Raw genomic sequence first — 55417 nt, forward strand, 5'->3', positions numbered from 1 at the left:
AGTCGGTGCGGCCGGGGTCAGCGCGGGCAGCGTCACGGTCGGCGCGAGCATGGTGGCCGCCTGCGGATCGGCCGGGAGCAACTGGTCGCGCAGTCCGGTGGCCACCTGGCGGGCGGTGGGCCGCGCGGCCGGGTCCCGGGTCAGGCAGCTCAGGCAGATCCGGGCCACCTCGGGCGGCAGCCCGGGCACCCCGGCCAGCGAGGGCGGCCGGCCCGCGGCCAGCGCGGCGCTGAGCTGGTCCCAGGTGTCGGCCGGGTACGGCACCCGACCGGTCAACGCCTGATAGAGCAGCACGCCGAGGGAGTAGACGTCGGTGGCCGGCTGCGCGGGCGCCCCGTCGAGGCGTTCCGGCGCCACGTACGCCGGGGTGCCGAAGGTGTCGCCATCCTCGTCCTCGTCGGGAGCGCCGACCCGGGTGGCGATGCCGAAGTCGAGCACCTTGGCCCCGGTCCGGGTCAGCATCACGTTGGCCGGGGTGATGTCCCGGTGCACGATGCCCAGCCGGTGCGCGGTGGCCAGCGCGTCGGCGACCTGGGCGCCCAGCTCCACCGCCTCCGGCCACGGCAGCGGGCCCTCGGTCAGCCGTAGTTCCAGCTCCTCGCCGGTCAGCAGCTCCATCACCACGAACGAGGTGATCGAGCCGTCCGGGGCGACCGTCTCGCCGTAGTCGTGCACCGAGGTGACGTGCGGGTGCACCAGCTGGGCGGCGGAGCGCGCCTCGGTGCGGACCATGTCCCGGAACCGGGCGTCGGCGGCGAGCGACGGGGCGAGCACCTTCAACGCGACGATCCGGTCCAGCACCTCGTCGTGGGCGCGCCAGATCACCGACATCCCGCCGGCGCCGATCTGGTCGAGCAGCCGGTACCGGCGGGCCAGCAACCGGCCGGGGTGCAGCGCTGGCTTCACGGTTCGCACCTGCCTCGGGGTGGGAGCGGTATCAGGTTGCGTGAATGTTTCCGGCCTGTCAACGGCAACGGCCGGGGCCCGGCGGAGCCGCCGCGACGGGGCACCGGCGCGGCCGTGCCAGGATGAACGACATGGCGCGGGGACCGGTGGCGTTCGTGCTCGGGGGCGGGGGCGTCCTCGGCGCGGTCGAGGTGGGCATGCTGCGGGCGCTGTTCCGGGCCGGGATCCGGCCGGACCTGGTGCTCGGCACCTCGATCGGCGCGGTGAACGGCGCGCTGGTCGCCGCCGAACCGTCCGAGGCGGTCACCGACCGGCTGGTCCGGCTCTGGGCGTCCCCCGAGGCCAGCGAGGTGTACGGCGACTCGGTCGCCCGGCAGCTGCGCCGGTTCGCCGCCCGGACCCACCTGCACTCGCCCCGCCCGCTGCGCAAGCTGCTCGAGAACGAGCTGGGCGCCGAGACCACCTTCGCCGACCTGCGGGTGCCGTTCCGGTGCTGCGCGGCGAACATCGAACGGGCCGCCGAGCACTGGTTCGACAGTGGGCCGCTGGTGCCGGCGGTGCTCGCCTCCGCCTCGGTGCCGGGGCTGCTGCCGCCGGCGCGGATCGGCGACGAGCACTTCGTCGACGGCGGGATCGTCAACTCGATCCCGATCGGCGAGGCGGTCGCCGCCGGCGCCGGGCAGATCTTCGTCCTCCAGGTGGGCCGGATCGAGCGGGAGCTGAGCCCGCCCCGCCGGCCCTGGGAGATCGCGCAGGTCGCGTTCGAGATCGCCCGCCGGCACCGGTTCGCCCGGGAGATGGCCGCGCTGCCGGACGGGGTGGAGGTGCACGTCCTGCCCACCGGTGGGCTGAACCCGCGCGACGACACGCCCTGGGCGTACCGGGACATGGCGGCGGTGGGCCGGCGGATCAGCCGCGCGTACACCGCCTCCCGGCGCTACCTGGCCACCCAGCTGGAACGCTGATGCCGCTGCCGCCGCGGTGGGTCCGCCGGGTGCTGCTGGCGCCCGGGGTGGTGCTGCTCGCCTTCCTGGTGGTGACCACGCTGCCGGTCTGGGCGCTGCTCGCGGCGGCCGCCTCACCGCTGGTCCCGGGGCGACTGCGGCCGCTGCGGCTGCTCTGGCTCGGCTGCGTCTACCTGGTCTGGGACGCCGCCGCGCTGCTCGCCCTCTTCGTGCTCTGGCTCGCCTCGGGTTGCGGCTGGCGGGTCCGCACCCCGGGTTTCCAGCGAGCGCACTACCTGCTCGCCGGATGGTTCCTGCGGCTGCTGTTCTGGCAGGCCCGGTGGACGCTGCGGTTGCGCATCGAGGTGGTCGGCACCGACCCGGACACCGCCCTGCCGGGCCGGCCCGAGCTGGTGCTCTGCCGGCACGCCGGGCCGGGCGACTCGTTCATCCTGATCCACGCCCTGGTGAACTGGTTCCGCCGCGAGCCGCGGATCGTGCTCAAGGACAGCCTGCAGTGGGACCCGGCGATCGACGTGCTGCTCAACCGGCTGCCCAACCGGTTCATCGCGCCCGGTCCGGACGGGCGCGGGTCGGTCACCGAGCAGATCGGGCACCTGGCCACCGGCCTGGACGACGACGACGCGTTCGTGATCTTCCCGGAGGGCGGCAACTTCACTCCGAAACGCCGGCTGCGGGCCATCGCCCGGCTGCGCTCGCTGGGGCTGGAGCGGATGGCACTGCGGGCGGAGCGGATGCAGCACGTGCTCGCGCCGCAGCCCGGCGGGCTGCTGGCCGCGCTGGACGCCGCTCCCGAGGCCGGGGTCATCTTCGTGGCGCACACCGGGCTGGACCGGATGCTCACCGTCGCGGACGTGTGGCGGGAGCTGCCGATGGACAAGCGGATCGTGATGCGCTTCTGGTCGGTGCCGCCCGAAGAGGTGCCGACCGATCGGCAGGAGCGCATCGACTGGCTGTTCGACTGGTGGCACCGGATCGACGAGTGGATAGCGGTCAACCGGGACGGTCCCGCGTAGGGTGCGCTCGTGGAACAGATCTGCGTGGTGACGACGGTGGTGGACGCGCGGCCGGTCGCCGACGCGCTCGCGGGCGCGGCGGTCGACGCGCGGCTGGCGGCCTGCGCGCAGGTGGGCGGGCAGGTGGACAGCACCTACTGGTGGCGTGCCGCGGTGGAGACCAACGCCGAGTGGTCGGTGCAGTTCAAGACCACCGAGGACCGGGTGTCCGCGCTGGTCGACCAGATCCGCGCCGGGCACCCGTACGAGGTGCCGGAGATCCTGGTGGCCCGGGTGGAGAGCGACCCGCCGTACGCCGCGTGGGTGCGCGAGCAGACCCGGCCCTGAGTACGCGCACTCTGGGCGGCTGAGGTCCGGCCGCCGATGATGGCCGGGTGGAGAACACCGGCTACCCCTGCCCGGCCTGCGGCGCGCCCGCCGACCTGCGCTCCGGCTGCTCCGGCTGCGGCCGGCCGCCGTACCCGCCCGCGGCTGAGGTGATCCGGCTCGACCGGGAGATCGTCGCGCTCGGCGGCGAGGCGGAGCGGGTTCGGCAGACGTACCAGCAGCTGGTCGACCGGCTGGCGGCGACCCGGCAGCGCCGGGACCGGTTGGCCGCGGCGATCCGCGCGCAGTTCCCGCTCCCGGTCGCCCGCCCGCCGGCCGTGGCCGGCGGGCCGCCACGGCCCGTCCCGGCCCCAACCCCGGCCGGTCAGCCGCCCGCCGTCGCGGGCCCCGCCGTCCTGGCCGGTCCGCCCGCCATGGCCGGTCCGCCCGCCGGAGCGGCCGCACCCGTGGTGGTCGGCGCGCCGGAGGCCTCCACCCGCACCGTGCAGGGTCTGCTCTTCGTCCTCGGTGGACTGCTGCTCGGCACCGCGGCGGTGGTCTTCACGGCGGTGGCCTGGGCCGCCGTCGGGGTGGCCGGCCGGGCGCTGATCCTGGCCGCGGTGACCGCCGTGGCGCTGGCCGGGCCGCTGCTGGCCGTGCGGCGCGGGTTGCGGGGCACCGCGGAGACGTTCGCCGCGGTGGGGTTGCTGCTGGTGGTGCTGGACGGCTACGCCGCCTGGTCGGTGGACCTGTTCGGGGTGGCCGGCTGGCCGGGGACCCGGTACGCCGCGCTGGTCGGGGGGGCCAGCGCGGCGGCCGCCCTCGGGTACGCCCGGCTCAGCCGGCTCACCGTGCCGTGGTTCGCGGCGTTGCTGGCCGCCCAGCCGGTGCTGCCGCTGTTCGCGGTCGAGGCGCGGCCCAGGCCGGCCGGATGGTCGCTGGTCTTCGTCGGGGTGGCCCTGCTGAACCTCGCCGTGCTGGTGGCGTTGCGCGGCCGGGCCACCGGTGCGGCGCTCGCCGGCCGGATCGTGGCCTGGATCGCGCACGCGGCCGCGCTGGTCGCGGCGGCCGGCTGCGCCCTGGTGCCGCTCGCGCTCGGTCGGGCCGCCGGTACGCCGCTGCTGGCCGGGCTGCCGTTGCTGCTGGTGGCCGCCACCCTGCTGGGCACGGCGGTGCTCGCCGGCGGCCCGGTCTTCCGCGCGGTGGCCGCCGGGTTGCTGGTGCCGGTGCTGGCCGGCGCCCTGCTCCGGCCGGTGGCCGAGCTGCGGGAGTCGCTGCTGCTGGTGGCGGCGGCGCTGGTCGCGGCCGGGCTGGCCGCCGCGGTGCGGCTGCTGCCGGCTGGAACGCGCAGCGGCCCGCGGGTCGGCGCGCTGCTGGTGTCCGGCGGCCTGCTCCAGCTGGCCGTGCTGATGGCCGTGGTGTTCGCGGGCGACGCGGTCGCCCGGTCGCTGCCGCCCTGGCGGGGCGCCGCCGCCGGGCCGGACTTCGCCTGGGGCTGGCAGCTTCCGGTGGCGGTGGCGCTCACCGTGGCCGCCGTGGCGTTGCTGCTGCCCGCGGCAGCGCGCCCGGCGGTGGCCGCGGCCGGGGCGGCGGCGGTCGCGCTCGCCCTGCCCGCGGTCGGGCCGACGCCCTGGCCGCTCGCGCTCGCCGTCGACCTGGCGGTCGGGGCGGTGCTGCTGGTCGTCGCGGCGGCCCGCGAGACCCGTTCGTGGACCGTGCTGACCAGGGCGGTGGCCGGAGCCGTGCTGCTCGGGCACGGCCTGCTGGTGGGGCTGGCCGCGCCCGCCGGGGCCGGCGTGGCACTCGCGGTGACCCTGGTCGCCGGGGTGGTGGCGGCCGCCACCGGCCGGGGCGGCTCGCCCGTGCGGCGGGCGGTGGGCGGGTCCGCGATGCTGGCCGCGCTGCTCGCGGTGCCCGGGGGCGGGGCGGTCGCGTTGATCGGCGCGGGAGCGCCGGCCTGGTGGCAGGCGCGGGCCGCGCTCGGCACCGCCGCGCTGCTGCCGGTCGCGCTGCTCGCCGTCCGTCGACACTGGCCGGACCTGTCCGGGTACGCCTCGGCGGGGCTGGCCATGGCGGCCGTGCTGGTCGGGCTCGGGCCGCTGGCCGTACCGGCCGACGAGCCGGTGGCGCTCTACGCGGCCGTGGCGGCGCTGCTGGTCGCCCTGGGCGGCTTCCGGACCCGGCAGCCGCTGCCGGCCGGCGAGACCGCCCGGCGGGTGGCCGGGGCGGTGCTGCTGACCGTGGCCGTGCTGGCCGTCGTCCCGGTGGTGCTGACCGCGCTGGTCGCCCCGTACGGCGGCCCGCCGGCGCCCTGGTCGGGGCGACCCGTCGGGGCGCCCGACCCGGCGACCCTGCCGGCGGGCCTGGCCCTGACCGTGCTGGCGCTCGCCGCTGTGGCGGGCGGGTGGCCGCGCCCTGCCGGAGGGGCCGGCGACGGTTCGACGGTGTCTCGCGGGCCGGCGGGCTGGTGGTCGGCCACGCTCACCGCCCTGCCGTTCGCCGTGGCCGCCGCGCCGGTCCTGCTGCTGGCCGCGGGCGCGCCCTGGCCCGTGGTGCCGGCCGTCGTGCTGGCCCTCGGCGTGGCGGCGCTGCTGCTCGCCGCCCTGGCCGCGCCGCGCCCGCTGCTCGTCCCGGTCACCGCGCCGGTGGGGCTGGTGCTGACCGGATCCGGGGTGCTGGGCCTACTGGCCACCCGGGCCGGCACCCTCGCCGGCCTCGGTGTACTGGTGGTGGCCGCGACCGTGGTCGGTGTCGCCGGGCGCCGGGCCGAGGTACGCCTCGCCGGGACTCTGGTCGCCGTGGCCGCCGCCACCGCGCTCGCGGTCACCGCGCCGCTGGCCGGCGGTCTGCCGCTGCGTGCGGCCGCGTTCACCGTGCTGGCGGTGGCGGCGCTCACCCTGGCCGTCGCCGCCGCCCTGGCTGGTCGGTGGCACCCGACGGCGGCCACGCTGGACGCCGCCGCCCAGGCGGTGGCGCTGGTCGGGCTGCTGCTCACTGCGGGCTCGCTCCGGCACGCCGCGGCGGTGTGCGTGCTCTGGGGGGCCGCCGTCGCGCTGCGACTGCTGCGTCGGGGCGAGTCCGCCGGCCGGCGGTGGGCGTTCGCCGGCATCGCCGGGGGCACCGAACTGCTCGGCGCCTGGCTGCTGCTGGCCGCCGGGGGTGTGGCGGTGCTGGAGGCGTACACGCTGCCGGCCGCGGCGCTGGCCCTCGGCGCCGGCACGCTGGCGCTGCGCACCCGCCCGGGGCTGAACAGCTGGCTCGCGCTCGGCCCCGGGCTGGCCGCCGGGCTGCTGCCCAGCCTGGTGTCGGTGCTGGTGGCACCGGAGCCACAGCCGTGGCGTCGGCTGCTGCTCGGCGCCGCCGCGCTGGCCGTGGTGCTGGCCGGGGCGACCCGGCGGTGGCAGGCCCCGGTGCTGCTCGGCGGGGGCAGCCTCGCCCTGCTCGCGCTGCACGAGCTCGGCCGCGGCTGGGACCTGCTGCCCCGATGGATCTTCCTGGCTGTCGGCGGGCTGGCGCTGATCGGGCTCGCCGCCACGTACGAGCGGCGGCGGCGGGACCTGGCCCGGCTGCGCGCCGCCGTGGGCCGGATGAGCTGAGCCGCCAGGGCGTCCGAGTCGGGTCGGGCCGGTCTGGGATGAGCTTGACCGGCGTCCTATGCGCGCCCGAGGTGCCGGTGTCCGGGTCGGCGGTGTCGGGGTCGGTGTCGGGGTCGGCGGTGCCAGGGGCGGGCCGCAGATGCGGGGGTGGGGGCCGGTGATGACGGGGTCCGGGTCGGGGTCGGGCGGCGCCGGGCTCAGGGGGATCGGGTAGGGCTCACCCTACCCAGGATCCGGGGGTTGTCAGGGTTACTCAGCGCGACCGTTCTCCGGAGACTCGGAGGTGGGGTCGTTCCGCTCGGCGCGGCCTGAAACCGAGGGACGGGAGCGGGAGACGATGCTCGGAGCGGTGGCGGATCCGCCGGTACGGCGGGGCAGTGACTACGCGGAGTTGTCCCGACGGATCAGCCGGGCGGGGCTGCTGGACCGGCGACCGGGGTGGTACGCGGTGCGGATCGCGCTCACGCTGGGCGCGTTCCTGGCCGGCTGGGCCGCGGTGGTGCTGGTGGGGGACAGTTGGGCGCAACTGCTGGTCGCCGCCGGGCTGGCGGTGGCCACCACCCAGGTGGCGTTCCTCGGCCACGACGCCGGCCACCGGCAGATGTTCCGCCGGCGCGGGCCGAGCGAACTGGTCGGCCTGCTCGCCGGCAACCTGGCGGTCGGGCTCAGCTACGGCTGGTGGGTCGACAAGCACAACCGGCACCACGCCAACCCGAACCATGAGGACGAGGACCCGGACGTGGGGGCGGGCGCGCTGGTCTGGACGTACGAGCAGGCCGTCGCGACGCGCGGCTTCGGGCGGTGGCTGGCCCGCCGGCAGGCCTGGCTGTTCTTCCCGATGCTGCTGCTGGAGGGGTTGAACCTGCACGTGGCGAGCGTCCGGGCGGTGGTCGGGCGGGAGCCGGACGGCCGGTACCGGACCCCGATGCGGCACCGGGGGGTCGAGGCGCTGCTGCTCGGCGCGCACACCGCCGGCTACCTCGGCGTGCTGCTGCTGGCCATGTCGCCGGCGAAGGCGCTGCTCTTCGTCGCCGTCCACCAGGGACTCTGGGGCCTCTACATGGGCTGCTCGTTCGCGCCGAACCACAAGGGCATGCCGATGCCGACCGCGGCCGAGCGGCTCGACTTCCTGCGCAAGCAGGTGCTCACCTCGCGCAACGTCCGGGGCGGCCGGTTCGTCGACCTGGCGCTGGGCGGGCTGAACTACCAGATCGAGCACCACCTGTTCCCGAACATGCCCCGGGCGAACCTGCGCCGGGCCGTGCCGATCGTGCGGGCGTACTGCGCCGAGCGGGGCATCCCGTACGCGGAGACCGGGCTGGTCGAGTCGTACCGGCAGGCGCTCGCCCACCTGCACGAGGTGGGCCGGCCGCTGCGCGGCTGAGACGCCGACGGGGGCGGCACCGACCGGTGCCGCCCCCGTCCGCGCTGGTCGGATCAGGCGCCGAACGCCTTGATCAGCTCTTCCGGGGCCTCCTGGGTCTCGCTCGCCGCCGGCTTGCGGACGCTGACCGGGGTACCGAAGTCCGAGTAGGTGGTGGTCATCGTGCCCAGCGACTCGTGCAGCACGCTGACGTCGATGGCGATCTCGGTGAGCCGGCCCTGGTCGTCCACCTTGGCGGTGAACGGCACGGCCTTGGCCTTCTCGCCCAGCGCCGCGATGTCCTTGTCCTTGGCCATGGTGCGGGTGTAGTCGAGGGTGCCGGCGTAACTGCCCTCGCTGGTCTCCTTGACCTCGGCGACCGCGTCGATGAGCTTCTGGGCGCCGCCCGGGTCGCCCTCCGGCAGCAGGTTGAGCTGCCCGCTCTCGCCGAGCTTGGTGGCGTCCATGTGCAGCCACTTCTTCGGCAGCCCGGCCATGCCGGTGACCTTCAGGTACGCGTCGTCGCCGACGATCACGACCCGGAACTTGCCCGAGGTGCCCATGTTCAACGTCATGTCGCCGGTCTTGGTGGCCGGGTCGAGGACGCCGCCACCGGTCATCACGGACGACTTCAGCTCCATCCGGACGCTCTGCTCGTTCAGCTTCTGCGCGGCGGCGGTCAACTCGCCCAGCGCGTCGGCCGGGGCGCTGCTCGCCGGCGCCGCGGTGCCGCCGTTGCCGGCCGGGGTGTCCTCGCCCGTCTTGCTGCCGCAGCCGGTCAGTGCGAGACCGAGCGCGGCGACGAGCGCGACCCCCGTGGTCGCCAGCCGTCGAGTGTTCATGCTGGATGTCTCCTCGTGAAGGTTGGGCCGGGGCGACGACGACGGTCGATCCCCCGGCCGGGCCGTTGGCCAGCCTAACCCGAGCCATCCACAGCCCGACGTCGATACCCCGCCCCGTCCCGCGGGTAGTCCGGATCACCCACCGCAGCGGCCGGGGGTTGCCCCGGTGGCCGGGCCGACCGCGCGGGGGGCGGCCACACCCCGCCCTGCTGGTCGGCGTCGTCCCGATCTGCCCCGGTAGGGTCACCCCATGGCAGACGTGCTCACCGCGGAGGCGGTGCGAGACGAGCTGGGTGCGCTGGCGGACTGGTCGGGAGACCCCGCCGGGATCACCCGCACCGTGGAGCTGGCCAGCTTCCCGGACGCCATCACGGTGGTGGACCGGGTCGCGGCGACGGCCGAGGAACTTGACCACCATCCCGACATCGACATCCGCTGGCGGACCCTCACCTTCCGCTGCGTGACCCATTCCGCTGGCGGGGTGACCCGGCGTGACCTGGAGCTCGCCCGGCGGATCGACGAGATCGTGCGGAGCGCCCGATGAGATTCGAGATCAGCAAGGTGCTGGACGCCATCGAGGGCCGGGTCTGCACCGACCCGTCGCTGGCCCGCGCGGTCGTCGACCTCGCCGAGGTGATCCGCTACCAGGACCTCGACGGCGGCCGGCCGGCCAGTCTGCTGCGCCTCGGCATGGTCATCGACGCGCTGGCCCGGCAACTGGAGGAGGACAGCGTCCCGGTCTACGCGATCGTGCACCGGGCGCTGCTCTCCGACGCGGACCTGACCTCCAACGAGCGGATGGTGGTCCGCCGCTGGGCCGACGACGGGCTGGTCGAGGTGCTGGACAATCCGGGCGACCGGATGTTCGAGGTGGCCGACCTGCTCGGCCTGCCGGTGCTCAGCCGGGCCCGCGCCGACGGCCTGCGCGGGCGGTACCCGTGGCTGGTCGAGCAGCCGGGTCGGGTGCTCGCCCCGGTGCCCGGCCCCGGCGGGCCGGTCTTCGTGGCCCACGTCGGCAAGGGGGACACCCCGGTGGCCGGGGAGCCCTCACCGGTCGGCGGCAAGCTGCTCGCCCGCCAGTGGCGCTGCCCGGAGCCGGGCTGCGCGCTCTTCGGCGGCGGTGGGGGCGGGGGCGCCTTCGCCGACCTGGCCCGGGTGGACCGCAGCCCGGCCGGCCAGCCGCCACCCTCGCTGCGCGGCGGGGCGCCCACCTGCCCCCGGCACGGCACCCGGCTCGGCGACGCCGGCCCACGGCCGCGTACCGAGGTGTTGGCGGTTCGCATCGGCGGGCTGATCCGGCGGCGCTTCGTGCTCAGCGAGGAGCAGCCGGTGGTGGTGGGCCGGGCGCCGGAGCAGACCGGCGGGATCACCCTCGGCCAGTGGCTCAACGACGAGGCCCGGCGCTGGATCAGCCGCAACCACGTGCGGTTCGAGCTGCGGGTCGGCGAGGTGATCGTCACCGACGTGAGCACCAACGGCTCCGGCATCCGGCCGGGCGGCTCGATGGCCGAGCCGGACCGGATCGCGCTCAAGCCCCAGCAGTCCCGGGTCCTCGACGCCGGTGACATGGTCGAGCTCTACCCGGGGGTGCAGGTCGGCCGGCCCGGCGAGCTGCCCGCCGGCGCCCCGTACACGCCCACCTCGGTGATGGCCGAGGCGCCGACCATGGCGATGCGCCTGCCGCGCCCCTGACCGCCGGGCCCCGCCGGGTGGCGGCGGGGTCGCCGTGACGGCGGCGGGCGCCGGGACCGTGGTCCCGACGCCCGCCGCTGTCGTACGCGAACTCAGCCGGCCAGGACGGCCGCGAGCTGGGCGACCGCGTGGTCGATCTCCGCCTCGGTGACCACCAGCGGCGGGGCGAGCCGGATGGTGGAGCCGTGGGTGTCCTTGGCGAGCACGCCGCGCTCGGCCAGCCGCTCGCACGCCTGGCGGCCGGTCATCAGCGCCGGGTCGATGTCCAGCCCGGCCCACAGCCCGCGGCCCCGGACCGCGACCAGGCCCTTGCCGATCAGCCCGCGCAGGCCGGCGTGCAGCCGCTCGCCGAGCTCGGCCGAGCGGAGCTGGAACTCGCCGGTGGCCAGCAGCCGGACCACCTCGGTGGCCACCGCGCAGGCCAGCGGGTTGCCGCCGAAGGTGGAGCCGTGCTGACCCGGCTTGAGCACGCCGAGCACGTCGGCGTCCGCGGCCACCGCGGAGACCGGCACGATCCCGCCGCCGAGCGCCTTGCCGAGCAGGTACATGTCCGGCGTGACGCCCTCGTGGTCGCAGGCGAACGTGGCACCGGTCCGGCCCAGGCCGGACTGGATCTCGTCGGCGATGAAGAGCACGTTGCGCTCGGTGCAGACCCGGCGGACGCCCGGCAGGTAGCCCTCCGGCGGCACCACGACGCCCTGCTCGCCCTGGATCGGCTCGAGCAGCACGGCCACGGTGTTCTCGTCGATCGCGGCGGTCAGCGCGGCCAGGTCGCCGTACGGCACCACGGTGAAGCCCGGGGTGTACGGCCCGAAGTCGGCGCGGGCGTCCTCGTCGGTGGAGAAGCTCACGATGGTGGTCGTCCGGCCGTGGAAGTTGCCCTCGGCGACCACGATGTTGGCCTGCCCGGCCGGTACGCCCTTGACCTGGTAGCCCCACTTGCGGGCGACCTTGATGCCGGTCTCCACCGCCTCGGCGCCGGTGTTCATCGGCAGCACCAGGTCCTTGCCGCAGAGCTCGGCCAGTTCCCGGCAGAAGTCGGCGAACTGGTCGTGGATGAACGCCCGGCTGGTCAGGGTGAGCCGGTCGAGCTGGGTGTGCGCCGCCTCGATCAGCTTGGGGTGCCGGTGGCCGAAGTTCAGCGCCGAGTAGCCGGCCAGGAAGTCGAGGTAGCGGCGGCCGTCCACGTCGGTCAGCCAGGCGCCCTCGGCGGAGGAGATCACCACCGGCAGCGGGTGGTAGTTGTGCGCGGTCCAGCGTTCCGCGTCCCGGACCGCTCCCGGCGTCCGCAGCATGTCGTCGACGATCACTTGCTTGCCTTTCCCTGACGGAGTCGCAGCGTGCAGCACTTCGGTCCACCGCCGGCCTTGCGCAGCTCGGACAGGTCGACACCGATGGTCTCGTAGCCCCGGTCGCGCAGCTTCGCGGCCAGGTCGGTGGCCTGGGCGGGCAGCACCACGTGCCGCCCGTCGCTGACCGCGTTGAGCCCCAGCACCTCGGCGTCGGCCATGGTGGCGTGCACCGCGTCCGGGAAGAGCCGGCGCAGCGCGGCCTGGCTGCCGGGCGAGAACGCCTCCGGCAGGTACGCCACGGTCTGCTCGTCGAGCACGGTCAGCGCGGTGTCCAGGTGGTAGAAGCGCGGGTCGACCAGCTGCATGGTGATCACCGGGTAGCCGAAGACCTCCTGCAACTGGGCGTGCGAGGCGTGCGCGGTGCGGAACCCGGTGCCGGCCAGCAGCACGTCACCGGCCAGCAGGATGTCGCCCTCGCCCTCGTTGACGTGCTTCGGGTCGTACATCTCGAAGCCGGCGGCCTCGAACCAGGCGCGGTAGGCGGGGGCCTCGTCGGCGCGCTGCGGGTCGCGGAACTGCACGGCCATCGCCTTGCCGTCGATCACCGTGCCGCCGTTGGCGGCGAAGACCATGTCGGGCAGGCCGGGCACCGGAGTGATCTCCTCGACGGTGTGGCCCAGCTCCCGGTAGACGTGGCGGAGCTCCTCCCACTGCCGGATCGCCAGGTCGGCGTCGACCGGCGCGGTCGGGTCCATCCACGGGTTGATCGCGTAGTCCACGGCGAAGTACGTCGGCCGGCACATCAGAAAGCGCTGGCTGGTGGCGTCCATCGTCATTGTCCTGCTCCCAGGGGTCGGGCGCGCCCGGCCACCTTCGGCCCACGGGCTGGCGCCGTTGCTCAACGTTATGCGGCGCCACCCGGCAGGATCCACCGGTGATGGTTGCGTAGCCCGACCGATCGTTGCGTCTGAGAGCAGACCCACGCCGATTCGTTGCGCGTCGCTCCGTGCCGACGATCGAGACCGGCTGACCGGGCCGGCCGGGCCGGCCGGGCCCTGAGCGTCCCCTGGCCCGGCCGCCACCTCAGCACGTCGGTTCGATCACCACCACCGGGATGTCCCGGTCGGTCGATTCCCGGTACCGCTCGTAGGCCGGGACGGCGGCGACGAACCGTCGCCACAGCCGGCGCTTCTCGGGGCCGGCGACGGTCCGGGCGATCCCGGCGAAGGTGTCGGTGCCGACCTGCACGGTCACCCGCGGGTCGGCCACCAGGTTCAGGTACCAGGCCGGATTCCGGTCCCGCCCGGCGTTGGACCCGGTGACCACGTAGCGGTCGCCGTCGCGGACGAAGACGAGGGCGGTGCGGCGGAGCAGTCCCGACCGGCGCCCCCGGGTGGTGAGCAGCAGGTCGTCCATGCCGGGCCGGGCATTGCCACCGGTCGCGACGTACCGGCGGATGTGTTCGGCCACCCAGGCGTCCGGGCTGTCGTGGATCTCGTCGCCCATCAGGCCCGCTCCAACCCGAGGTGGACGCCGTGGTGCCGGGGCGCGTCGATCTCGTCGAGCAGGGCCACCGCCAGGTCGGCGTAGGAGATCCGGCTGGCGGCGTCGGCCGGGGCGCTCCGGTAGTTGCCGGTCCGGCCCGCGGCGTGGTCGAAGTCACCGGCCGGGCTGAGCACCAGCCAGTCCAGCACCGCGCCGGCCTGGCGCAGCACCTCCACCCCGGCATCGTGCCCGAGGTAGAACGCGCGGTACTCCTGCGGGTAGCCGGGGGTGTCCATCAGCGGGGTCCCGGACGCGGTGGGCAGCACGGACGCGAGCCCCACCACCAGCAGGCGAGGCGTCCTCGCCCGAGCCAGCCCGGCAAGCAGCGCCCGGGCGGCGTCGGGGAAGAAGGCGCCGGGTGGCGCGGTCAGGTCGGCGGCCGCGTGGATGGCGGCCTCATGCCCGGCGGCGAGCGCGGCGACCTGCTCCGGGTCGGTCACGTCACCGGCGGCGACCCGCAGCCCGTCGGCGAGCAGGTCCGGGTGCCGGCCCGGGTCCCGCACCACGGCGGTCACCTCGTGGCCCCGGTCGACAGCTTCCCGTACCGCGGCCCGACCGGCCCGGCCACCGGCGCCGAAGACGACGATCCTGCTCATCGAACCCACCTCACGTCCGGGCCGGCCCGGCGCCGGCCACCGCGACGCACGCTAACCAGGCGGGCGGTTACCACCGGGATACCGACTACCCTCAACCCATGCGCGCGCCGCTCGATCCGGACATGTTCGACCCGGTGTGCCCGTCGGACCTGTCGCCGATCCGGGTGGGGGACAAGTGGGCGGGGATGATCATCCGCTGTTTGGAGCAGGGTCCCCGCCGGTTCTCGGAACTCCGGGTGCCGCTGCGCGGGATCACCGCGAAGGTGCTCACCCGGTCGCTCCGCGCGCTGGAACGCGACGGCCTGGTGCGGCGCACCGCGCACGCCGGGCGAGCCCCGCGGGTCGACTACGAGCTGACTCCCCTCGGCCGCAGCCTGCTCGGACCGATGGACGTGGCCTGCGAGTGGGCCCGCCGGAACTGGGACGACCTGCTCGACGCCCGGGAGGCCGGTGCGGCGCCGGGCCGGGCACGGGACTGACCCAACGACCGCGACCGGGCCCGGACACACTTCGGGGGCGGCGATCCGCCGCCCCCGAAAGAGGTCGCCCGGCTGGTGAACCACCAGGCTGGTCGGGCTGCCACCGGTGAACCACCGGTGAGTCGGCCGGCGCACCGCCGGCGAGCCGGACAGTGCCCGCTAGAAGCGGTCGACAAACTGTGAGTCAAGCCACTCGCGGAACCGCTGCACCCAGTCCCCGTCGGTGGTTGGCCAGTCGAACTGGCCGGTCATCGCCAGCACGCCGAGGACCACCGCGCCGAGCCCGAAGACGACGCCGAAGAGCGCGTCGGTCTTGCCGGCGATGTGCCGCCGGCGGGTGGCGACCAGGCCGAGCACGGCGAGCACCGCGCCGACCGCGCCGAGCCCGACGCCGTACCCGGCGAGGGTGCCGGTGAGCACGAAGAGCACCCCGGCCACGCCGACGATCAGGCCGAGCGTGGCGAGCAGGCTGGCCCGCGGCTTCGGGCCGGCGACCACCGGCCGCTCCGCCCGGTCGGGCACCCCGTCGCCGTCCCGGTCGACCCCGGTGGGCGGCACCGCCGTGCCGTCCCGATCCCGGTCGACGGTGCGCTCCAGGGTCGGTTCGGCCGACCGGCGGGTGTCCTCGTCCGTCGGCCGGCCGGTGGCGGCCCGGGCGACGGCGGCCCGCTCGGTGGCCCGGCGTTCCGCGTCCGCGTCCCGGTCGTCGACCGTCGCGGCGGCCGCGCCGCTGCGGTAGGTCGTCGCCTCGTCCCGGTCGCTCACCGCGGAGCGGTTCGATCCGCGGCCGTCGAGCCGGCCCGCGCCGGAGTTCGTCGGCCGGTCCCGACCGGCAGCGGCCGTGGTATCCCGCTCGTCCAGGTTCTCGTCCCGCTGCGGCGCCGGTTCCGACCGGCGCGACAGCGAAGGAATCTTGACCACAACACACCTCCTGTTGAATGCGTGGTGGCCGATGCAACGGACGGCACCCACGCGATATCCACCCGGAATACCCCGCTGGCCGTTTTCTGACACCGAGGCGCTGGTCAGGGGGTTCACCACCCGGGCAGGCCGGTCCGGTCGCGGCCGGGGCTAGGGTTGGTGGTCGTGCCAGAGGGACACACCATCCACCGCCTGGCGGCCCGCCACGCCGACCTGTTCGCCGGTGACAAGGTGCACGCCGCCAGCCCGCAGGGCCGGTTCGCCGAGGGCGCCGCCCGGCTCACCGGCACCGTGCTGGAGGCCACCGAGGCGTACGGCAAGCACCTGCTGCACCACCACGCCGGCGGGCTGACCCTGCACGTCCACCTCGGGCTGTACGGGAAGTTCACCGACGGCGCGGGGGAGCCGCCGGAGCCGGTCGGCCAGGTGCGGCTGCGGCTGACCAGTGACCGGCACTGGCTCGACCTGCGCGGCCCCACCGCCTGCGAGGTGCTCACCCCGCCCGAGGTGGCGGCGCTGCGCGACCGGCTCGGCCCGGATCCGCTGCGCGCCGACGCAGACCCGGAGCGGGCGTACGCCCGGATCTCCCGCAGCCCGACGCCGCTGGCGGCGCTGCTGCTCGACCAGTCGGTGGTGGCCGGCACCGGGCTGATCTTCGTCACTGAGGCGCTGTTCCGGGCCGGGCTGTCGCCCACCACGGCCGGCCGGGAGCTGACCCGGGCCGGCTGGGAGCGGCTCTGGGCCGACCTGGTGGCGCTGATGACCCGCGCCGTGGTGAGCGGCCGGATCGACACCGTCCGGGACGCCCACCTGCCCGAGGCGATGGGGCGACCGGCCCGGGTCGACCGGCACGGCGGCGAGGTGTACGTCTACCGCCGCCCGGGCGCGCCCTGCCACGTCTGCGGCACGGCGGTGAGCCGCGGCGCGCTGGCCGGCCGCAACCTCTACTGGTGCGCCACCTGCCAACCAGCCTGACCCGGCGCGGCTTCGGCCGGCCGGCGCCGGTTGCGGTCTGTTCGCGGTGAGCGCCGCCCGTTGTCGACCGGCCCGACCCGCCGCGGTGCTTCCGGGACCGTCTGCGTCGGCCGAGCGCCGCCCGGTGCCGCCAGCGCCTCCCGCGCGTGCCCCCACGCCGGGCGGTCGTGGCCGTCGGCCCGACACCCGGCCGCCGCTGGGCGGCCGTGGCCGGCGTGGTCAGTCGCCGTCGACGAGCCAGCGGACCACCTCGATCTGGCGAGGGAAGACCTGGTCGTCGCCGATGCTCCAGGCGAGCGTCTGCCCGATGGTCCAGCCGCGCACCCGGTCCCGGTCCAGCCCCAGCTCGGCGCTGAGCCGGTCCAGCCGGTGGCGGACGGCGGCGGGGGAGTGGCCCAGCTCCGCGCCCCGGACCAGCGGCGCCACCCCGAACTCCCGCTCGCCGGCCAGCGGCTTCGGGTCGATGACCAGCCACGGTTCCCGGGTCGCCCGGAGCACGTTGCCGGCGTGCAGATCCTGGTTGACCAGCACCTGTTCGCCCTGACTCGGTACCAGGTCGGCCAGCAGCCCGAGCGCCGCGTCGAGCAGTCGCCGCTCGTACGGGCGGCCGGTGCGGGCCCACTTCACCGGCAGCCGTTCCGCCCAGCCGGCCGCCTCCTCGGCCAGCGGGGTGAACGGCGACCCGGCGGGGCGCCAGAGCCGGGGCAGCAGCCCCACCACCACGTCGAGCGCCCGCTCGGGCGGCACGGTGTGCAGCGGTGTGCCCGGCACGCAGCGCTCCACCAGCAGTGCCCGTCGCTGGGGATCGTGCCCGAGCAGCCGGATCGCGCCCTCGCCCGCCCACCGGTCGAGCGCGGTCGCCTCGTGCACGCTGTCCGGGTCCGGGTACTGGAGCTTGAGCACCGCCGGTGTGCCGTCGGGCAGCTCGGCCGGCAGGGCCAGCGAGGCGAACGCGTACCCGAAGGGCGGGCCGACCCGCAGCGACCACCGCTCGACGCAGGCGGCCAGCAGCTCCGGCAGGTCCGCCAGCCACCGCCGTCCGTCCGGGGTGCCGCGTACCCAGTCCAACCCGTCCGGTATCCGCAGCGCGCCGTCCACCCGGCCATCCTGGCCGGGACCGCTCGGTCAGTACAACCGACTCCGGCCGGCGCGGACGCGCGCCGCTCCTCGCTGGCGGGCCTGACAGCGGGATGGCGAGAGGACTGGGTGCGTCTGTTGTCGCTCCGGCGACAACAGACGCACCCAAAGCCGATACCCGAGGGTGGGTCAGCGGCCGGAGCCGGCCAGGGCGTCCACGGCCTTGCGGGCGGCGATCAGCACCGGGTCCCAGACCGGCGCGAACGGGGGCGCGTAACCCAGGTCCAGCGCCGTCATGTCGTCCACCGTCATCTTGTTCCAGAGCGCCACGGCGAGGGTGTCGATCCGCTTGGCCGCCTCAGACCAGCCGACGATCTGCGCGCCGAGCAACCGCCCGCTGGGCTTCTCGGCGATCAGCTTCACCGTCATCGGCCGGGCGCCCGGGTAGTAGCCCGCGCGGTTCGTCGACTTGGCGATCACCGAGACGAACTCGAAGCCGGCCGCGACGGCGTCCCGTTCGCGCAGGCCGGTGCGGCCCACCTCCAGGTCGCAGACCTTGGTCACCGCGGTGCCGATCACCCCGGCGAAGGTGGCGTAGCCGCCGCCGATGTTGATCCCGGCGACCCGGCCCTGCTTGTTGGCGTAGGTGCCCAGCGGCACGTGCACCGGCATTCCGCTGACCCGGTGCAGCGTCTCCACGCAGTCGCCGGCCGCCCAGACCCCGGGCACCCCGGGCACCCGCATCCGGCGGTCCACCCGTACCCCGCCGCTGGGGCCCAGCGGCAGGCCGGCGGCCCGGGCGAGGGCGACGTTGGGGCGTACGCCGAGACCGAGGATCACGACGTCGGCGGGGATCGGACCCTCCTCGGTGACCACCGCGGACACCCGGCCGTCCCGCTGTTCCAGCCCGGTCACCGACAGCCCGGTACGGATCTGCATGCCCAGCGTGCGCATCGCGTCGACGACCAGTTCGGCCATGTCCGGGTCGACCGTGGACATCGGCTGCTCGTCCCGCTCGACCAGGGTGACCGAGAGCCCGCGCTGGATCAGCGCCTCGGCCATCTCCACCCCGATGTAGCCGCCGCCGACCACCACCGCGCGGCGGGGCGCCGGGTCGGCGTCCAGCCACTCCAGCAGCGCCGCGCCGTCGTCGAGGGTCTGCATCCCGAACACCCCGCCGACGTCACCGCGGGCCCAGTCCGGCCGGGTCGGCTCCGCGCCGGTGGCGTACATCAGGATGTCGAACCCGGCGCGGACCTCGCCGCCGCGCTCGAGGTCGCGGGCGACCACCTCGCGGCGGTCGAGGTCGATGGCGGTCACCTCGTGCCGGAGCCGCACCTCGATGTCGAAGGACTCGCGGAACGTCTCCGGGGCGCGGGCGATCAGCTGGTCCCGCTCCGGCACCAGCCCGCTGATCCAGTACGGGATGCCGCACGCCGAGTACGAGGTGAAGTGCCCCCGCTCGAACGCGACGATCTCCAGGTCGTCGCGGTCGCGGCGACGTCGGGCCTGGGACGCCGCCGCCATGCCGGCGGCGTCCGCCCCGATCACCACGAGCCGTTGCGCCACGCGCCTCATCCTGTCACGAACGGCTCAGCCGCGGGTCTGCCGCGCGACGTCCGCCACCACGTCGGCCAGTTGGCCCGTACGGGCGAAGACGGCCCGCTGTCGGGCGGCGCCGCTGCCGTGCCGGCGCAGCCCGCCCAGCAGGTCGGTCACCTCGGCCAGGTCGCCGTGCCGCTCCAGGGCCGGGCGGACCCGCGTCACGAGGTCGTCCAGCAGGTGCCAGGCCGGGCGCAGTTCGCCGTCGGTCAGGTCCACCCCGTCGCCCTCCAGCCCGTCGTGGGCGGCCCGCCAGTGCGCGCCGACCAGCAGGTGGTGGTCGGTGCGGATGGCCGGGCGGCCGGCCGCGATGTCCGCCATCGCGGTGGCCACCAGGGCCCGGACCAGCGCCGCGACCAGCACCGCGTCGTCCACCGACGGGCAGACGTCGCCGATCCGGATCTCCACCGTGGGGTACTTCGCGGACAGTCGGGCGTACCAGTAGAGCATCCCCTCGTCGAGCATCACCCCGCTGGCGATCAGCTGGCGGATCAGCCGTTGGTAGTGCTCGTGCGACTCCAGGTACGGGGTGGGCGCGACCGACGGCCAGCGTTCCCACTCCACCGAGCGCCAGCTGGCGTACCCGGTGTCCTCGCCGCGGGCGAACGGGGAGTTGGCGGTCACCGCGTGCAGGGTGGGCAGCCAGGGCCGGACGTGGTTGAGCACCTGCACGCCGGTCTCGGCGTCGGGCACCCCGACGTGCACGTGCATGCCGTTGTTGCCGGGGCCCGGGACCAGCAGCCGGAACCGTTCGATCATCCGGTCGAACCGGGGCTTGTCGACCACCGGCGGCACCGGTCCGTCGACCGGCCCGGTGCCGATCGCCAGCAGCCGTACGCCGGCCCGCTCCGCCGCGTCGGCGAGTGCTGCCCGCAGCAGGCTCAGCGAGTGCCGGATCGAGCTCAGCTCCAGCCCGGGCGGGCTGCCGATCTCGATCTGGCTGGTCTGGAACTCCCGCTCCACCTGCCCGCGTAGCTCCGCCGGCACCTGGTCGAGGACCAGGTCGACGGCGGGCACCGCGGCCCCGGTGTGCGGGTCGACGAGCAGGAACTCCTCCTCGACGCCCACCGTCAGCAGGTCGGTTCCCTCCGCTGTCGCGTCCGGGGCCGTCGCCACCTGGCCGCTCATCGTGACCACCATCCGTTCCGCACCGTCGACGGCCGTCCGGCCGCCGTGCCGGCAGTGGTTACCCACCGTGGTCACGGCCGGAAACGCCGGCCCGGGCGCGTCGGCGGCGTGTCGGGTCACCGGCGGGCGGCCGCGGCGCGATGGCCCGCGGCGGCGTGACAACGGGTCCTAGGCTGGGCCCGTGCCGGGAGCGCTGGGGTTGGTGCTGGAGACGTGGGCGTACGCGCTCGCCCAGCTGACCCTGTTCGCGGACCGCCCGGCCGAGCTGCTGGCCGGTGCCGCGCTGGTGCTGCTGGCCACGCTGCTCGCGGTGCGCGCCGTCGCCGGTGCCGGTGCGCCGGCGGCCTTCGGTCGGGCCACCGCGCTGCGCGCCCGGGCCCGGCGTCGCCGGGTGCCCCGCCAGGTCGACCCGGACGCCCCCGGCCGGCCCCGGCCGCGCGCGCCCGGGGTGTGCCCCTCGGCCGCGTAGCCGCCCGCCGCGCGGCCGATTCCGCCGTCATCCGCGCCCGCGCCGGACCCGGTCCGGCGGGCGCCCACCCGGAATCGACCGAGGGGTCCCACCATGCTCGCCTTCGCACCGCTGCACGATGCCGTCGGCGCCGCCGGCGCCGCCCTGTCCTGGCTCACCGCCCTGCTCGAACCGCTGGCCGGCGGCGCGGCCACCGCCGCCGCCATCGTCGTGCTCACCGTCGCCGTCCGGCTGCTGATCTCACCGCTCACCGTCGCGCAGGTCCGCGGCGAGCGGCGCCGCACGGCGCTCGCTCCCCAGGTCCGCGACCTCCAGCGCCGGTACGCCGACGACCCGGCCCGGTTGCAGTCCGAACTGTTCGGGCTCTACCGCTCGGCCGGCGCCAACCCGGTCGCCGGCTGCCTGCCGGTGCTGCTCCAGGCGCCGTTTCTGCTGGTGATGTACCGGCTCTTCAGCACCGCGGAGGGCGGCACCGGGTTGCTCGACGAGCGGCTCGCCGGGGTGCCGCTCGGGCACCACCTGACCGACGGGCTGGCCGGCGCCGCCGGGCCGCTGTTCGGCGGCCTGCTGGCGCTGCTGGTGATGCTCGCCTGGTGGATGTCGCGCCGGATCCGGCGCGCCGCCGCCGCGACCGGGACGGTGGCCGGCGCCCCGGCCGAGGGCCCGGGGGCGGCCACCCTGGCCCGGCTGCTGCCGCTGCTGCCGTACGGGACGGTGCTGGTGGCGCTGGTGCTGCCGCTGGCCGCGGTGATCTATCTGGTCACCACCACCGCCTGGTCGGCGTTGGAGCAGGCGGTGCTGCGCCGGCCGCTACCGGTGCCGGCCGGGGCGGACATCGATCGACGTTGACAACTGCGTCCGATGCCCGTACAACTCCTGAGAGAGCGCTCTCTCGACCGTCCCCGCAGAGAGGCACGCCCATGCGACCTGCCCCGGCGGCTCCTGCCGCCCTGCCCGTACGACGCCGGCTCCCGCTGGCGTTGGCCCTGCTCAGCGCCACCACCACCGTCCTGGCCGGGGTCACCATGACCGCTAACGCCGCGGTGCCGCCACCACCGTCCGGGTGGAGTCTGGTGTGGAGCGACGACTTCACCGGCGCGGCCGGCACGCTGCCGTCCGCCAGCAACTGGATCATCGACACCGGCACCAGCTACCCCGGCGGGCCGCCCAACTGGGGCACCGGTGAGATCCAGACGTACACGAACAGCACCGCCAACGTCAGCCACGACGGCGGCGGCAACCTGCGGATCACCCCGCTGCGGGACGGCTCCGGCCGGTGGACGTCCGCGCGCATCGAGACCGTCCGCAGCAACTTCAAGCCGCCGTCCGGGGGCGTGCTGGCCATCGAGGGCCGGATCCAGATGCCCAACGTGACCGGCGCCGCGGCGGCCGGCTACTGGCCAGCGTTCTGGGCGCTCGGCTCGCCCTACCGGGGCAACTACCAGAACTGGCCGGGGATCGGCGAGTTCGACGTGATGGAGAACGTCAACGGCATCAACTCGGTGTGGGGGGTGCTGCACTGCGGCGTCGCGCCGGGCGGGCCGTGCGACGAGTTCAACGGCATCGGCGCGTCCCGGGCCTGCCCCGGCAGCACCTGCCAGTCGGCGTTCCACACCTACCGGTTCGAGTGGGACGCCTCGGTCAGCCCGCAGCAGCTGCGCTGGTATGTCGACGGGCAGCTCTACCACACCGTGAGCCAGTCCCGCGTCGGCGAGCCGTACTGGTCGCAGATGACCAGCCACGCCGGCTACTTCCTGCTGCTCAACGTGGCCATGGGCGGCGCGTTCCCGAACGGGGTGGCCGGTTCCGCCACGCCCACCGCGGCCACCGTCCCGGGCCGGCCGATGCTGGTCGACTACGTCGCCGTCTACAGCCGCGGTGGTGGCGGCACCACACCGCCGACCACCCCGCCGCCGGGCGGTACGCGGGACGCGTACGCGGCCATCCAGGCGGAGTCGTTCAACGCCCAGAACGGCGTCATCGTCGAGGCCTGCGCCGAGGGCGGGCAGAACATCGGCGCGCTGCGCAACGGCGACTGGGTGCGCTTCGACAACGTGGAGTTCGGCGCCACCCCGCCCCGCGACTTCCTGGCCCGGGTCGCCTCCGGCGCCGGCGCCGGCGTGAGCGGCCTGGTGGAGGTCCGGCTGGACAGCCCGACCAGCCCGCCGATCGGCAGCTTCGCGATCGCCAACACCGGCGGCTGGCAGAGCTGGCGCTCCGTCCCTGGCAACGTCGCCGGGCCCACCGGTCGGCGCACCGTCTACCTGACCTTCAGCAGCGGCCAGCCGAACGACTTCGTCAACGTCAACTGGTTCACCTTCCGCCGCTGAGCGGCACCGGGCCGGGCCCATGGCATGGGGCCCGGCCCGGTGCTCCCACTCCCGCCGGCTGGAAACCACTCTGGACAACAACAGTTAACAGTCTTAATAATAAGCGCCAACGTCGATGGCTGTGGATGTCGTCCGGGTGTGGAGGATGCCGTGAAACGTTCCAGATCTCTGGTCTTGTCGCTGGTCACCGCGCTGACGGCAGCGGTGGGCGCGGTGTGGGTGGCGCTGCCGGCGTTCGCCGCCGGGGCCACCGCCAGCTTCGTGAAGACGTCCGACTGGGGCTCGGGCTGGGAGGGGAAGTACACCATCACCAACGCTGGTGGCTCCACCGTCAACGGCTGGAGCGTCAGCTTCGACCTGCCCGCCGGCACCACCGTCGGCAGCTACTGGGACGCGCTGCTGACCTCCTCCGGCCAGCGCCACACGTTCACCAACCGGTCCTGGAACGGCAGCATCGCCCCCGGCGCCTCGGTCTCCTTCGGCTTCCTGGGCAGCGGCCCGGGCGCCCCGACCAACTGCCTGCTCAACGGCGCGCCGTGCGGCGGTGGCACCCCGACCACCCCGCCACCCACCACGACCCCGCCGCCGACCACCCCGCCGCCGACGACGCCGCCCCCGACCACGCCGCCGCCGACCACCGGCCTGCCGAAGCACATCCTCACCGGCTACTGGCACAACTTCGACAATCCGGCGGTCGAGCTACGGCTGCGCGACGTGCCCGCCGAGTACGACCTGGTCGCGGTCGCCTTCGCCGAGGCCACCGCCACGCCCGGCGCGGTCACCTTCGCGGTCGACCCCGGGCTGTCGGCGGCGCTCGGCGGCTACACCGACGCCGACTTCTCCGCCGACGTGCGCACGCTGCAGAGCCGGGGCAAGAAGGTGATCATCTCGGTCGGCGGCGAGACCGGCCGGGTGGCGGTCAACGACGGGGCCTCCGCCGCCGCCTTCAGCGACTCGGTGTACGCGCTGATCCAGCGTTACGGCTTCGACGGAGTCGACATCGACCTGGAGAACGGGCTCAACCCGACCTACATGGCGCAGGCGCTGCGCTCGCTGCGGTCGCGGGTCGGCGCCAACCTGATCATCGCGATGGCCCCACAGACCATCGACATGCAGTCGCCCGGCACCAGCTACTTCAAGCTGGCGCTGGACATCAAGGACATCCTCACCGTGGTGAACACCCAGTTCTACAACTCCGGGGCGATGCTCGGCTGCGACAACAACGCCGCGTACGCCCAGGGCACCGTCAACTTCATCGTGGCGCTGGCCTGCATGCAGTTGGAGGCCGGGCTGCGCCCGGACCAGGTGGGCCTGGGCCTGCCGGCCGGGCCGGGCGCGGCCGGCGGGGGCGTCGTCGCGCCGAGCGTGGTCAACGCCGCGCTGGACTGCCTGTCCCGGGGCACCAACTGCGGCAGCTTCCGCCCGCCGCGCACCTACCCGGGCCTGCGCGGCGCGATGACCTGGTCGGTCAACTGGGACGTGACCAACAACAACGCCTTCGCCCGTACCGTCGCTCCCCACCTCGACACCCTGCCCTGACGCTCGCTCGCGCGATCAGGCAGTTGTGGCGCCCCGCGGCGGCCGGGTCTCCGGTCGCCGCGGGACACCGCGACCGCGTCATCCTGCTGCCGGGCCGGCCGCAGCACAGGGCCGTCCGCGTCGACGGCCACCGCCTGCCGACCCGGTTCAGCGGGTGGCGTCGGCGTGCTGCGGGCGGCGGGAGCGGCGGCGCCGGGTCTTCTTCACCACCCACCAGGCGATCATGACCACGAAGACGGCGATGATCCCGTAGTCGAACCAGTTGCTGTACTTCTCCACCTGCTGCCAGCGGGAACCGAGGGCGAAGCCGAGCCCGACGAAGAGCGAGTTCCAGATGCCGCTGCCCAGCGTGGTGAGCACGGCGAACTCGGTCAGCGGCATCCGGTTGGCCCCGGCGGGGATGGAGACCAGGCTGCGGACCACCGGCACCATCCGGCCGAAGAAGACCGCCCACCGGCCGCGCCGCTCGAACCAGCGGTCCGCCTTCTCCAGGTCGTCCAGGTCGACCAGGGGGAGCCGGTCCAGCCAGCGCTTGAGCCGGTCCTCGCCGACCACCGCGCCCAGCCAGTACAGCACCAGCGCGCCCAGCAGCGAGCCGGCGGTGGCGGCGAGCACCACCAGCACCACGTTGAACCGGCCCTCGCCGGCCAGGTAGCCGGCCATCGCCAGGACGATCTCGCTCGGGATCGGCGGGATGATGCTCTCCAGCGCGACCAGCAGGGCCACCCCGAGCGCGCCGGCCGCATCGATGATTCCCGCCACCCAGCCGGTGAGCCCGCCGAGTCGGGTCGGGTCGACGTTCTCGGCGAGTGCCATGGGGATCCTTTCCGCCGGCCGGGAAGGGGGATCTGACTCCTCTACCCGATGCCCCGGTGGTCACACCTCACCGTGACCGCGCCCACCGCCGCCGGTTCACTCCGGGTGCAGCGCGGCGTCCGCCGGGCCGCGACGCCAGCCGGTGAACCGGACCCGCAGCCCGGCCCGGGTCGGCGCGCAGCAGTACGGTCCCGCCGTCGCCGTCGCCGCCGGATCCAGCGGGGCGAGCCGGACCAGCCGCCACGGCTCCCCGTCCGCCCGGGCCCGGACGGTCAGCGCGTCCCAGGCCCGGCTGGCCCGGACGGTGATCTCCTGCCCGACCCACTCCAGCACCGGCGCCACCGACCAGTCGGAGAACTCCCGGGTGACCACCGCACCGACCTGCGGTTGGCCGTCGCTGACCTCCACGCCGGCCTTGACCCAGGTCCGCTCGTCGACCCGGACCAGCACGCCCGCCTGGTCGAACTGCTCGGTGTAGTCGAGCCGGAAGCTCACCTCGACCGCGCTGCCGGCCGGGAACGGGGCGAGCAGCGCCGGGGCGTCGTCGTGCACGAAGCCGTACGAGGTGTGCCGCCACAGGTCGCTGCCCTCGGCCGGCTCCACCAGCAGCTCGCCCGCCGGCCCGTCCTCGACCCGCAGTGGCTCGTTCCACCACTCACCCTCGGCCCAGTCGACCGTCAGCAGCCCGTCACCCATGCCGGTGACGGTACCGCCGGTGGCCGTCCGGGCGACGTCCCCGGATCGGACGCCGGCGGCGGGCTGGACGCGTGGCGGGAAGCAGTTCGGCAACCGGCGGCGAGCCGGGCACGGCAGCGGCGGCCGGCCGCTGGGGGAGCGGTCGAGGGCGGCCGGCGGTGGGGGCTGTCGTCAGGTGGTGGGCCAGCGCCGCCACGGCGAGGAGCGTCAGGACCCCGCACACGCCCAGCCAGCCGAAGCGGGCGTACGCGGGGGCTCCGAGCCAGGAGCCCAGACTGCCCCCGAGGTAGGCGCAGGTCATGTAGGCGGTGTTGAGCCGGCTACGGGCGTCCGAGCGCAGGGCGTAGATCCGCACCTGGTTGGCGACCATGCCGGACTGCATGCTGACGTCGAGCAGCAACGTGCCCAGCACCAGGGCCGCCAGGCCCCCGACTCCGCCGAGCCCGCCGAACGCGAGGACGACGGCCGAGGCGATGACGCCGAGCATGCAGATCCGGTTGACCGCATCGGATCCCCGACGGTCGACCTGGCGTCCCGCCACCGGGGTGCTGAGCATCGTCGCCGCGTTGACCAGGGCGAGCATCCCGACCGCCGGGGCGCCGAGCCGGTACGTCGGGCCGGTCAGCAGCAGCGCGACAGTGGTCCAGACCGCGGAGAAGCCCGCGAAGATCGTCGCCTGGTAGAAGCAGGAGCGGCGCAGGTCGGGCTCGACGCGGAGCAGACGCAGCGGCTCGGCCAGCAGGGCCGGATAGCGGTGCCCGGACGGCGGTCGGGTCGTCGGCAGTACGCGGGCCATGGCCACCGCGATGAGCAGCACGGATGCCGCGGCCGTCAGGTAGGGGGCCCGCCACCCCCACCAGTCGCTGATGGTGCCCGCAACGGTACGGGACAGCAGCATGCCGCCGATCGAGCCGCTCAACAGCATGCCGCTGACCGCGCCGCGGTTGTCGTCGGCGGTCAGATTGGCCGCCAGCGGGCCGATGATCGGCGCGACCACTGTCGTGACCCCGACGAGGGCGCTCACGCCGACCAGCGGCGGCAGGGCGGGTACGGCGCTCGCGGCGAGCAGGGCCAGTCCGGTGATGCCGAGCAGGGTGAGGATCAGCGGACGGTGCGGGATCCGGTCGCCCAGCGGCACCAGCAGGAAGATCCCGGCGGCGTAGCCGAACTGCGCCGCGGTCACCACCAGGGCGGCCGAGGCGGGGCTGACGTGCAGACCGGCGGCGACCAGCGGGCTGATCGTCTGCGGGAAGTAGACGTTTCCGACGGCGATCCCGCAGGCGAGGGTGAGCAGCAACAGCAGCCGGCGGTTCATGAGGGGGACGGATGTCCGACCATCCACCACGTCAGTCCACCGGCCCGCCGGCCACGTAGATGACCTGGCCGGAGACGAATCCGGCCGCGGGGCTCACCAGGAACGACGCGGCGTGCGCGATGTCCTCGGGCTGGCCGACCCGGCCGACCGGGATCGTCTGCGCCACGATCCGCTGGTGCTCCTCGAAAGTGCGGCCTCGCCGCTGCGCCGCCACCCGCGTCATGTCGCTCACCACGAAGCCCGGGCCGATGGCGTTGGCGGTCACGCCGTGCCGGCCGAGTCGCAGGGCGAGCGACTTGGTGAAGCCGATCAGACCGGCCTTGGCGGCGGCGTAGTCCACCCGGCCGGAGTCGCCGAGCGCGGAGATGCTCGACATGTTGACGATCCGTCCCCAGCCGGCCGCCATCATGTAGGGGGTCACGGCGCGGGTGAGGAAGAACGCCCCGCGCAGGCTGACGCCCGTGACCGCGTCCCACTGCTCGGTGCTCGTCTCCTCGACGCCGGCGTTCGGGCCCCCGATACCGGCGTTGTTGACCAGCACCGTCGGCGGCCCCAGTTCGGCGGCGATCCGGGCGACGGCCGCCGCCACGGCCGTCTCGTCGTTCACGTCCGCGGCGAAGGCGGCCGCCGTGCCGCCCGTGCCGGTGATGGCCCGTACGGTGTCGGCGCAATCCTCCTCGCGGAGGTCGACCACCGCGACCCGGAAGCCGTCCCGTGCCAGCCGCGTGGCCACTCCGGCGCCGATGCCGCGGGCCGCTCCGGTCACGATCGCTGTGCGTTGCCGGTCGGTCTGGTCGGTCATGTCGAGCTGTGTCATGCCGACAGTCCACGGCACGGGCCGACGGCGAAAAAACGATGTAGCGTACTGCTTAATGATCAGCTTTGAACTCGGCGTCGAGGACCTCGCCAACACCCGGTTCGCGATCTCACCGCTGCACGAGACCGCGCTCAGTCTCCGGGTGCTCCGCGAGCCCGGCCTGTACGCGCTGCACCTGCCCTGGCGTCGAGCGGTTCTCGGGAATCTCGCCAGGCCCGACGTCGACCTGCTGATCTCCCTGGTCGGGCCGGACCGCGGCATTCCCGACTTCCTCACGCCCCGGCCGGCCGAGTTCGCCGCCACCTTCGAACGGGAACTGGCCGCCGTACGCCGGACGCCCGCGGACATCATTCGCCGTGACCTGTGCGCCGTGTACCCGCGCGGCCGGCTACCGGCCGTCCTCCGTGACGCCACCGCGACGGACGCCGACACCGTCCTGGCCCTCCGCGACACCATCTGCGACCGCCTCCAGCGCTACTGGGACGTCGCGCTCAGGCCGACGTGGCCGCAGCTGCGACTCGTGCTGGAAGCCGACATGACCTACCGGGCCCGGCAACTGGCCGTGGGGGGCGCGCGGCTGCTCTTCGCCGACATGCACCCGAACCTGCGCTGGCATGACGGGGTCCTGCACATCGACCGGATGATCGGCCGGCACCGCGTCGTCGCGGCCGGTCGAGGGCTGCTGCTGGTGCCGTCCGTGTTCTCCCACAAGCCCGCCCCGCCGGTCAGCCCGGAGGAACCACCTCTGCTGGCGTACCCCTGCCGGGGAGTGGCGACGCTCTGGCAGGCGCCGCCAGCCGCCGACGCGACCGTGCTCACGTCGCTCCTCGGCACACCCAGGGCGCGACTGCTCCGCCTCCTCGCCGAGCCGCTGCCGACGGTGGAGATCGCCCGCCGGCTCGCGGTGACGCCCAGCGCCGTGTCGCAGCACCTGCAGGTCCTCCACGCGGCAGGGCTGCTCAACCGGGCCCGCGACGGACGGCACGTCCTCTATCGACGTAGCCCGCTCGGCGACCAGTTGGCCGGCCACGGACCGGACGGCGGTGTTTGCCGGTAGCCGGGACCGGAGACATAAGCCAGGCATGGCTGACCGGTGGTATTCGGAGGCGGTCGTCTACTGCCTCGACATCGACACGTACGCGGACTCCGACGGCGACGGCGTCGGCGACATCCGGGGGCTGCTCGGCCGGCTGGACTACCTGGCCCGGCTCGGCGTGACCTGCCTGTGGCTGCACCCGATCCACCCGTCGCCCAACCGGGACGACGGCTACGACGCCACCGACTTCTACAACGTGGACCCCCGGTTCGGCACCCTCGGCGACTTCGCCGAGCTGCTGCACCAGGCGCAGAACCGCGGCATCCGGGTGATCATCGACCTGGTGGTGAACCACACCTCGGACCAGCACCCGTGGTTCCAGTCCGCCCGTTCCTCGCCGGACTCGCCGTACCGGGACTGGTACGTCTGGTCCGACCACGAGCCGGACGACCGCCACCAGGGCATGGTCTTCCCCGGCGAGCAGAACGAGACCTGGACCTACGACAAGACCGCCAAGGCCTGGTACTACCACCGGTTCTACAAGTTCCAGCCGGACCTCAACTTCGCCAACCCGCGGGTGCGCGAGGAGATCAAGAAGGTCATCTCGTTCTGGCTCCAGCTCGGTGTCTCCGGCTTCCGGATGGACGCGGTGCCGTTCATCATCGAGCTCACCGAGCCGGGCAACCCGAACTCGCCGAAGGACTTCGAGTTCCTTACCGAGCTGCGCCAGCACGTGCAGTGGCGCCGTGGCGACGCCGTCCTGCTGGCCGAGGCGAACGTCGAGCCCGACCAGTTGCCGACCTTCTTCGGCGACTCCGGCGGCTCGGCGAACCGGCTGCACATGCTCTTCGACTTCATGCTCAACGGCCGGCTGATGCTGGCCCTGGCCCGGCAGGACCCGGAGCCGATCATCGAGGCGCTGCGGGACACCCCGGCCCTGCCGGAGGGCGGGCAGTGGGCCACCTTCCTGCGCAACCACGACGAGATCGACCTCTCCCGGCTCACCGCCGAGCAGCGCAACCAGGTGTACGCCGAGTTCGGCCCGGACGAGAACATGCGGATCTACGACCGGGGCATCCGCCGCCGGCTCGCCCCGATGCTCGGCAACGACCGGCGCCGGATCGAGCTGGCGTACTCGCTCCAGTTCTCGCTGCGCGGCACCCCGGTGCTGCGCTACGGCGAGGAGATCGGCATGGGGGAGGACCTCTCGCTGCCCGGCCGGGAGGCGATCCGGACCCCGATGCAGTGGTCGTACCAGCCGAACGCCGGCTTCTCGACCGCCGACCCGGAGAAGCTGGTACGCCCGGTGATCGACAAGGGCGACTACCGCTACGACCAGGTCAACGTGACCGCCCAGCGGAGCGACCCGAAGTCGCTGCTGGCCTGGTTCGAGCGCATGGTTCGTACGCTGCGGGAGGCCCCGGAGGTCGGCTCCGGCTCGACCACCCACATCGACGTGCCGATGCCGCCCGGGGTGCTGGCGCACCGGGCCGACGGCCCGACCGGGACGATGGTCTTCCTGCACAACCTCGGCACCGTCGACGCGGAGGTGGACCTCGGCATGCTGGCCGAGGAGGCGGACCTGCCGATCGACGTGCTCGCCGACCGCAACTACCAGCCGGTGGGCAAGCTCGACCGGCTCAAGCTGGCCGGCTACGGCTACCGCTGGATCCGGCTGCGCCGCGGTCGGGGCCTCTGAGGGCGACCGGGCCCGGCCGAGCGGGCCGGGTTCGGCTGCGTACGCCTGGGTTAAGCTCCTTCGATCGAGCCCAAGTTACCGGGAGGTAATCATGTCGGAGGAGCCCCGCGTCGCCATCGTCACCGGAGCCGCGCGCGGTATCGGCGCGGCCACCGCGCGCCGGCTGGCCGCCGACGGGATGGCGGTCGCCGTGGTCGACATCGAGGAGTCGGCGACGAAGGAGACGGTCGACGCCATCGCCGCCGCCGGTGGTCGGGCGCTCGGCGTGGGCGCCGACGTGGCCGACCGGGCGCAGGTCGAGGCGGCCGTCGAGCGGGTCGCCGCCGAGCTGGGCGCGCCGACCGTGCTGGTCAACAACGCCGGCGTGCTCCGGGACAACCTGCTGTTCAAGATGAGCGACGGCGACTGGGACACGGTCATCGGCGTGCACCTGCGCGGCGCGTTCCTGTTCAGCCAGGCCACCCAGAAGCACATGGTCGAGCGGAAGTGGGGCCGGATCGTCAACCTCTCCAGCACCTCGGCGCTGGGCAACCGGGGGCAGGCGAACTACTCCGCCGCCAAGGCCGGCCTGCAGGGCTTCACCAAGACCCTGGCCATCGAGCTGGGCCCGTTCGGGGTGACCGTCAACGCGGTCGCGCCGGGCTTCATCGTCACCGACATGACCGCGGCCACCGCGGCCCGGATGAAGGTGGACTTCGAGGCGCTCCAGCAGCACGCCGCCGCCGAGATCCCGGTCCGCCGTACCGGTCGACCCGAGGACGTAGCGCACACCATCTCGTTCCTGGCCAGCGAGGGCGCGTCCTTCGTCTCCGGCCAGGTCATCTACGTCGCCGGCGGCCCCAAGGACTGATCCCGCCGGATTGCACGAATGGCCACGCTCTCCCGCAGAGCGTGGCCATCGTGTTCCTTGCGGGTCAGGCGGCGTCGTGGCGGGTGCGCCAGAGCCAGAGCAGGCCGAGCACCGGGAGCACCAGCGGGATGTAGCCGTAGCCGCTGCCGAACTGCGACCAGACCGTCTCGTCCGGGAAGAGTTCCGGGTCGAGCAGGCTGAGCACGCCGACGCCGACCACCCCGACCAGTTCCACCGAGCAGCAGGCCAGCGCCACCCGCCGGCCCCCGGCGCCGGCCCGGGCCAGCCCGACCGCCGCCACGATGTAGACCAGCGCGGCCAGCGCGGAGAGCAGGTACGCCACCGGCGCCTCGCCGAACTTCGTGGCGATCTGCAAGCCGGCCCGGCTGGTCGCGGCGATCGCGAAGAGCAGGTAGACAGCGATCAGCAGCCGGCCGGGGCCGGCGTTGGTGCGGTTCCGGCTCGCCGTGCGGGCCTCAGCCACCGAGCACCTCCCAGGTCTGCTGGAGCCGGACCACCACCACCGGCGTGACCAGGCAGACCGCGCAGACGATCGCCGACCCCCAGCGGGTCGGCTCCATCCGGGCCAGCACCCAGGCCAGTGGCGGCAGGCAGACCAGCGTCACCAGGTAGCCGGCGAACGCGCCGGGCTCGCCCGGCTGGTCGCCGCCGCCGAGCGCGACCAGCGCCAGCACCGCCAGCGCCAGCAGCGCCACCTCCAGCACGGCCAGCCCGATCAGCTGTACGCGGTCCGGCGCGCGGTGCCGCAGCGTCGCGACCAGCGCCCAGGCCGCGACGAGCAGCGACAGCACGATGGCGGCGGTGGAGAGGATCCCGTCCACCGGTGAGCCGGCCGCGGCGGCCGCGGTCATCGGTGGGTGCTCGATTCGGTCACCGGGACAGCCTACTAACCCGTGTAGTACTGGCTTCCGCCCCGGTCGCCCGTCCGGCGCGGGTGTCGAGGGGGCGGGCGGTGGGCGCGGCGACTAGCGTGGATCAGGGCCGCGGGGCTCGCCGCGGCCGGCGACGACACCGGGGGTTCTCGTGCTGCGGTTCGGCTTGTTCGGCACCGGTCACTGGGCGGCGGAGACGCACGCCGCGGCGCTCGACGCACACCCGAAGGCCACCCTCGCCGGCGTCTGGGGGCGTAACCCGGGCAACGCCGCCGCCCTGGGGAGCCGCTTCGGGGTGCCCACCTTCGACGACGTCGACGCGCTGATCGACGCCTGTGACGCGATCGCCGTCGCCCTTCCGCCGGACGTACAGGCCGACATCGCGGCGCGGGCCGCCAGGGCCGGCCGGCACCTGCTGCTGGACAAGCCGCTCGCGCTCACCCTGGCCGACGCCGATCGGGTGGTCGAGGCCGCCCAGCAGTCCGGCGTGGCCTCGGTGGTGTTCTTCACCCAGCGCTACCACCCGAACGTCACCGCGTTCCTGGCCGCGACGGCGGCGGCTGGCGGCTGGCAGCACGCCCGGGCGACCATGTTCGCCTCGATCTACCAGCCCGGCAGCCCGTACGGGGAGTCGCTGTGGCGGCGGGAGCACGGCGCGCTGTGGGACATCGGCCCGCACGCGCTGTCGATCCTGCTGCCGGTGCTCGGCCGGGTGGACCGGGTGGCGGCCGCCGACGGCCCGAGCGGCATCGTGCACCTGCTGCTCACCCACGCGGGCGGGGCGACCAGCACGGTTTCGCTCACCCTGGAGGCGCCGGCCGAGGCGATGACCCGCGAGTTCGTCTTCTACGGCGAGAACGGCATCGAGACGCTGCCGCCCGGGCAGGGGAGCGCGGTGGAGGCGTACGGGGTGGCCATCGACCAGTTGCTGGAGGAGATCGAGGCGGGCACCCGGGACCACCGCTGCGACGTCCGGTTCGGCCGCGACGTGGTCGCCGTCCTCACCGCCGCCGAGACCTCCCGCCGCAACTCCTGCACCATCACCGTCCCCGCCTGACCCCGTCCGCCCCGCCCCTATCTGTTGATCATGAAGTTGTTGTCGACCGCGCCGGCGTGTCGCGTGGATAACTTCATGATCAACGGGGTGGGGGGTGGGGGAAAGTTGGTGGCGGGGGAGGTGGGGTGGGGTTAGGGTGCGGGCATGTCTGCGCACGCGCTGATCGAGGGGGTCGGTACGCCGGCCGCCTTCGGGCCGCTGTTGTCGGCCCGACCGCGAGTCCGGCGTCCGGCCCTGGTGGGCCGGGACGTGACCCGCGCCTGATCTGCCCTCCCCGCCGCACGCTCCGGCACCGCCCGTGAGTGACCGCCCGCCCGGGGCTGATTGCCGTCCCGGGCAGCGCCCGGGGAGTTCGTGCTGTTCGCGCCGAATCGTCCCGTTCACCGCACCAGGGCCGTCCGAGTCCCCGACCGATCGGACAGGCTCCGCTTTCGCGTCCGCCTGTCCGTACCGTCGCCGACCGGCGACAGACAGGACGACGACCCGTGGCGCCCCGCCGTACCCGAGCAACCGAACGCGACCGGTCCCGTCGCGTGCTCTCCCAGAACTTCCTCGCCGACCCGGCCGCGATCGCGCGGCTGGTCCGGGCGGCCCGCCCCGACCCCGACCGGCTGGTGCTGGAGGTGGGCGCCGGTCGCGGCCAGCTGACCCGGCCGCTGGCCGCCCGCTGCCGACGCCTGATCGCGTACGAGGTGGATCCGGTCGCCGGTGCGGACCTGGCCGCGGTCTGCGCGGCGCTGCCCACCGCGACCTACCGGCAGGCCGACTTCCTGGCCACCGACCCGCCGCCGGAGCCGTTCGAGGTGGTCGGCAACATCCCCTGGTCGCTCACCTCGGCGGTGGTCCGCTGGTGCCTGGCCGCCCCAACGCTGCGCGCGGCGACGCTGCTCACCCAGCTGGAGTACGCCCGGCGGCGCAGTGGCGACTACGGCCGGTGGACCCGGCTGACCGTGCTCACCTGGCCCGAGTTCGGGTGGCGGCTGGTCGGGCGGGTGCCGCGTACCGCGTTCCGGCCGGTGCCGCGGGTGGACGCCGGCATCCTGCGGCTGGAGCGGCGGCCGGAACCGCTGCTGCCGCCGGCCGCGCTGCCCGCGTACCGCCGGATGGTGACGACCGGGTTCGACGGCGTCGGCGGCTCGCTCGCGGCCTCGCTGGCGCGCCACCACCCGCGGGCCCGGCTGGCCGCCGCGCTGCGGGCGACCCGGCTCGACCCGGCCACCCCGGTCGGGCACGTCTGGCCGGAGCAGTGGCTGGTGCTGTTCCGCCTGCTGTACGCGCGCTGACCGGCGCTGACCAGCGGCCCGGCCGGCCCCACGGGCACGTCGTGGGGCCGGCCGGCGTCAGGCCAGCGTGTTCAGCGCCTCGCTGAGCTCGGCGGGGTCGTCGAAATGCTCGGCCGGCAGCGCCCGCAGCATCTGGAGCATCTCGGTGCTGGCCCCGTTCTCCTGACCCCAGCGGACCAGGTCCTCACGGGAGACCGGGTAGTCGAGCCCGGCCAGGTACTCCTGCAACTGCACCCCGGTGACGGTCATGTCCGCCGGCTACCCGTCCAGCCGCCCGGCACACCACCGGGCCGGGCGGCGGAACGGGCGGTTTGCCCGCCCGACCCGCCGGGTAGCCGCGGACATGCTGGTTCAGCGGCTCGGCGCGCCGAGCGACTTCGACCCGTTGCTGGAACGCGTCCGGGACGCCCGGATAGTGATGCTCGGCGAGGCGACCCACGGCAGTTACGACTACTACCGGCTCCGCGAGCAGCTCACCCGGCGGTTGATCGCCGAGTGCGGGTTCTCCTTCGTGGCCGTGGAGGGGGACTGGCCGGACTGCGACCGGGTGCACCGCTCGGTCACCGCGGCGCCGGGTGGCGCCGCCGAGCCGGTGGCCGCGCTGGAACGCTTCGAGCGCTGGCCGACCTGGATGTGGGCGAACGCCGAGGTGGCGCGCTTCTGCCGCTGGCTGCGGGCGTGGAACCTGGAGCGCCCCGAGCCGGCCCGGGCCGGCTTCCACGGCCTCGACGTCTACAGCCTGTGGGAGTCGATGCAGGCGATCTTCGACTACCTGGGCGAGGAGGACCCGGCGTCGCTGGAGGCGGCGCAGGACGCGTACCGCTGCTTCGAGCCGTACGGCAAGCGGGTCGAGGAGTACGGCGCGGCCAGCCGGTTCGTCTCCGCCCGGTGCGAGGACGAGGTGGTCCGGCTGCTGGCCCGGACCCGGGAGCAGGCCGCCACGGACGGCGCGGACAGCTTCTCGGCCTGGCAGAACGCCGAGGTGGTGGCCGGCGCCGAGCGCTACTACCGGGCGATGGTCGCCGGCGGGCCGGAGTCGTGGAACGTCCGGGACACCCACATGGCGGACACCCTGGACCGGCTGCTGGACCGCTACGGCCCGGAGTCCCGGGGCATCGTCTGGGCGCACAACACCCACGTCGGCGACGCCCGGGCCACCGACATGGCCACCGACGGGATGATCAACATCGGGCAGCTGGGCCGGGAACGACACGGCGCGGACGCGGTGGTGCTGGTCGGCTTCGGCAGCTACCGGGGCACCGTGGTCGCCGCGCCCCGGTGGGGCTCGCCGGCCGAGGCGATGGTGGTGCCGCCGGCCCGCGCCGGATCGATCGAGCGGCGGCTGCACGAGCTGCTGCCGGAGCGGGCGGTGCTGGTGTTCGGCGGCGACGACCAGCCCGGGTGGGTCACCGACACCGTGGACCACCGGGCGATCGGGGTGGTCTACGACCCGTCCTTCGAGTCGTGGGGCAACTACGTGCCGACCCGGCTGGGTCAGCGGTACGACGCGTTCATCTGGTGCGACGAGGCGACCGCCCTGCACCCGCTGCCCGCGCTCAGCGCGCCGGGCGAGATGGAGACCTACCCGGCCGGCGTCTGAGCCGGCGACGCGGACCGGCCTCCGCGACCACCCGGGCGCACCCTCGGGGAGGCGGGTGACCCGGCTCGCGCCCGAGGGACACCGCGCGCAGCGCGCCGATTCGAAGCCCTCGCGACTACCCCGGCGACCCCGCCGCTGCCGACCCGGCCGGTGGGGGCGCGGTACGCAGCGCGCCGGCCCGGGCGGCGGCCAGCGCCGCGTCGGCGGCCCGGTCGGCGACCGCCGTGTCGATCGGCTCGCCACTGACGAAGAGCCGGTAGTAGAGCGGGGCGACGGCCACCCGCACCACCTCGGCGGCGTCGGTGTCGGCGGGCAGTTCGCCGCGCGCCACCGCGCGCCGCACCACCGGTGCGGACTGTTCGTGCCGGGCGGCGAAGAAGGCGTGCAGGGCCCGGGCGGCCGCCGGGTTCTGCACGGCCGCCGAGACGAAGGCGGTGGCGACCGGCCCGGCCTCCGGATCGGTGAAGCCGGCCAGCACCTCCCGGGTCAGCGCCCGCAGGTCGCTGGCGAGGTCACCGGTGTCCGGTACCGGCCACGGCTCGCCGCTGGCCAGCTCCAGGGCGTCGGCGATCAGCCCCTCCACGCTGCCCCACCGCCGGTAGACGGTGGTCTTGTGGACGCCGGAGCGTTCGGCGACCGCCTCGACGGTCAGCCCCTGGTAGCCCTTCTCGCCCAGTTCGGCCAGGGTCGCCGCACGGACGGCGGCGCGGACCCGGGCGGTACGGCCGCCGGGGCGAGCGGGTCGTTCACCGGGCCGGCCGTTGGGATCGCCCGGGCGGGCGGGTTCGGCAGACAAAAGCAACTCCAGTTGCATTATGGCGGAAGCGATGGCATGCTGATGCTATCGCAACATCAGTTGCGTTTATGTCCACGCCGCGCCCGGCGCGGAGAGGAGTCGCATGACCGTCGTCCCCAACCCGATGACCCGCCACCCGCTGCCCGGCTTCGACCGGGTCGCCTTCCTCAAGCCCGTGGTCAGCTCGCCGACGATCGAGGTCGGGGAGTACACCTACTACGACGACCCCGCCGGCCCGGACGACTTCGAGCGGACCAACGTGCTCTACGCGTACGGGCCGGAACGGCTGGTCATCGGGCGGTACTGCGCCATCGCCGCCGGCACCCGGTTCCTGATGGCCGGGGGCGCCCACCCCACGGTCGGGGTCTCCACCTTCCCGTTCGCCATGTTCGAGGGCGCCTGGCGGGACGCCACGCTGGACCTCGCCATGGGCATGCCGAGCCGGGGCGACACGGTGGTCGGCAACGACGTCTGGTTCGGCTACGGCTGCCTGGTAATGCCGGGGGTCCGGATCGGCGACGGGGCGATCATCGCGGCCGGCTCGGTGGTGACCGCCGACGTCGAGCCGTACACGGTGGTCGGCGGAAACCCGGCGCGGCTGATCCGGCGGCGCTTCGACGAGGACGACGTACGGCGGCTGCTCGACCTCGCCTGGTGGGACTGGCCGGCGGAACAGGTGGCCCGGCACGCCCGGAGCATCATGGCCGGCACCCCGGCCGAGCTGGAACGCGCCGTCCGCGGCTGACGCCCCCGCCGTCGTCACCCCGCACCCGCGCCGGACGCGGCCCCGCGCCGCCGCATCCCCGGAAGCACCCGACCCGCCGTATCCCCGGGGAGCACCCGGCCTCGCGCCGCCGATTCACTGAATGAGTGGCGTCGAGGCGCGAAATGGCCACTCTTTCCGCGAAAGAGTGGCCATTTCGGTGGGTGGCGGCGCGAGGCCGCGCGGGGTCAGCCGCGCGGCGCGGCCGGGGCGGGCTCGGCCAGGTGGGCGCGCAGGCCCTCGCCCTCGATGTCGACGTTCGGCAGGGCCTTGTCCAGCCAGCGCGGCAGCCACCAGGCGCCCCGGCCCAGCAGCGACATCACCGCGGGCACGATGGTCATCCGCACCACGAACGCGTCGATGGCGACACCGATCGCGAGCGCGAAGCCCATCGACTTGATCACCGGGTCGTCGAGGAACACGAAGCCGCCGAAGACGGAGATCATGATCAGCGCCGCCGCGGTGACCACCCGGGCGCCGTGTCCCATCCCGTTGATGGTCGCCTGCTGCGCGGTGTCGCCGTGCACGAAGTCCTCCCGCATCCGGGAGACCAGGAAGACCTCGTAGTCCATCGCCAGGCCGAACAGGATGCCGATCAGCAGGATCGGCAGGAAGCTGACCAGCGGACCGGGGGTGTCCAGGCCGACCAGGTCGGCGAGGTGGCCCTGCTGGAACACCGCCACCGTGATGCCGAACGTGGCGGCGACCGTGAGCAGGAAGCCCAGCGCGGCCTTGACCGGCACCAGCAGCGAGCGGAAGACGAGCATCAGCAGCAGCACCGAGAGCCCGACCACCAGCAGCAGGTAGACCGGCAGGGCGTCGGAGAGCTTCTCGGAGACGTCGATGCCGATGGCGGTCACGCCGGTCAGCAGCACGTCCACGTCGCGGAACTGGCCGACCGAGCCGCGTACGTCGTTGACCAGGGTCTCGGTGGCCTCGTCGGTCGGGCCCGTCTTCGGCACCACGCCGAGCAGCGCGGTGCGGCCGTCCGGGCTGAGCTGCGGCGGGGCCACCGCGAGGACGTTGTCGGTGCGCTGGAGCAGCGCGGTGACCTGCGGGATCGCGGCCGAGGTGGCCTGCGGGCTGTCCCCGGCGACCACCACCGCGAGCCGGCCGGTGAAGCCCGGCCCGAAGCCCTCGGTGATCAGGTCGTTCGAGGTGCGGGCCGGCGAGCCGACCGGCGCGGTGCCCGCGTCGGGCAGGGCCAGCCGCATGTCCGGTGTGGGCAGCGCGAGCAGGCCCAGCCCGAGCAGCCCGACCAGGATCACCGGCACCCGGAACCGGGTGACGGCGCTCGCCCAGCGGAACCCGAAGCCGGAGCGGTCCTCGGCGGCCGGCACGGCCGTCGGGGCGTCGTCCGCCCGGTCGCCGGCCGGCACCGAGGCGCGCAGCTTGCGGGGGAGCACCCGGTGACCGGCGAAGCCGAGCAGGGCGGGCTGGAGGGTGATCGCGACCAGCACCGCGACGGTGACCGTGGCGGCGGCGGCCAGACCCATGACGGTCAGGAAAGGGATGTTCACCACGGCGAGGCCGGCGAGCGCGATGACCACGGTGGCGCCGGCGAAGAGCACGGCCGATCCGGCGGTGCCCACCGCGCGGCCGACCGCCTCGTCCGGCGGCAGCCCTTCGAGCAGGTTCTGCCGGTAGCGCGAGGTGATGAAGAGCGAGTAGTCGATGCCGACCGCGAGGCCGAGCATCAGGGCGAGGATCGGCGCCGTGCTGGTCAGGTCGACCACGCTGCTGAGCGTGAAGAGCCCCGCCATGCCGACGCCCACGCCGATCAGCGCGTTGAGCATGGTCATCCCGGCCGCCACCAGCGACCCGAAGGTGACCACCAGGACGATCGCGGCGATCGCCACGCCGATCGCCTCGGTCGAGCCGACCTCCGGCACGGCGTTGAGCACCTCGCCGCCGGGCGCGACCTGCCAGCCCTGGGCCTCGGCCCGCGCGCCGACCTGCTCGTACGCGTCGCGCTGGGCGTCGGTCACCTCGTCGGCGCCGGTGGCGAACTGCACCTGGACCAGCGCGTACCGGCCGTCCGGGGACACCGCCCCCACCTGGAGCGGGTCGACGGCGCCGACGACGCCGGGCAGCGTCGCGGCCTCCTGGGTGAGCTCCTTCACCACGGCCTGCCCCTGTGGACTGCCGAGCGCGCCGTCGGCCGGTGCCTTGACCGCGATCGTGCCGGTCGCGCCGCTGGCCTCCGGGAACTGCTCGGCGAGGAGGTCCAGGGCGCGCTGCGACTCGGTGCCGGGCATGGTGAAGTTGTCGGCGATCGGGCCGCGCAGGGTCGCGGCGGCCAGGCCGAGACCGACCAGTACGACGAGCCAGATCGCCGCGACGAGTCGCCGCCGGCGCATCGAGCCCCGGCCGAGCCGGTAGAGCAGGGTGGCCATGAGTTCCTTGTCCTCGTCTCGTGGATGGTTGGGAACGAGTCAGTCGACGGGCTCCAGCGCCCGCCGGACGAGTGCCAGCAGCGCGTCGCGCAGTTCCTCGTCGGGTACGTCGGCGAACTCGCCGCACGCTTCGGAGATGCCGGCGAGCACCACCAGCGCCGCGATCCGGGCGGCGGGGCGCTCCGGGTGCCCGGCGAGCGCCTCGATCAGCCGCTCGGAGATCCGCTGGATGTGCGCGAAGGCGGGCTGCTGGAGCAGCTCCGGGAACTCCCCCCGGAGCAGGGCGATCTCGCGCCGGAACCGGACCGCGAGGTCGACGAAGCCCTCGGCGGCCACCCGCTGGGCGGCCGCGCCGTGGTGCGCGGCGATCCGCTCGTCGAGCGCCCGGAGGACGTCGATCGCCGGAGCCATCAGCTCGGTGAGGATGGCGTCCTTGTTGGCGAAGTGGTAGAGCACGGCGGCCTTGGAGCAGCCCACCTCGCCGGCGATGTCCTGCAGCGAGGTGCCCCGGTAGCCGCTGACCGCGAACCGCCGCGCCGCCGCGGCCAGGATCTCGTCGCGTGTCTCCGGTACCACCCGTGCCATGCCGGTCACCCCCCGAACCAGCATGCCTGACCGATCGGTCAGATGCTGACCGATCGGTCAGATCCATCCGGTGGCGTTCACCACAGGGAGTCCGCAACGGGTGCCGGGCGGGTTCGGTCCGCCGGCCGGCGCCGGCTCAGCTCGGGGTGCCGTGCTCCCGGTCGTACGCGGCCCGCGCCTCGGCGATCGCCGTCCGGTGCCGCTCCGCCCAGTTGGTCAGGGTGACCAGCGACTCGTAGAGCTCCAGGGCGATCGGGGTGGCGGTGTACTCCACCTTCGGCGGCACCGTCGGGTACACCCGGCGGTGCAGCAGGCCGTCCCGCTCCAGGTTGCGCAGGGTCAGCGTGAGCATCCGCCGGCTGATCCCCTCCACGCAGCGCTCCAGCTCGGTGAAGCGCACCGGGCCCTGGGAGGCGGCCACCAGGATGCCGATGCTCCACTTGCCGCCCACCCGGTCGAGCACCTCGCGGACGGTGCACGCCCGGGCCTGCCCGGGAGTGAACGGGGCGTCGCCGCCGGCGCACGCCTGGCCTCGGTCGACGCTCACGGGCACATCGTTGTTCCCCTGGGACATCAAAGTGCCTCCTTACGCTCCGCCTCATGGTCACAGAGGATGGCTTCGGTAACAAACCATGCACCTAGGGGAGCTCTCGATGACCCGTACCGTTCCGTCCCGCTGGCCGGCGCTGCTGGTGCTCTGCGCCGGCAGCCTCATGATCATCCTGGACGGCAGCATCGTCGCGGTGGCGCTTCCCGCGATCCAGCGCGACCTCGGCTTCACCGCCACCGGGCTGGCCTGGGTGGTCAACGCCTACCTGGTCGCCTTCGGCGGGCTGCTGCTGCTCGCCGGGCGCCTCGGCGACCTGCTCGGCCGCCGCCAGGTCTTCCTCGCCGGGGTGGCGCTGTTCACCCTCGCCTCGCTGCTCTGCGCGGTGGCGACCGGGCCGGCGGTGCTGGTCACCGCCCGCTTCGCCCAGGGGGTCGGCGGTGCGCTCACCATGGCGGTGAGCCTCGGCATGATCGTCCGGCTCTTCCCGGAGCCGGGCGAGCGGGCCCGGGCGATCGCGGTCTTCAGCTTCACCGGGGCCGCCGGCTCGTCGATCGGCATGCTGGCCGGCGGCGTACTCACCGACCTGGCCGGCTGGCCCGCGATCTTCCTGATCAACCTGCCGATCGGGCTGGTCATCCTGGTCGCCGCGGTGCGCCGGATCGCGCCGGACCGGGGCCTCGGGCTGCGCGCCGGCCTGGACCTGCTCGGCGCGGTGCTGGTCACCGCCGGGTTGATGGCCGCCGTGCTGGCGATCGTCGGCACCGGCGAGCACGGCTGGACCTCGGCCCGTACGCTCGGCGCGGCCGGGCTCGCCGCCGTCCTGCTCGGCGGCTTCGCCGTCCGGCAGCGGGCGACCGCCACCCCGCTGCTGCCGCCCCGGCTGCTGCGCGCGCCCGACCTGGTCGCCGCGAACACGGTCCAGTTCCTCATGGTCGCCGCGTTCTTCGGCTTCCAGTTCCTGCTCGCCCTGGAACTTCAGCTGGTCCTCGCCCTGGACGCGGCCGCCACCGGGCTGGCCTTCCTGCCCACCCCGGTGATGATCGCGGTGGTCTCGCTCGGCCTCGCCGGCCGGCTGGTGGCCCGGTTCGGCGCCCGGGCCGTGCTGCTCACCGGGCTGGCCCTCGCCGTGGTCGGCTTCCTGCTGCTGGCCCGGTTGCCGGCCGACGGCAGCTACCCGGTCGACGTGCTCCCGGCGATCCTGGTCTTCGGCGCCGCCGGCGGGCTGACCCTGCCCGCGGTGACGACGCTGGCCATGGCCGGCGCCGGCGAGGCCGACGCCGGGCTCGCGTCGGGGCTGGCGAACACCACCCAGCAGGTCGGCGGCGCGCTCGGACTGGCCGCGCTCGCCACCCTGGCGGCCACCCGCACCGACGGCCTGCGGGTCGCCGGCTGGACCGAGACGGCCGCCCTCGCGGCCGGCTACCGGACCGCCTTCGCCGTGGCCGCCGCCCTGGTCACCGCCGCTCTGCTGGTAGCGGTGGCCACCCTCCGCCGGCGGTCAACGCCGGGCGACCGGTCGACGGCCGCCGGCGCGGACAGCCCGGGCCGGCCCGGCGCGTCGGTCAGCGTCGCCACCGAACCGGGATCGGCCTCCGGTGGCGCCGGAGCGGCGGCCGGTTCGTCGGCCGGTCCGTCGGCCGGGGCTGCCGAGGAGACCGCGAACCTCGCCCGGGCGGCGGCGGGTCAGCCCGGCTCGGCGGCGCCCAGCACGGCGAGCAGCGCGTCCAGGGCGGCGGGGTAGGCGTGCCCGGGCGGGGTGGCGTAGCCGACGACCAGGCCCGGCGGGTGGGTGCCCGGGCGGTGCCGGTGAGCGGCCAGCCCGCCCAGGGCCAGCCCGCGCCGTGCCGCCGCGGCGAGCAGCGCCGCCTCGTCCGGCCCGTCCGGCGGCAGGCGCAGCAACGCGTGCAGGCCGGCGGAGACGCCGCCCACCCGGTACCGCCCGCCGGCCGCGTCGAGCCGGTCGAGCAGCAGGTCGCGGCGGCGGCGGTAGTGCCGGCGGACCGCCCGGATCTGCCGGTCGTAGCCGTGACTGGTGATCAGGTCGGCGAGCGCCAGTTGCCCGATCGTCTCCGAGTGCAGGTCCAGGTGCCGTTTCGCCTCGACCACCGGCTCGACCAGCCGGGCCGGCAGCACCAGCCAGGCCAACCGCAGCGCCGGGCCGAGGGTCTTGGCGGCGGTGCCCACGTACGCCACCTGCTCGGGTGCCGTGCCCTGCACCGCACCCACCGGCTGCCGGTCGTAGCGGAACTCGCCGTCGTAGTCGTCCTCGACCACCAGCGCGTCCCGGTCCCGCGCCCAGCGGGTCAGCGCGTGCCGGCGCTCGGGCGCCAGGGTGACCCCGGTCGGGTACTGGTGGGCCGGCGTCACCACCGCGGCGGCCACCCCGGCCAGTTCGCCGGCGCCGAGCAGGTCGGTGCGGGCGCCGCGGTCGTCGACCGGCAGCGGCAGCACCGTGCCGCCGTGCCGGCGGACCACCTCCCGGTGGAAGGCGAGCCCCGGGTCCTCCATCGCCAGCACCGGCCGGCCCGCGTCGCGCAGCACGCCGACCAGCAGCGCCAGTGCCTGCACGTACCCGGTGGTGACGACGATCCGGTCGGGATCGGCCAGCACCCCCCGGGCCCGGCCCAGGTAGCCGGCGAGCGCGCTGCGCAGCTCGCTCCGCCCGCGCGGGTCGCCGTAGCCGTAGACGCTCGCCGGGGCGGCGGTCAGCGCCCGCCGGGTGGCGCGCAGCCAGGCGGTCACCGGGAAGGCGGCCACGTCGGGGCTGCCCGGGCGCAGGTCGTAGCGGGGCGCGACCGGGCCCGTCGGGGCGGCGGCCGGCGGCGGCGCGGCGCGCAGCAGCGGGCTCACCTCGGTGCCGGCGCCCACCCGGGCCACCAGCCAGCCCTCGGCGACCAGCTGGTCGTACGCCGCGCTGACCGTGCCCCGGGACACGCCCAGCTCGGCGGCGAGCGTGCGGGTGGCGGGCAGCCGGGTCGCCGGAGCCAGCCGCCCGTCCCGGATCGCCTCCCGGAGCGCGCGTTCCAGCCCGGCCCGGCGGCCGGCCGTCGCGTCCAGCTCCAGGTGCAGGTCGACCCCGAAAGCGGCCCAGTCCATCGGCACGGAATTGGAGCTTAGAGCGGGCCGGCGGCCGGTCGAGAATCGGCGCATGACCGCCACCCCGACGGGTCGGGCGGCAGCGCTGCGCGCGCTGCACCGACCCGGTGACCCGCTGATCCTGCCCAACGCCTGGGACGCCGGTTCGGCCCGGGCCGTCGTCGCCGCCGGCTTCCCGGCCGTGGCGACCAGCAGCGCCGCCGTCGCCGAGTCGCTCGGCCACACCGACGGCGAGACCACCCCGGTCGGCGAGATGTTCGCCGCGGTCGCCCGGATCGCCCGGGCGGTCGCCGTCCCGGTCACCGCCGACCTGGAGCGGGGGTACGGGCTGCGCCCGGCCGAACTGGTCGAGCGGCTGCTCGCCGCCGGCGCGGTGGGGCTCAACCTGGAGGACTCCGACCCGGGCACCGGGGCGCTGGTCGACGCCGGCGCGCAGGCCGACCTGTTGGCGCAGGTGCGGGCGGCGGCGGACGCGGCCGGGGTGCCGGTGGTGCTCAACGCCCGGGTGGACGTCTTCCTGCGGCCCGCCGGGGACCCGACCGAACGGTTGGCCGAGGCGGTCCGCCGGGGCCGGCGCTACCTCGCCGCCGGCGCGGACTGCGTCTACCCGATCATGCTGGCCGACCCGGGCGAGCTCCGGAGTTTCGTCGAGGCGGTGACCGGCCCGGTGAACGTGCTGGCCCGTCCGGGCGCCCTCGGCCGGGCCGGCCTGGCCGCGCTCGGGGTGGCCCGGATCAGCCACGGATCCGGCCTGTACGCCGCCACCCGCGCGTACACCGCCCGGCTGCTCGACGCCGTGGCGGCCGGCGACCCGCCGACGGCGCCCTGACCCGCCGGGGCGGCCTTCCCCCGACCGCCGCCGCGCCCGGTGGACCGCCGGCCGCCGGCCGCCGGCCGCCGGTCGAGTCCAGTCGACCGCCGGCTTCGGTGGTGTCCGGTTGACCGCCGGCCGCCGGTCCTGTGCGGTTGACCGCCGGCGATCGGTCGTGTCCGGTTGACCCCCGGCCCGCGGGCCGGGAAGGTGATCGGATGGGCGGGGCTGACGAGAACCGGGCCGGGGTGGCGCTGACCAACCTGGACCAGGCGCTGTTCGACGGGGCCGACGCGACCAAGCGGGATCTGGTCGACTACCTCGACGCGGTCCACGACCGGCTGCTGCCGCAGCTGCGGGACCGACCGCTGTCGGTGATCCGGGCGCTGCGCGGGCAGGCGCCGTTCATGCAGAAAAACCTGCCGAAGTACACCCCGGAGTGGGTGCGCCGCACCTCGGTGTGGGCCGAGGCGTCGCATCGCGAGGTGTCGTACGCGCTCTGCGACGACCGCCGTACCCTGCTCTGGTTCGCCAACCAGCGGGCGATCGAGTACCACCCCACCCTGGCCACCGTGGACGACCTGCACCGGCCCACCCACCTGGTGCTCGACCTCGACCCGCCGGAGGGGGACTCGTTCGCCCTGGCGGTGGCCGCCGCCCGGCTGGTCCGGCAGGCGCTCGCCGACTGCGGACTGGCCGGGGCGGTCAAGACCAGCGGGGCCAAGGGGGTGCACGTCTTCGTGCCGGTGGCGGCCGGCGGCGCCACCGCCGTGGACATGGCCGCCGCCACCCGGGCCGTCGCGGCCCGCGCCGAACGGCTCGACCCGGCGCTGGCCACCACCGCCTTCATCCGGGAGGACCGGGGCGGCAAGGTCTTCGTGGACTCCACCCGCGCCGGCGGGGCGACCGTCGTGGCCGCGTACAGCCCGCGGCTGCGGCCGGGGGTGCCGGTGTCGTACCCGGTCGGCTGGACCGACCTCGGCGACGTCACGCCGGCCGACTTCACCATCCGCACCGTGCCCGGTCTGGTCGCCGACCGCGACCCGTGGGCCGAGCAGATGCCCGCACCGCAGCCGCTCCCCGAAGACCTGGTCGCCGAGGGCCACACCATCCCGGTCGCCCGGGTGCAGGCCATGCACGAGGGCAAGCGCCGGGCCCGCGCCCGCCGCGCCGCCGGCTGAGCGACACCGACCCGTGCCCGGCGCGCGGTGCGGCCAACCGCCGGTCGGCGGGCGACGGCTGGCGCGGACTCTTCGTATCCTGGGCCGATGCCGCACGACACGGTGTTCGCCGAGCACCGTCCGCTCCTGGTGGCCGTCGCCTATCGGGTGCTCGGCCGGGCCAGCGATGTTGAGGACGTGGTGCAGGACGCCTGGCTCCGCTGGAGCGGTGTCGACCTCGAACAGGTCGAGGACCCGGAGGGCTACCTGGTCCGGGTGACCACCCGGCTGGCCATCGACCGGCTGCGCAGCGCGGTCGCCCGGCGCGAGTCGTACGTCGGGCCGTGGCTGCCCGAGCCGGTGCTCACCGCGCCCGACGTCGCCGACGACGTGGCGCGGTCCGAGTCGGTGTCGCTGGCCATGCTGCTCGTCCTGGAGTCGTTGTCCCCGCTGGAGCGGGCGGTCTTCGTGCTGCACGAGGCGTTCGGCTACTCGCACTACGAGATCGCCGGCATCGTCGACCGGAGCCCGGAGTCGGTACGCCAGACGGCGGTCCGCGCGCGCCAGCACGTGAGCAGCCGCCGCCGGCGCTATGACACCGATCGGGCGACCAGGCGCAAGGTCACCGAGTCGTTCCTGGCGGCCAGCACCGGCGGCGACCTGACCACCCTGATGGCGGTCCTCGCGCCCGACGTCCGGTTGGTCTGCGACGGTGGCGGCCTGGCCCCCGCGCCGCGCAAGGCGATCGACGGCATCGAGCTGGTGGCGCGGGCGCTGGTCACGTTCGCCGGACGCATGCCGGAGTCGCCACGCGTGGTGATCGCGGAGGTCAACGGCGGTCCCGGCGCGATCATCTACGCCGCCGAGACCCCGGTGGCGGTCATCGTGCTGCACCTGGTGGACGGGCGCGCCCGGGAGATCCACCTGGTCAGCAACCCGGAGAAGCTCGCCGCCATCGGCGGAATGTGACGCGGGTCACGCCACCTCACGCGCTGGCGCGTGGCCTCGTCCGTGGGGCATGACAAACACACGGCAGACGCGAATCGTGGTTATCGGCGCCGGGTACACCGGCATGCTGGCGGCGCTCGGCGTGGCACGCCGGGCCCGGGGTCGGGTGACCGTGACCCTGGTCAACCCCTGGGAGCGGTTCACCGAACGGCTGCGGATGCACCAGTTGGCGACCGGGCAGCCGCTCGCCGAGTACCGCATCCCGGAGCTGTTGGCCGGCACCGGGATCACCTTCGTCCAGGGCTGGGCGACCGGCATCGACACCGCCGCGCGCACGCTCCGGGTGTCCGGCTCGGACGGTGAGGTCGCGCTGGACTACGACACCCTCGTCTACGCGATCGGCAGCACCACCGACACCGCCCGCGTTCCGGGCGCCGAGCACGCCTTCACCCTCAACAGCCCGGCGGACGCGCGACGGATGGCCGCACACCTCGCGGCCGCGGGCCGGAGCACCTTCCTGGTCTGCGGGGGCGGGCTGACCGGGATCGAGGCGGCGACCGAGATCGCCGAGTCCTACCCGGACGTCACGGTGACGCTGCTGACCCGGGGTGAGCCGGGCGCGATGATGGGCGTGCGGGCCCGTGGCTATCTGCGGGCGTCGCTCGACCGGTTGGGCGTGATCGTCCGGGCCGGTGTCGAGATCGCCAGGGTGCTGCCGGAGGGCGTGGAACTGGCCGGGGGTGAGGTCGTGCCGGCTGACGGCACGCTGTGGACCACCGGGGTGCGGGTGGCACCGCTGGCCACGCAGGCCGGGATCGCCACCGACGACACCGGTCGGATCGTCACCGACGCCACCCTGTGCTCCGTGTCGCACCCGGAGATCTACGCCGTCGGCGATGCCGCCGCGGTCCGGCAGGCGTACGGCGTCATCCACGGCACCTGCCAGAGCGGCCTGCCGACCGCCGCCCACGTCGCCGGCAACATCGCCCGCCAGGTGCGCGGCAAGGCGCTCCGGCCGTTCCGGTTCGGCTACCTGCACCAGCCGGTCAGCCTCGGGCGTCGGGACGCGGTGATCCAGTTCACCTATCCCGACGACACTCCGCGGCGGTGGCTGCTCACCGGCCGGGCGGCCGTGCTGTACAAGGAGACCGTCAGCAGCAGCCCGATCGCGACGTACGGGCTGGCGAAGCGGATCGGCATCTCGGCCCGGATGCTCAGCACCAGCGGAGGCCGGCGCAACCGGCCGGTGACCGGTGCAGGTGTTCGTCTTGGCCGATGAACCATTCGTGCCGCACCCAGACGGCAATTGCCTAGTACTCCAACACTCGGTTCGCCAGTTGGGCGTGGGCCGCGCGTGTCTGAAATGCGGAAGGTCGGCGGTTCGACCCCGCCCCTGGCCACCTAGCCTTTCGCCGGGCTGCAGAGATCCCCACCAGCGTAAATCCGGTGGGGATCTTGGCTGAGATGCCCCGCGCTTCGGCACGTGTTCGGCACGGACGCCCGCCATCGGCCACTGACGGCCGGACGCAGCCCGACACATGATGAAGGCCCCTGACCGGGTTTCTCTGGTCAGGGGCCTCTTCGTGCTGGTCGTGAATGGTGCCCCCGGCAGGATTCGAACCTGCGCCCCCGCCTCCGGAGGGCGGTGCTCTATCCCCTGAGCTACGGGGGCTCAGCGACTGGAGAAGACTAGCAAATGTCCTCCGCGAACGACGAATCGGTATCCGGGCCGCGCGTCGCGCGGCCCGGGCGGGGCTCCAGCGGGTTCAGGCCCGGTGCGGGTGCCCGGCAGCCACGGGCGAAGGCGTCCCCGTGGGCGCGTCGGCCGCCCGGCCGGCCCGCAGCACCCGACGTCGGCGAGGTCGCACCGACGGTGACCGGCCGACCAGCGAGCCGCGGAAGCTCCCGTCCGCCTCGGCGGGAGGTGGACGGGAGCGTCCGCGGCGGTCAGGCCGCGACGGCGCGACCGCAGCTGGGTAGCGGGTGCAGCACGATCCGGCGGGGCAGCCGGCGGGGCCACTCGTTGCGAGGCCACGAGCCGTCCACGATGAGGTGCACCGTCCGCTGCTCCTCGCCGCTGAGCCGGAGCACGAACTCGCGGGGGAGCGGTGGGTCGACCGACGGCGTAGTAATCATGAACCGCACCCGGCCGCGGGACGAGACGGCGGAGATCACGTCGGCCGCCGGCATGGTGCCGCGCAACCGCACCCGGCCGATCCAGTAGACCTCGGCGAGGTGTTCCTGGGCCGCTCGGGTGATCGCCGGGTACTCGCTGCGCACCCAGCGCTCGACCGCGCCCACGCAGAGCCCGCAGGCCCGTTCCCGGGGCTCCCGCGGACCCAACCCCCAGGCCCGCAGGTACGCCCCGACCGCGCCGGCGTCCAACGACAGGTCGAACCGGCGCTGGATGAGCGTCTGGAGGCTCTGCCGCGTCCACAGCTCCTCGTCCAGGCCGAACTCGTCGGGGTGGACGCCCCGCAGCAGGTCGATCAGTTCGAGTTCCTGTTCGCGGCTGAGCGTTCCCGGCTCGCCCGGCCGCTGTCCGCGACGGGCGGCTGCCACCGCCCCGTCACCGCCGATGGTGTGGCGCCGGCACCAGCTGGTGACCGAACGCCGCGCGTCTCTGAGTGCAACCCCCACGTCCTGCGCAACGAGCCCGAATCGCAACTGGTCACGATATGTGCGGAGAAAACTCCCTTAGCCACGCAATCGCCCACAGGCCACAAACAACCCGAAACCCCCGCGAATCACCCAGCGGCCCGTGCCCAGAATGATCAAGAGGTTTGCGTCGTCCGGCGGGGCCGGGGATGACGCAAACCTCTTGATCGACGAGGAGGAGCGGGGCTGGGACGGATCAGCCGTTGAGGCGCTTGAGGGCGTTCTGGAGGTTGGTGAGGTCGGTCTGCTGGGTGTTCTTCATGGTCTGGGCGGTGCGGACGACGTCCGGCTCGTCGGTGGCGTCGAGCACGGCGTCGATCATGTGGATCCCGCCCAGGTGGTGCTTGATCATCATGGTCAGGAACCGGACGTCCAGATCGCGCCCCTGGGCCGCGCGCAGCGCCGCCATCTCCTCCGGCGTCGCCATCCCCGGCATCAGCCCGTTCTTGACCGTCATCGCGCCGTCCGGCATCCAGGACATCGGCGGCTGAGAGCCGGTCGGGTCCAGCCCCCAGGAGCGCAGCCAGGACTGCATCGCGCCCATCTCGCCCTGCTGGCCGAGCGCGATGTCGCCGCCGATGCTGCGCACCTCCGGGTCGGTGGCCCGCTGGAACGCGATCAGGCCCATCTCCACCGCCTGGGCGTGATGGGTGGTCATGTCCCGGGCGAAGCCGGCCTCCGCCGAGGCGTTACCGGGGCGGGTCAGCCGGGGGGTCAGCAGACCGCCGGCGTACCCGAGGAGCAGCCCGACCACGACGGCGAGAGCCAGCGCGGCCACGCCCCACCGGCGCCCGGTGTCCGGGCGCTCCGGGGGGGTCGGGTCGCCGAGGCTCGGGGTCTCGGTCGTGGTCGGTGCGCTCATCGTCCCCTCAGCCCTGCGGCATGGTGGCACCGTCGCGCGGCGTGGTGCCGGTCGCGGTGATGCCCTGGTTGCACAGCGCGGTCGGCCCCTCGATCGAGGCGTTCACCCGCAGCGTCTTGATGAAGTCGTCGATCCGGCTGTCGTCGGCGTTGTCGACCTTGAGCTGGTAGCCCCAGGCCTGCAGCGAGATCGGCTTGTCCAGCCCCTCGTACGGGCTGAGCATGGTCTTCTCCACGCCCTCGACCTTGCCGCGCAGCTTGGCCACCTGGTCGGCGGGCAGGTCCGGACGGTAGGTGATCCACACCGCGCCGTGCTCCAGGCTGTGCACGGCGTGCTCGCTGGCGATCGGGGCGTCGTAGACGTCACCCATGCAGTTCTGCCAGGAGGCGTTGTGCGGGCCGGCGACCGGCGGGTTGATCTCGTACTTGATCGGGCCGGCCTGGTGGTTGCTGCCCTTGACGAGTTCCTTGTCCAGTTCGCGGTAGTTCACGATGCCGGAGATGTCGGCCGCCCGGTCCTCCCACGGCTTCGAGCCCTGGAACGCCGCCCAGGCGCCGTAGCCGATGATCGACGCGGCGAGCACGCCCACGGCGACGAAGAGCGCGATCGGACCCCAGGACCGGCCCTGGCTGACCTTGACCGGGGTGACCGGCTTGCGGCCCTTGCCACCGGCGCCCGGACGGGGACCGGTCGACTTGCCGGACCCGGCCTTGCCGCCGGCCGGCTTGCCGGCAGCGGCCGGCCGGGCCCCCGGCTTCTTGCCGGTGCTGACCACGGTCGGACGGCGCTGCTCGCCGCCCGGGGTGCTGATGCTCATCGTGCCTCGTCAGGTCGGTCGGTCAGGGGAGCCGGCGGTCGGAGTTCACATGCTGGGTCGCCGCCGCGGGGACCGAGTCTACCCCCGATAACATGGTTCGGTGACTCCCGCAGAACTCGCCGAGGTCGTCCTCTCCGCAGCCCACGCCGTCTTCACCGAGCGGGGCCTGGATCGCTCCGCCCTGCCGGAGCGGACGGCGGTGGAGCGACCCCGCAACCCCGAGCACGGCGACTACGCCTCGACGCTGGCGCTGCAGCTCAGCAAGAAGGTGGGCGTCCCGCCGCGGGAGCTCGCCGGCGCCCTCGCCGAGCAGCTCGGCCGGGCCGCCGGGGTCAAGTCGGTGGAGATCGCCGGCCCGGGCTTCCTCAACATCCGGCTGGACGCCGCCGCCGCCGGCCAGCTCGCCCGGTCGATCGTCGAGGCCGGTGCCGAGTACGGCCGCAGCGACCGGCTCGCCGGGCAGCGGATCAACCTGGAGTTCGTCTCGGCCAACCCGACCGGCCCGGTGCACATCGGCGGGGTCCGCTGGGCCGCCGTCGGCGACGCGCTGGGCCGGCTGCTGCGGGCCACCGGCGCCCGGGTGGGCACCGAGTACTACTTCAACGACGCCGGCTCGCAGATCGACCGGTTCGCCCGCTCGCTGCTCGCCGCCGCTCGGGGCGAACCGACCCCGGAGGACGGCTACGCCGGGGCGTACATCGGGGAGATCGTCGCGGCGGTCCAGGCCCGCCGGCCGGACGTGCTCACGCTGGACGACGCGGCGGCCCAGGAGGTCTTCCGGGTCGAGGGCGTGGCGCTGATGTTCGACGAGATCCGCTCGTCGCTGCGCGACTTCGGGGTCGAGTTCGACACCTACTTCAACGAGAAGGACCTGCACGACCGGGGCGAGCTCGACCTGGCGCTGAGCCGGCTGCGGGAGCAGGGGCACGTCTTCGAGACGGAGGGCGCCATCTGGCTGCGCACCACCGAGTTCGGCGACGACAAGGACCGGGTGCTGCGCAAGTCCAACGGCGAGTGGACCTACTTCGCCGCCGACTGCGCCTACTACCTCGACAAGCGCGAGCGCGGCTTCGAGCGGGTGGTCATCATGCTCGGCGCCGACCACCACGGCTACATCGGCCGGATGAAGGCGATGGCCGCCTGCTTCGGCGACGACCCGGAGCGCAACCTGGAGATCCTCATCGGCCAACTGGTCAACCTGGTCCGCGACGGCGCACCGATGCGGATGAGCAAGCGGGCCGGCACCGTGGTCACCCTGGAGGACCTGGTCGACGCGATCGGGGTGGACGCCGCCCGCTACGCGCTGGCCCGCTACTCCAGCGACTCGCCGATCGACATCGACGTCGAGCTGTGGACCCGGGCCACCCGCGACAACCCGGTCTACTACGTGCAGTACGTGGCCGCCCGGACGGCCAGCGTGGGGCGCAACGCTGCCGAGGTCGGGCTCACCCGGGGCGACGCCGCCGCGTTCCGCCCCGAGCTGCTCGACCACGAGAAGGAGAACGAGCTGCTCAAGGCGCTCGCCGAGTTCCCCGCCGTGGTCTCCACCGCGGCCGAGCTGCGCGAGCCGCACCGGGTGGCCCGCTACCTGGAGGACCTCGCCGGGGCCTACCACCGGTTCTACGACAACTGCCGGATCCTGCCGCGCGGTGACGAGGAGGTCACCGACCTGCACCGGGCCCGGCTCTGGCTCAACGACGCGACCCGCACGGTGATCGCCAACGGGCTCCACCTGCTCGGCGTCTCCGCGCCCGAGAGGATGTGACATGCGGGCTCACGAGGCCGGTGCGCTGCACGGCGACATCGGCAGCCGCGGTCCGGCCTGGCTGCGTACGCCGGCCGACGTCAACGCCCTGGTGCCGCAGCTGTGGCCGCGCAACGTGGCGCGCGGCGCGGACGGCGCGCTCACCGTCGCCGGCCTGGCCGTGCGCGACCTCGCCGCCGAGTTCGGCACCCCGGCGTACGTGCTGGACGAGGACGACCTGCGCTCGCGCTGCCGCGACTTCCGGGCCGCCTTCCCGGACGTCGACGTCTACTACGCCGGCAAGGCGTTCCTCTGCCGTGCGGTGGTGCGGATGATCGACGAGGAGGGCCTGCACCTCGACGTGTGCAGCGGCGGCGAGCTGGCCACCGCGCTGGCTGCCGGAATGCCACCGGAGCGGATCGGCTTCCACGGCAACAACAAGTCGGTCGCGGAGCTGACCCGGGCGGTGGACGCCGGGGTGGGGCGGATCATCGTCGACTCGTTCACCGAGATCGACCGGCTCGGCGCGCTGGCCCGCGAGCGCGGCGTCCGGCCGAAGGTGCTGATCCGGGTCACCGTCGGCGTGGAGGCGCACACCCACGAGTTCATCGCCACCGCGCACGAGGACCAGAAGTTCGGCTTCTCGCTGGCCGGCGGGGCCGCCGCGGCGGCCGCCTTCAAGATCCTCGACGAGGACGTGCTGGAGCTGCGCGGCCTGCACTCGCACATCGGGTCGCAGATCTTCGACGCGAGCGGCTTCGAGGTCTCCGCCCGCCGGGTGCTCGCCCTGCAGGCGCAGATCCGCGACGCGCGCGGGGTGGAACTGCCCGAGCTCGACCTCGGCGGCGGCTTCGGCATCGCGTACACCACGCAGGACGACCCGGCCGCGCCGCACGACCTGGCCAAGCGGCTGCGCAAGATCGTCGACGGGGAGTGCGCGGCCGAGCGGCTGGCCGTGCCGCGGCTCTCCATCGAGCCGGGCCGGGCCATCGTCGGGCCGGCCGTGTTCACCCTCTACGAGGTCGGCACGGTCAAGGACGTGGACGGCATCCGGACGTACGTCAGCGTCGACGGCGGGATGAGCGACAACATCCGTACCGCGCTCTACGACGCGTCCTACTCCGCCACCCTGGCGTCCCGGGCGTCGGCCGCCGAGCCGATGCTCGCCCGCGTGGTGGGAAAGCATTGTGAGTCCGGGGACATCGTGGTGAAGGATGAATTCCTGCCCGCCGACGTGCAGCCCGGAGATCTTGTCGCGGTGCCCGGCACCGGTGCCTACTGCCGGAGCATGGCCAGCAACTACAACCACGTGCCCCGCCCCCCGGTGGTCGCGGTGCGCGGCGGTCAGGCGCGTGTGATCGTCCGGCGGGAGACCGAAGAGGACCTGCTCGCATTGGATGTTGGATGACGTCACCTGTGCGCTTGGCGCTGCTCGGCTGCGGCACGGTCGGTGGTGAGGTGGTCCGGCTGCTGCACGAGCAGTCGGCCGACCTCGCCGCCCGGATCGGCGCCCCGATCGAGATCGCCGGC

General features: G+C 74.4%; 53 protein-coding genes and 1 tRNA gene (2 of these 54 running past the window's edge). 28 read left to right on the forward strand and 26 right to left on the reverse strand.

The genetic code is table 11. The features are described 5' to 3' along the window. A protein-coding gene (locus tag GA0070609_RS01570) for a serine/threonine-protein kinase (RefSeq protein WP_088992137.1) crosses the window boundary here: on the reverse strand, positions 1-906 show its 5' portion. The gene continues 741 nt to the left of window position 1, outside the view; only the first 906 of its 1647 coding nucleotides appear in the window; its start codon is at positions 904-906; the stop codon falls past the left edge of the window. A 131-nt stretch (positions 907-1037) separates the two neighbouring features. Here GA0070609_RS01570 and GA0070609_RS01575 point away from each other — a divergent pair, with 131 nt between their 5' ends. From GA0070609_RS01575 to GA0070609_RS01595, 5 genes are all read left to right on the forward strand, one after another. Next, the gene (locus GA0070609_RS01575) at positions 1038-1871 is read left to right on the forward strand and encodes a patatin-like phospholipase family protein (RefSeq protein WP_088992138.1); all 834 of its coding nucleotides are present in this window, start codon (positions 1038-1040) and stop codon (positions 1869-1871) included. Then, positions 1871-2887, forward strand: coding sequence for a 1-acyl-sn-glycerol-3-phosphate acyltransferase (locus tag GA0070609_RS01580; protein WP_088992139.1), 1017 nt, complete (start codon positions 1871-1873; stop codon positions 2885-2887). The genes GA0070609_RS01575 and GA0070609_RS01580 overlap by 1 nt, the downstream gene beginning before the upstream one ends. A gap of 9 nt (positions 2888-2896) precedes the next feature. Continuing rightward, positions 2897-3214, forward strand: coding sequence for a divalent-cation tolerance protein CutA (cutA, locus tag GA0070609_RS01585; RefSeq protein WP_088992140.1), 318 nt, complete (start codon positions 2897-2899; stop codon positions 3212-3214). 47 nt (positions 3215-3261) lie between these two features. Continuing rightward, entirely contained in the window at positions 3262-6789 is a 3528-nt protein-coding gene (locus tag GA0070609_RS01590; protein WP_088992141.1) for an SCO7613 C-terminal domain-containing membrane protein, read from the forward strand. A 337-nt stretch (positions 6790-7126) separates the two neighbouring features. Next, entirely contained in the window at positions 7127-8173 is a 1047-nt protein-coding gene (locus GA0070609_RS01595) for a fatty acid desaturase family protein (RefSeq protein ID WP_088992142.1), read from the forward strand. A 53-nt stretch (positions 8174-8226) separates the two neighbouring features. On the opposite strand, the gene GA0070609_RS01600 is transcribed toward GA0070609_RS01595, so the two are convergent. Continuing rightward, entirely contained in the window at positions 8227-8994 is a 768-nt protein-coding gene (locus GA0070609_RS01600; RefSeq protein ID WP_088992143.1) for a hypothetical protein, read from the reverse strand. Between the two features lie 250 nt (positions 8995-9244). Here GA0070609_RS01600 and GA0070609_RS01605 point away from each other — a divergent pair, with 250 nt between their 5' ends. Beyond that, positions 9245-9538 carry a 4a-hydroxytetrahydrobiopterin dehydratase gene (locus GA0070609_RS01605; protein ID WP_088992144.1) on the forward strand — a complete coding sequence of 98 codons (294 nt, stop codon included), beginning with the start codon at positions 9245-9247 and terminating at the stop codon, positions 9536-9538. After that, a complete protein-coding gene (locus GA0070609_RS01610; protein ID WP_088992145.1) occupies positions 9535-10686 on the forward strand; it encodes an FHA domain-containing protein in 1152 nt (383 codons plus the stop codon). Before GA0070609_RS01605 ends, GA0070609_RS01610 begins: the two co-directional genes overlap by 4 nt. Before the next feature lie 92 nt (positions 10687-10778). On the opposite strand, the gene rocD is transcribed toward GA0070609_RS01610, so the two are convergent. The 4 genes from rocD to GA0070609_RS01630 form a co-directional block, all read right to left on the reverse strand. Continuing rightward, positions 10779-11993 (reverse strand): ornithine--oxo-acid transaminase, encoded by a 1215-nt coding sequence (gene rocD / locus GA0070609_RS01615; RefSeq protein ID WP_172899458.1) that lies wholly within the window; start codon positions 11991-11993, stop codon positions 10779-10781. Continuing rightward, the gene (gene ddaH / locus GA0070609_RS01620) at positions 11993-12808 is read right to left on the reverse strand and encodes a dimethylargininase (RefSeq protein ID WP_172899459.1); all 816 of its coding nucleotides are present in this window, start codon (positions 12806-12808) and stop codon (positions 11993-11995) included. Before ddaH ends, rocD begins: the two co-directional genes overlap by 1 nt. A 253-nt stretch (positions 12809-13061) precedes the next feature. Then, positions 13062-13484, reverse strand: coding sequence for a nitroreductase family deazaflavin-dependent oxidoreductase (locus GA0070609_RS01625; protein WP_088992147.1), 423 nt, complete (start codon positions 13482-13484; stop codon positions 13062-13064). Then, on the reverse strand, positions 13484-14119 hold the full coding sequence (locus tag GA0070609_RS01630; RefSeq protein WP_088992148.1) for an NAD(P)-dependent oxidoreductase: 636 nt from the start codon (positions 14117-14119) through the stop codon (positions 13484-13486). The genes GA0070609_RS01625 and GA0070609_RS01630 overlap by 1 nt, the downstream gene beginning before the upstream one ends. 98 nt (positions 14120-14217) lie before the next feature. On the opposite strand from GA0070609_RS01630, the gene GA0070609_RS01635 reads away from it, so the two are divergent. Further along, positions 14218-14598 (forward strand): winged helix-turn-helix transcriptional regulator, encoded by a 381-nt coding sequence (locus GA0070609_RS01635; protein WP_088992149.1) that lies wholly within the window; start codon positions 14218-14220, stop codon positions 14596-14598. A 159-nt stretch (positions 14599-14757) separates the two neighbouring features. Here the strand turns inward: GA0070609_RS01635 and GA0070609_RS01640 are convergent, their stop codons facing one another. Then, positions 14758-15519 (reverse strand): DMT family transporter, encoded by a 762-nt coding sequence (locus GA0070609_RS01640; RefSeq protein WP_231928493.1) that lies wholly within the window; start codon positions 15517-15519, stop codon positions 14758-14760. 165 nt (positions 15520-15684) lie between these two features. Here GA0070609_RS01640 and GA0070609_RS01645 point away from each other — a divergent pair, with 165 nt between their 5' ends. Next, the gene (locus GA0070609_RS01645) at positions 15685-16494 is read left to right on the forward strand and encodes an Fpg/Nei family DNA glycosylase (protein WP_088997422.1); all 810 of its coding nucleotides are present in this window, start codon (positions 15685-15687) and stop codon (positions 16492-16494) included. A gap of 219 nt (positions 16495-16713) precedes the next feature. Here GA0070609_RS01645 and GA0070609_RS01650 read toward each other — a convergent pair whose 3' ends face one another. From GA0070609_RS01650 to GA0070609_RS01660, 3 genes are all read right to left on the reverse strand, one after another. Then, positions 16714-17592, reverse strand: a complete 879-nt coding sequence (locus tag GA0070609_RS01650; RefSeq protein WP_231928494.1) for an aminoglycoside phosphotransferase family protein — start codon at positions 17590-17592, stop codon at positions 16714-16716. Positions 17593-17760: 168 nt separating this feature from the next. After that, positions 17761-19140, reverse strand: coding sequence for an FAD-dependent oxidoreductase (locus tag GA0070609_RS01655; protein ID WP_088992150.1), 1380 nt, complete (start codon positions 19138-19140; stop codon positions 17761-17763). A 24-nt stretch (positions 19141-19164) separates the two neighbouring features. After that, a complete protein-coding gene (locus GA0070609_RS01660; RefSeq protein WP_408630650.1) occupies positions 19165-20301 on the reverse strand; it encodes a carboxylate-amine ligase in 1137 nt (378 codons plus the stop codon). 181 nt (positions 20302-20482) lie between these two features. On the opposite strand from GA0070609_RS01660, the gene GA0070609_RS01665 reads away from it, so the two are divergent. The 4 genes from GA0070609_RS01665 to GA0070609_RS01680 all read left to right on the forward strand — a co-directional run bounded on the left by GA0070609_RS01665 (position 20483) and on the right by GA0070609_RS01680 (position 24639). Then, on the forward strand, positions 20483-20770 hold the full coding sequence (locus GA0070609_RS01665; protein ID WP_172899271.1) for a DUF6412 domain-containing protein: 288 nt from the start codon (positions 20483-20485) through the stop codon (positions 20768-20770). A gap of 93 nt (positions 20771-20863) precedes the next feature. After that, positions 20864-21619: a YidC/Oxa1 family membrane protein insertase gene (locus GA0070609_RS01670; RefSeq protein WP_088992151.1), complete on the forward strand. Its 756-nt coding sequence runs from the start codon at positions 20864-20866 to the stop codon at positions 21617-21619. 71 nt (positions 21620-21690) lie between these two features. After that, entirely contained in the window at positions 21691-23100 is a 1410-nt protein-coding gene (locus tag GA0070609_RS01675; RefSeq protein WP_088992152.1) for a carbohydrate-binding protein, read from the forward strand. A 150-nt stretch (positions 23101-23250) separates the two neighbouring features. Beyond that, the gene (locus GA0070609_RS01680) at positions 23251-24639 is read left to right on the forward strand and encodes a chitinase (RefSeq protein WP_088992153.1); all 1389 of its coding nucleotides are present in this window, start codon (positions 23251-23253) and stop codon (positions 24637-24639) included. Positions 24640-24786: 147 nt separating this feature from the next. Here the strand turns inward: GA0070609_RS01680 and GA0070609_RS01685 are convergent, their stop codons facing one another. From GA0070609_RS01685 to GA0070609_RS01700, 4 genes are all read right to left on the reverse strand, one after another. Further along, on the reverse strand, positions 24787-25455 hold the full coding sequence (locus GA0070609_RS01685; RefSeq protein ID WP_088992154.1) for a DedA family protein: 669 nt from the start codon (positions 25453-25455) through the stop codon (positions 24787-24789). 96 nt (positions 25456-25551) lie between these two features. Continuing rightward, entirely contained in the window at positions 25552-26151 is a 600-nt protein-coding gene (locus GA0070609_RS01690) for a DUF1349 domain-containing protein (RefSeq protein WP_088992155.1), read from the reverse strand. Then, positions 26144-27466 (reverse strand): MFS transporter, encoded by a 1323-nt coding sequence (locus tag GA0070609_RS01695; protein ID WP_088992156.1) that lies wholly within the window; start codon positions 27464-27466, stop codon positions 26144-26146. The genes GA0070609_RS01690 and GA0070609_RS01695 overlap by 8 nt, the downstream gene beginning before the upstream one ends. A 31-nt stretch (positions 27467-27497) precedes the next feature. Next, positions 27498-28283 (reverse strand): SDR family NAD(P)-dependent oxidoreductase, encoded by a 786-nt coding sequence (locus GA0070609_RS01700; protein ID WP_088992157.1) that lies wholly within the window; start codon positions 28281-28283, stop codon positions 27498-27500. Positions 28284-28338: 55 nt separating this feature from the next. Here GA0070609_RS01700 and GA0070609_RS01705 point away from each other — a divergent pair, with 55 nt between their 5' ends. The 3 genes from GA0070609_RS01705 to fabG all read left to right on the forward strand — a co-directional run bounded on the left by GA0070609_RS01705 (position 28339) and on the right by fabG (position 31868). Continuing rightward, entirely contained in the window at positions 28339-29340 is a 1002-nt protein-coding gene (locus GA0070609_RS01705; protein ID WP_088992158.1) for an ArsR/SmtB family transcription factor, read from the forward strand. 25 nt (positions 29341-29365) lie between these two features. Next, positions 29366-31018, forward strand: coding sequence for an alpha-amylase family protein (locus tag GA0070609_RS01710; protein WP_088992159.1), 1653 nt, complete (start codon positions 29366-29368; stop codon positions 31016-31018). 91 nt (positions 31019-31109) lie between these two features. Continuing rightward, positions 31110-31868, forward strand: a complete 759-nt coding sequence (gene fabG, locus GA0070609_RS01715; RefSeq protein ID WP_088992160.1) for a 3-oxoacyl-ACP reductase FabG — start codon at positions 31110-31112, stop codon at positions 31866-31868. A 64-nt stretch (positions 31869-31932) separates the two neighbouring features. Here the strand turns inward: fabG and GA0070609_RS01720 are convergent, their stop codons facing one another. Then, positions 31933-32352 carry a hypothetical protein gene (locus tag GA0070609_RS01720; RefSeq protein ID WP_088992161.1) on the reverse strand — a complete coding sequence of 140 codons (420 nt, stop codon included), beginning with the start codon at positions 32350-32352 and terminating at the stop codon, positions 31933-31935. Continuing rightward, positions 32345-32740 carry a hypothetical protein gene (locus GA0070609_RS01725; protein ID WP_088992162.1) on the reverse strand — a complete coding sequence of 132 codons (396 nt, stop codon included), beginning with the start codon at positions 32738-32740 and terminating at the stop codon, positions 32345-32347. The genes GA0070609_RS01720 and GA0070609_RS01725 overlap by 8 nt, the downstream gene beginning before the upstream one ends. 172 nt (positions 32741-32912) lie before the next feature. Here GA0070609_RS01725 and GA0070609_RS01730 point away from each other — a divergent pair, with 172 nt between their 5' ends. Beyond that, positions 32913-33818 (forward strand): Gfo/Idh/MocA family protein, encoded by a 906-nt coding sequence (locus GA0070609_RS01730; protein WP_172899272.1) that lies wholly within the window; start codon positions 32913-32915, stop codon positions 33816-33818. A 485-nt stretch (positions 33819-34303) separates the two neighbouring features. Beyond that, positions 34304-35101, forward strand: coding sequence for an ErmE/ErmH/ErmO/ErmR family 23S rRNA (adenine(2058)-N(6))-methyltransferase (gene erm, locus GA0070609_RS01735; protein WP_088992163.1), 798 nt, complete (start codon positions 34304-34306; stop codon positions 35099-35101). A 57-nt stretch (positions 35102-35158) separates the two neighbouring features. On the opposite strand, the gene GA0070609_RS01740 is transcribed toward erm, so the two are convergent. Then, positions 35159-35350: a DUF2795 domain-containing protein gene (locus GA0070609_RS01740; protein WP_088992164.1), complete on the reverse strand. Its 192-nt coding sequence runs from the start codon at positions 35348-35350 to the stop codon at positions 35159-35161. Positions 35351-35444: 94 nt separating this feature from the next. On the opposite strand from GA0070609_RS01740, the gene GA0070609_RS01745 reads away from it, so the two are divergent. After that, positions 35445-36701 (forward strand): erythromycin esterase family protein, encoded by a 1257-nt coding sequence (locus GA0070609_RS01745; protein WP_088992165.1) that lies wholly within the window; start codon positions 35445-35447, stop codon positions 36699-36701. A gap of 115 nt (positions 36702-36816) precedes the next feature. On the opposite strand, the gene GA0070609_RS01750 is transcribed toward GA0070609_RS01745, so the two are convergent. After that, positions 36817-37497 carry a TetR/AcrR family transcriptional regulator gene (locus tag GA0070609_RS01750; protein WP_231928495.1) on the reverse strand — a complete coding sequence of 227 codons (681 nt, stop codon included), beginning with the start codon at positions 37495-37497 and terminating at the stop codon, positions 36817-36819. Positions 37498-37600: 103 nt separating this feature from the next. Between GA0070609_RS01750 and GA0070609_RS01755 the strand changes: the two genes are divergently transcribed. Then, positions 37601-38242: a CatB-related O-acetyltransferase gene (locus tag GA0070609_RS01755; protein WP_088992167.1), complete on the forward strand. Its 642-nt coding sequence runs from the start codon at positions 37601-37603 to the stop codon at positions 38240-38242. A 206-nt stretch (positions 38243-38448) separates the two neighbouring features. On the opposite strand, the gene GA0070609_RS01760 is transcribed toward GA0070609_RS01755, so the two are convergent. From GA0070609_RS01760 to GA0070609_RS01770, 3 genes are all read right to left on the reverse strand, one after another. Then, positions 38449-40656, reverse strand: coding sequence for an MMPL family transporter (locus GA0070609_RS01760; RefSeq protein WP_088992168.1), 2208 nt, complete (start codon positions 40654-40656; stop codon positions 38449-38451). 39 nt (positions 40657-40695) lie between these two features. After that, positions 40696-41241: a TetR/AcrR family transcriptional regulator gene (locus GA0070609_RS01765; protein WP_088997427.1), complete on the reverse strand. Its 546-nt coding sequence runs from the start codon at positions 41239-41241 to the stop codon at positions 40696-40698. Between the two features lie 136 nt (positions 41242-41377). Then, positions 41378-41815 carry a winged helix-turn-helix transcriptional regulator gene (locus tag GA0070609_RS01770; RefSeq protein WP_088992169.1) on the reverse strand — a complete coding sequence of 146 codons (438 nt, stop codon included), beginning with the start codon at positions 41813-41815 and terminating at the stop codon, positions 41378-41380. 79 nt (positions 41816-41894) lie between these two features. Between GA0070609_RS01770 and GA0070609_RS01775 the strand changes: the two genes are divergently transcribed. Further along, positions 41895-43532, forward strand: a complete 1638-nt coding sequence (locus GA0070609_RS01775) for an MFS transporter (RefSeq protein WP_231928497.1) — start codon at positions 41895-41897, stop codon at positions 43530-43532. Here GA0070609_RS01775 and pdxR read toward each other — a convergent pair. Then, positions 43475-44887, reverse strand: a complete 1413-nt coding sequence (gene pdxR / locus GA0070609_RS01780; protein ID WP_088997428.1) for a MocR-like pyridoxine biosynthesis transcription factor PdxR — start codon at positions 44885-44887, stop codon at positions 43475-43477. The two genes, GA0070609_RS01775 and pdxR, sit on opposite strands and share 58 nt — an antisense overlap. Before the next feature lie 52 nt (positions 44888-44939). Here pdxR and GA0070609_RS01785 point away from each other — a divergent pair, with 52 nt between their 5' ends. From GA0070609_RS01785 to GA0070609_RS01800, 4 genes are all read left to right on the forward strand, one after another. Beyond that, entirely contained in the window at positions 44940-45716 is a 777-nt protein-coding gene (locus tag GA0070609_RS01785; protein ID WP_088992170.1) for an isocitrate lyase/PEP mutase family protein, read from the forward strand. 200 nt (positions 45717-45916) lie between these two features. Beyond that, positions 45917-46879 (forward strand): non-homologous end-joining DNA ligase, encoded by a 963-nt coding sequence (gene ligD / locus GA0070609_RS01790; protein WP_088992171.1) that lies wholly within the window; start codon positions 45917-45919, stop codon positions 46877-46879. An 87-nt stretch (positions 46880-46966) separates the two neighbouring features. Beyond that, positions 46967-47827 (forward strand): RNA polymerase sigma factor SigJ, encoded by an 861-nt coding sequence (gene sigJ / locus GA0070609_RS01795; RefSeq protein WP_088992172.1) that lies wholly within the window; start codon positions 46967-46969, stop codon positions 47825-47827. A 76-nt stretch (positions 47828-47903) separates the two neighbouring features. Further along, the gene (locus GA0070609_RS01800; protein ID WP_231928498.1) at positions 47904-49085 is read left to right on the forward strand and encodes an NAD(P)/FAD-dependent oxidoreductase; all 1182 of its coding nucleotides are present in this window, start codon (positions 47904-47906) and stop codon (positions 49083-49085) included. Positions 49086-49403: 318 nt separating this feature from the next. On the opposite strand, the gene GA0070609_RS01805 is transcribed toward GA0070609_RS01800, so the two are convergent. The 4 genes from GA0070609_RS01805 to GA0070609_RS01820 all read right to left on the reverse strand — a co-directional run bounded on the left by GA0070609_RS01805 (position 49404) and on the right by GA0070609_RS01820 (position 52143). Continuing rightward, positions 49404-49478: transfer RNA gene (locus GA0070609_RS01805), tRNA-Arg, on the reverse strand. A 275-nt stretch (positions 49479-49753) separates the two neighbouring features. Further along, the gene (locus GA0070609_RS01810; protein ID WP_088992174.1) at positions 49754-50446 is read right to left on the reverse strand and encodes a winged helix-turn-helix domain-containing protein; all 693 of its coding nucleotides are present in this window, start codon (positions 50444-50446) and stop codon (positions 49754-49756) included. Positions 50447-50660: 214 nt separating this feature from the next. Continuing rightward, on the reverse strand, positions 50661-51326 hold the full coding sequence (locus GA0070609_RS01815; protein WP_088992175.1) for a DUF305 domain-containing protein: 666 nt from the start codon (positions 51324-51326) through the stop codon (positions 50661-50663). Between the two features lie 7 nt (positions 51327-51333). Further along, positions 51334-52143 (reverse strand): DUF3105 domain-containing protein, encoded by an 810-nt coding sequence (locus GA0070609_RS01820; RefSeq protein ID WP_088992176.1) that lies wholly within the window; start codon positions 52141-52143, stop codon positions 51334-51336. Between the two features lie 100 nt (positions 52144-52243). On the opposite strand from GA0070609_RS01820, the gene argS reads away from it, so the two are divergent. The 3 genes in view from argS to GA0070609_RS01835 are tightly spaced (at most 8 nt apart) and all read left to right on the forward strand, a layout consistent with a single transcriptional unit that may run on beyond the window. Then, a complete protein-coding gene (gene argS, locus GA0070609_RS01825; RefSeq protein ID WP_088992177.1) occupies positions 52244-53908 on the forward strand; it encodes an arginine--tRNA ligase in 1665 nt (554 codons plus the stop codon). Position 53909: 1 nt separating this feature from the next. Then, positions 53910-55295 carry a diaminopimelate decarboxylase gene (lysA, locus tag GA0070609_RS01830; RefSeq protein ID WP_088992178.1) on the forward strand — a complete coding sequence of 462 codons (1386 nt, stop codon included), beginning with the start codon at positions 53910-53912 and terminating at the stop codon, positions 55293-55295. An 8-nt stretch (positions 55296-55303) separates the two neighbouring features. Then, positions 55304-55417, forward strand: partial view of a homoserine dehydrogenase gene (locus GA0070609_RS01835; protein ID WP_172899462.1) — the 5' portion only. It continues 1206 nt past the right edge of the window; the window shows 114 of its 1320 coding nt (coding positions 1-114); it begins with the start codon at positions 55304-55306; the stop codon falls past the right edge of the window.

The organism is Micromonospora echinaurantiaca (assembly GCF_900090235.1).
GTDB lineage: Bacteria > Actinomycetota > Actinomycetes > Mycobacteriales > Micromonosporaceae > Micromonospora > Micromonospora echinaurantiaca.

What these genes read in the sequence shown, in the direction of transcription:
- GA0070609_RS01575 (WP_088992138.1), top strand. Translation starts at nt 1,038, where the DNA reads ATGGCGCGGGGACCGGTGGCGTTCGTGCTCGGGGGCGGGGGCGTCCTC.
- GA0070609_RS01580 (WP_088992139.1), top strand. Translation starts at nt 1,871, where the DNA reads ATGCCGCTGCCGCCGCGGTGGGTCCGCCGGGTGCTGCTGGCGCCCGGG.
- GA0070609_RS01595 (WP_088992142.1), top strand. Translation starts at nt 7,127, where the DNA reads ATGCTCGGAGCGGTGGCGGATCCGCCGGTACGGCGGGGCAGTGACTAC.
- GA0070609_RS01600 (WP_088992143.1), bottom strand. Translation starts at nt 8,994, where the DNA reads ATGAACACTCGACGGCTGGCGACCACGGGGGTCGCGCTCGTCGCCGCG.
- GA0070609_RS01605 (WP_088992144.1), top strand. Translation starts at nt 9,245, where the DNA reads ATGGCAGACGTGCTCACCGCGGAGGCGGTGCGAGACGAGCTGGGTGCG.
- GA0070609_RS01610 (WP_088992145.1), top strand. Translation starts at nt 9,535, where the DNA reads ATGAGATTCGAGATCAGCAAGGTGCTGGACGCCATCGAGGGCCGGGTC.
- ddaH (WP_172899459.1), bottom strand. Translation starts at nt 12,808, where the DNA reads ATGGACGCCACCAGCCAGCGCTTTCTGATGTGCCGGCCGACGTACTTC.
- GA0070609_RS01625 (WP_088992147.1), bottom strand. Translation starts at nt 13,484, where the DNA reads ATGGGCGACGAGATCCACGACAGCCCGGACGCCTGGGTGGCCGAACAC.
- GA0070609_RS01630 (WP_088992148.1), bottom strand. Translation starts at nt 14,119, where the DNA reads ATGAGCAGGATCGTCGTCTTCGGCGCCGGTGGCCGGGCCGGTCGGGCC.
- GA0070609_RS01635 (WP_088992149.1), top strand. Translation starts at nt 14,218, where the DNA reads ATGCGCGCGCCGCTCGATCCGGACATGTTCGACCCGGTGTGCCCGTCG.
- GA0070609_RS01660 (WP_408630650.1), bottom strand. Translation starts at nt 20,301, where the DNA reads ATGAGCGGCCAGGTGGCGACGGCCCCGGACGCGACAGCGGAGGGAACC.
- GA0070609_RS01670 (WP_088992151.1), top strand. Translation starts at nt 20,864, where the DNA reads ATGCTCGCCTTCGCACCGCTGCACGATGCCGTCGGCGCCGCCGGCGCC.
- GA0070609_RS01675 (WP_088992152.1), top strand. Translation starts at nt 21,691, where the DNA reads ATGCGACCTGCCCCGGCGGCTCCTGCCGCCCTGCCCGTACGACGCCGG.
- GA0070609_RS01685 (WP_088992154.1), bottom strand. Translation starts at nt 25,455, where the DNA reads ATGGCACTCGCCGAGAACGTCGACCCGACCCGACTCGGCGGGCTCACC.
- GA0070609_RS01690 (WP_088992155.1), bottom strand. Translation starts at nt 26,151, where the DNA reads ATGGGTGACGGGCTGCTGACGGTCGACTGGGCCGAGGGTGAGTGGTGG.
- GA0070609_RS01695 (WP_088992156.1), bottom strand. Translation starts at nt 27,466, where the DNA reads ATGAACCGCCGGCTGCTGTTGCTGCTCACCCTCGCCTGCGGGATCGCC.
- GA0070609_RS01700 (WP_088992157.1), bottom strand. Translation starts at nt 28,283, where the DNA reads ATGACACAGCTCGACATGACCGACCAGACCGACCGGCAACGCACAGCG.
- GA0070609_RS01705 (WP_088992158.1), top strand. Translation starts at nt 28,339, where the DNA reads ATGATCAGCTTTGAACTCGGCGTCGAGGACCTCGCCAACACCCGGTTC.
- GA0070609_RS01710 (WP_088992159.1), top strand. Translation starts at nt 29,366, where the DNA reads ATGGCTGACCGGTGGTATTCGGAGGCGGTCGTCTACTGCCTCGACATC.
- fabG (WP_088992160.1), top strand. Translation starts at nt 31,110, where the DNA reads ATGTCGGAGGAGCCCCGCGTCGCCATCGTCACCGGAGCCGCGCGCGGT.
- GA0070609_RS01725 (WP_088992162.1), bottom strand. Translation starts at nt 32,740, where the DNA reads ATGACCGCGGCCGCCGCGGCCGGCTCACCGGTGGACGGGATCCTCTCC.
- GA0070609_RS01740 (WP_088992164.1), bottom strand. Translation starts at nt 35,350, where the DNA reads ATGACCGTCACCGGGGTGCAGTTGCAGGAGTACCTGGCCGGGCTCGAC.
- GA0070609_RS01745 (WP_088992165.1), top strand. Translation starts at nt 35,445, where the DNA reads ATGCTGGTTCAGCGGCTCGGCGCGCCGAGCGACTTCGACCCGTTGCTG.
- GA0070609_RS01755 (WP_088992167.1), top strand. Translation starts at nt 37,601, where the DNA reads ATGACCGTCGTCCCCAACCCGATGACCCGCCACCCGCTGCCCGGCTTC.
- GA0070609_RS01760 (WP_088992168.1), bottom strand. Translation starts at nt 40,656, where the DNA reads ATGGCCACCCTGCTCTACCGGCTCGGCCGGGGCTCGATGCGCCGGCGG.
- GA0070609_RS01765 (WP_088997427.1), bottom strand. Translation starts at nt 41,241, where the DNA reads ATGGCACGGGTGGTACCGGAGACACGCGACGAGATCCTGGCCGCGGCG.
- GA0070609_RS01770 (WP_088992169.1), bottom strand. Translation starts at nt 41,815, where the DNA reads ATGTCCCAGGGGAACAACGATGTGCCCGTGAGCGTCGACCGAGGCCAG.
- GA0070609_RS01775 (WP_231928497.1), top strand. Translation starts at nt 41,895, where the DNA reads ATGACCCGTACCGTTCCGTCCCGCTGGCCGGCGCTGCTGGTGCTCTGC.
- pdxR (WP_088997428.1), bottom strand. Translation starts at nt 44,887, where the DNA reads ATGGACTGGGCCGCTTTCGGGGTCGACCTGCACCTGGAGCTGGACGCG.
- GA0070609_RS01785 (WP_088992170.1), top strand. Translation starts at nt 44,940, where the DNA reads ATGACCGCCACCCCGACGGGTCGGGCGGCAGCGCTGCGCGCGCTGCAC.
- ligD (WP_088992171.1), top strand. Translation starts at nt 45,917, where the DNA reads ATGGGCGGGGCTGACGAGAACCGGGCCGGGGTGGCGCTGACCAACCTG.
- sigJ (WP_088992172.1), top strand. Translation starts at nt 46,967, where the DNA reads ATGCCGCACGACACGGTGTTCGCCGAGCACCGTCCGCTCCTGGTGGCC.
- GA0070609_RS01815 (WP_088992175.1), bottom strand. Translation starts at nt 51,326, where the DNA reads ATGAGCGCACCGACCACGACCGAGACCCCGAGCCTCGGCGACCCGACC.
- GA0070609_RS01820 (WP_088992176.1), bottom strand. Translation starts at nt 52,143, where the DNA reads ATGAGCATCAGCACCCCGGGCGGCGAGCAGCGCCGTCCGACCGTGGTC.
- lysA (WP_088992178.1), top strand. Translation starts at nt 53,910, where the DNA reads ATGCGGGCTCACGAGGCCGGTGCGCTGCACGGCGACATCGGCAGCCGC.